The following is a 57,671-nucleotide window of genomic DNA, read 5'->3' as shown; positions in this document are numbered from 1 at the left end:
GTGCAGGCCACTTACGGACGCTTGCATGAGCGCTGGGCGCGCACCACGGGCGACTCAACCCACTTCGCCGCGGCCCGCACGGCATACGAAGCGTTTTTGCAAGAGCATCCGGCCCACGAAGCCGCGCCCCTGGTGCAGTATCGCCTCGCCCGCCTCCAAATGGACGTGTTTCGGCGGTACGACGCCGCGCAGCGACAGCTGGAAGCCTTAACGTCCACCCAGCACCCGGTGGCCGATAGCGCGCGCTTCGATCTGGGGCGCCTTGCTGTGCTCGAAGGCCGCCTGCCCGCGGCTCGTACGGCCTTTCAGCAGGTGGAAGCGTCGATGCGGTCTGGCGACCTCGCGGGCCGCGCGCGGTACGAGCTGGCGCTGCTCGACTTCTACAGCGGCGCCTTCGAGGGCGCCAGTGCGCGACTGGAAGGCATCACCGAGAGCCGGTCGGACGACGTGGCCAACGACGCCCTGCATTTGCTATCCCTCTTGCAAACGAATCAGTCGCCCGGCGACTCGCTGCACGCGGCGCTGAGTGCCTACGCCACGGCCCGCCTTCAGCTCCGGCAGCACCGGTATGCCGACGCGCACGCTACGCTCGACAGCCTGCTGGCCGCGCATGGCGCGCATCCAATCGCCGACAACGCGCGCTTCTTGCGGGCGGCGGCGTATGCGGCACAAGAGCATCCGCGCAAAGCGGTGGCCACGTATCTGGAGATCCCGCAGATGTACCGGCAGAGTCCGCTGGCGGATCAGGCCCTGCTCCTGGCGGCCCGCCTGCAGGCCGAAACGCTGCGCGACGCTTCGGCTGCCCGCGACACCCTCCTCCGGCTCCTCGCCGACTACCCGAACTCGCTACTCGCCCCTGAGGCCCGCGCGGCCCTCCAGCGGTGGGCGCGCCCCCAAAGCTAACAACGCCCGATGGTCATGAAACGCCTGCTCCTCTGCTGCATCTTGTTGGCGGTGTCCGCGGCCCTCGCACGGGGCCAGGACGTGCTCATTCCGATGGATGACGCCCAAGCCAACCACCTTAAGGCCTACGGCGTCGTGTTTCACGCCTTAGAGCGCGGCACCACCAGCGAGTGGCTGCTCAACTACCGGGGCGGCTCGTTCTTGATGCCTGCTGCGCCCGCGGTGTTGCGCGAGCTACGCACCGAAGGCATCACCTTTAAATCCCTGGCGTCGAGCGCATCCGCCCAAATCGTACGCACCGTCGAGAGTCCGGGGAGCAATATGTCGGTGGTGCGGCTGACGAAAGCGCCCAAGATTGCGGTCTACGCGCCCGATGGTACCGTGCCCTGGGACGATGCCGTGCTGCTTGCGCTTACCTACGCCAACGTGCCGCACGACCTCATCTATGACGAGGAGATTCTCAATGGAAAACTGTCGACGTACGACTGGGTGCACCTGCACCACGAGGACTTCACCGGGCAGTTCAGTAAGTTTTTGCGGTACCGAAACGAAGGCTGGTACATCAAGCAGCAGCGCCAGGCGGAAGCGTCGGCGCGCAAGTTTGGCTACCGGAAGGTGAGCGCCCTGAAGTTAGCCGTGGCGGAAAAGATCCGCTCCTACGTAGCCGGTGGCGGCTTTTTGTTTTCGATGTGCACCGGCACCGAGACCATCGACTTGGCCCTCGCGGCGCACAAAACCGACATCGTGCCCGAAGCTTACGATGGCGATCCGGTGGCGCCCAACGCCATGCAGCAGCTCGACTACAGCCACACGTTTGCGTTCAAGGGTTTTCGGCCCAATACCAACCCGTACGACACCGATCATTCCACCATCGATGTTGGTCCGCCGCCGCGCCCGCTGCGCGACCCCACGCTCGACTACTTTACGCTGTTCGACTTCAGCGCCAAGTGGGATCCGGTGCCCACGATGCTCACCCAAAATCACGTGGCGACGGTAAAGGGATTCGTGGGCCAAACCACGGCGTTTGACACGCGCTATCTCAAGGACAAAGTGGTGGTGCTGGCAAAGCCCCCAGAGCGGGCGCAGGCGCGCTACATCCACGGCACGTTGGGCAAGGGCACCTTCACGTTTTACGCGGGCCACGACCCGGAGGACTACCAGCACTTTGTGGGCGATCCGCCCACCGATCTTTCGCTGCACAAACATTCGCCCGGCTACCGGCTCATCTTGAACAATATCTTGTTTCCGGCGGCGAAGAAGCAGAAACAAAAGACCTGACGCGACCAACGCTTTGGCCTTCATGAGCCATATCGATTCATTCCGGCACGCGCTGGTCGGACACTGGGCGGGCCTTCCGGTGTATCATCCGCTGGAACCGATCCGAGGGGATTTTACGTGCGGTCCCGAGCATCTGGTGCTGGGCGGCGGCAGCGGGGAGCATCCGGCCATGGTGGTGGAGGATCCGACGAGCGCCGTTGCGCAGTTTTTAGTGTACAAGCTGGAAATGCTCCAAGACAGCCCGGTCCTCGAAAAATACCATCCGCTCAAAGGGCAGGCCGCTGCATGGCTTCCAAAGATTCGCCCCTTTAACACGCGGGCCCCGGAGGCGGTGCTTGTGTTTTACGACTGGCGCGCGGACGACCATGCCCGCTTCCGCACCCGGTGCCAATCGCCAGCGCTGGTGCACCCGTGGCAGCCTGCGGGCACGGAGTTATCATTTCTGGAATGGTTGGTCATCGGGTTTGGGGAGTTTGTGTTCTTTGCGATGCCGGACCTCGTGCCGTCGCTCATGCAGCAGCTGCCGGTGGACGCGCCGTACACCTACGTTCGCCACGTTGAGTTTTCTAACCTTGCGCTGTGGCCGCCCAATATGCCGGTGTACGCAAACGGCGGCAATGCCTTCAGCAGTCGCCGGGCCAGCAGCGCGTCATAGCTGCACGTGCGCCCTTGCTTTGCCTCCGTTATTGCAATCCAATCTAATCGCTTCTTATCATTGGCGCGTTGCCAAAAGGTTCAGCGGGCGATAAGTTACGCACGATGAGCCATGTCGCTACACCGTTTCCGGTCGTTGCACACTAGGCGGTGTACCGAGCGGATGCGCCGTACGTGGCGTCCCTCCGGGCTCATCCTCGACCGTACCCGTTCTTCCGTTTTGAAACCGCTTCCACCTTATGGCCGACCTGCACCCGTTTCGCGCTGTCCGTCCGCTGCCCGACGCCGTCGAGGAGATTGCTTCCGTCCCGTACGATGTGATTGACACGACCGAGGCCCGCGCCCTGGCCGAGGGCAAGCCCAAGAGCTTCCTGCACGTCATTCGTCCGGAGATTGACCTGCCGGAAGGAACGGATGAGCACGCCGACGCGGTGTATGCGCAGGGGGCAGCCAACCTGCAGGACCATGTAGCGAGCGATTACACCGTGCAAGAGGAGACGCCGTCGGTGTACGTGTACCGACAGGTGATGGACGGCCGCTCGCAGGTGGGCGTGTTTGCGTGTGCCGCGGTGGCCGATTATGACGCGGAGGTGATTCTGAAGCACGAACTCACGCGGCCCGCGAAAGAGGACGACCGGACCCGCCACATCGTGGAGCAGCAAGCCCACGCCGAGCCGGTGATGCTCACATTTCGCGATACGGCAGGCATCATGGATCTCATCGAGACGGTGCAAGCCACCGAGCCGCTGTACGACTTCACCGCTGCGGACGACGTGCAGCACACGGTGTGGCGCGCTGCAAACACCGAGGCTTTCGTTGATGCATTTGCCGACATTCCGCAGCTCTACATTGCCGACGGCCACCACCGCTGCAAGGCGGCGAGCCGTGCGGCCCAAGCCGTCGATTTGAGTGAGCACCCCGAGGCCCGCTTCTTTCCGGCGGTGTTCTTTCCCATGGATCAGATGCACATCATGGCGTACAACCGCGTGGTGCACCAGCTGCCTACCGATGCGGCCGCGTTCCTGGAGCAGGTGGAGGCGCGCGCCGCGGTGGAGCGCGCCGTGGACGATCCCGTTCCCAGCGAAAAGGGCACCGTGTGCTTGTACCTCGACGGCACGTGGCACCGCGTCGCCCTACCGGAGCCCGCGAGTGATCGGACCGTTGACGCGCTCGACGTGTCGCGCCTGAGTGCGGCCATCCTGGAGCCGCTGCTCGACATTACCGATCCGCGGCGCGACCAAAATATCGACTTCGTCGGCGGCATTCGCGGCACCGCGGCGCTCGAACAGCGCGTGGACAGCGGCGATGCGGCGCTTGCCATCTCCATGTACCCCACGAGCATCGAGGAGCTGCTGGCCGTGTCGGACGAAGGCGACCTGATGCCGCCCAAGTCGACCTGGTTTGAGCCGAAGCTGCGCAGCGGCCTCCTCGTCCATTTGTTTTAACCGCTGCCGCCTACGCCTTTTCTACGCACCGAAGCCCCTGGTTTTATGACTGTTCTTGTTGCGGATAACATCGCCAACGTAGGAATTGAAGCCCTGCAGGACGCGTCGCACCGAGTTGTTGAGGAACCGTCGCTTGCGGGCGACGCCCTCGTTGAGGCGCTGCGCACGCACACGCCCGACGCCCTCATCGTCCGCTCCACCAAGGTGACGCCCGAAGCGCTCGATGCGAGTCCGCCGCTCGCGCTCATTGTGCGCGCCGGAGCCGGCTACGATACCATCGACGTGCAGGGCGCCTCGGCCCGCGGCATCTTCGTGGCCAACTGCCCCGGCAAGAACTCCGTAGCCGTGGCCGAGCTCACGCTTGGACTCATTGCGGCCCTCGACCGGCGCATTCCCGACAACGTAGCCGACGCGCGCGCCGGGCACTGGAACAAGAAAGCGTATGCCCAAGCCGAAGGTCTGAAAGGCCGCACGCTCGGTATCGTTGGGCTGGGCAACATTGGGGATGCCGTGGCGCAGCGCGCAAAGGCGTTCGATCTGGACGTGATTGCGTGGAGCCGTTCGCTCACGCCCGAGGACGCTGCGGCGCAAGGCATTGGTTACCGGGCCTCGCCCGCAGCGGTAGCGGCCGACGCGTCCATCGTAACCCTCCATGTCGCATCAACGCCCGAGACGAAGCACCTCGCCGACCGGTCGTTCTTTGAAGCCCTGCCGGCGGGCGCCATCTTCATCAATACCACGCGGGCGGCGGTGGTGGATGAGGACGCCCTGGCGTGGGCGCTGGAGGCGAAGGATCTGCGCGCTGGGCTAGACGTGATGTCCGGCGAACCGTCGCATAAAGAAGGCGCGTTCAGCCATCCCCTCGCCGATCACCCGCACGTGTACATGACGCACCACATCGGCGCATCGACGCAGCAGGCGCAAGATGCCACCGCGCTCGAAGCAGCGCGTGTCGTGAACACGTTCGAGGAAACGAGCGAGGTGCCCAACTGCGTGAACCTGGCGCACCAGACGCCGGCCGTCTACCAGATGACGGTGCGGCACAAGGACAAAGTGGGCGTGCTGGCGGGCGTCCTCGACGAGATGCGCCGTGCCGAATGGAACATTCAGGAGATGGAAAACCGCATCTTTGAGGGCGCGCAGGCCGCCGTGGCAAGCCTCCGCTTCGATGGCGCTATGGACCAAGACTGCCTCGCGCGCATCGAGGAGCGCGACGACGTCTTTGCCGTCTCGTTGGTGGAGCTGTAGCCGCGCACGGACGCTACCGTACGCGAATGCGCGGGCCCTTGGCCACGTCGTAATACTGATAGTCGCCCTGCCGCGACGAAAGGAACCAGAGCTCCAGCCGGTACGTGCCGGGTGTTTGCGGCGCGCGCAGCGTGTCGTTAAACGTGTACTTCATCGGCTTGTCGGCGCCGCCGTCATCGAAGGCATAGAACGTGGGCGCCGGGCGGCTGCCCTGGGGCTGTACGCGCACAGCCTGCATGGCGCCCGGTTGCCATCTGTACGGCAGCGGATCGGCCAGGTAAGCCGCGGCGCGCGCAAAAAATTGCGTGCCCCGGTACGACTGGCGCCCCTGGTGGACGATGCAGGCGCCCAGATGCGTGTAATCGGGGCTGAGGATGTTGGCGCGATGGCCGGGGCTGTTCATCCAGCCGCGCATGGCCTGCGCCGCGAGGGCGTCTCCGCGCAAGTCTGCACCGGAAAGGCTCCACACGTTCTCGCCAAACCCGCCGATGAGCGTGCGGTGGAAGCGCGCGCCGCGGTCGTCGGGCCGAACGCCATCGGGCGACACGTGGCCCATATAATTTCGAGCCAGCATGTCGCGGCTGTGGCGGCACGCAATCGAGTCGAGCCGTGCATCCCGGCGCAGCGGCTGCAGCCCGCGCTGGGTGCGCTGGGCGTTGGTCCGTTCAATCAGCGCCCGGCTGGCCGCGCGATCGATGGTGCCCACCGCCGGGCGGGCCCTCGGCGTCGTTGGTTGCGACGCCGAGGCGCACGCAAAAAGCAGCAGCCCGGCAACCGCCGCGAGCGTTGGCAGGCGCAGCATCGAAGAGGCGTGTGCGAAGGGCATGGGCGGCGGGGGTGGTCACGGATGGCGACGGGCCGGGCGGGTGCACTCCACCAACATCGCCCGAAAACGCGGCAGACGCAAGCGCCTGTGGCAGAGCGCGCTTCGTTGGCGGAACGGCACGATTGCGCTACAGGTTCACGTTTTATCTGATGAGTAAAGCAAACGTGTGCAGGGCGATGAGCGATCCAATGGACGATCTGGTGGCGTTGCTGCGCGACCGCCGGGTTGTCGTTCTTACCGGCGCGGGGGTAAGCACCGAGTCGGGCATCCCGGACTATCGCGGGCCGACGACGCGCCGAAAGACGCGGGCGCCGGTGCGGTATCGGGCCTTCATGAACGAGGAGGCCGCGCGGCGTCATTACTGGGCCCGTAGCGCGCTGGGCTGGCCCCGCTTTGCGGCCTTCCAGCCCAACGCCGGACACGACGCGCTGGCCGCGCTCGAACAGGCGGGCTGCGTGGAGGGCGTCATCACGCAAAACGTAGACCGGCTGCATCAGAAGGCCGGAAGCGAAGCGGTGGTTGAGCTTCACGGGGCGCTGGCCGATGTGCGCTGCATGGACTGCAACGCCCGCGAAGACCGATCGGCGTTTCAAAAGCGGCTGCTTTTGTTCAATCCGAACTGGGAAGAGCAAACCGCCGCGCTGGCGCCTGATGGCGACGCCGAACTTCCGCCCGATGTGACGGCGCACTTTCGCGTACCGGCGTGCCGCCGGTGCGGGGGCATCCTGAAGCCCGATGTCGTCTTCTTTGGCGAGTCGGTGCCCGCGGCCCGCGTGCAGGCGGCATGGGCACTCCTTGAGCGGGGCGAGGTGCTGCTGGTGGCGGGCTCCTCGCTGGCAGTGTACTCCGGCTACCGCTTCGTCCTGCGGGCGCGCGACACGAAGCGGCCCGTGGCGCTCGTCAACCTTGGCACCACCCGCGCCGATGCCCATACCACGGTGCGGGTGCAGGGCAAAACCGGAACCCTGTTGCCCGCGTTAGCCCATCGCCTGCTTCCCTCATACACCCGTCCCCATCATGCCGCGCATCCACACGCTTGATCTGCACTTCCAGGATACGCCCGAAGCCATCGCAGCCTATCTCATTCCGCACGCCGACGGCGGCCTGCTGGTGGAGACGGGCCCCGGCTCAACCACCGATGCCCTCGTTGAGGGGCTCTCCGCGCACGGCCTCACGCCCAACGACATTACCGATGTGCTGCTCACGCACATTCACCTCGACCATGGCGGCGCTGCCGGCTGGCTGGCCGCGCACGGCGCCCGCATTCACGTGCACGAAGTAGGCGCGCCGCATCTGATCCGTCCGCACAAGCTCCTGAAAAGCGCCACGCGTATTTACGGCGACGACATGGACCGGCTGTGGGGTGAGATGCGCCCTGTGCCCGAAGAACAGGTGCATGCGCTGTCTGATGGCGACACGGTGCGCGTGGGGCCGCATGCGTTTACGGCCTACAGCACGCCGGGCCACGCCTACCATCACATGGCGTATGTCATCGACGGCTGTTGCTTCTCGGGCGATGTTGGCGGGGTGCGGCTGCCGGGCGCGGCCCACGTGTCGCCGCCGTTGCCGCCGCCGGAGATCCGCCTAGACCTCTGGAAGGCGAGCATCCAGACGCTGCGCGGGCTCGATCTGGACGAAATTGCTCCGACGCACTTTGGACGGTACACCGACGTGGCGGCGCACCTCGACTCGCTGGAGGCAAGCGTGGAAGCGGCCGACGCATGGATTGAAACAGCCCTTGCCGACGATCCCGACGATGAGACGCTGGAACGGCGTGTGTCGAACTGGCTCGAAGAACGGGCGCGCGCCGATGGCGTGACCGACGCCCAGTGGGCCCGTTACGAAACGGCCAACCCAAGCTGGATGGCCGCCGCCGGCCTGCGCCGTTACGCCGCGTATGCCGCATCGCACTGATCGTGCAAGCGCATGGCGCCTTCGCAACACGAGCGTTACAGCTATGGTGTTGTCGTCAAAGGTAGCGGATGCGTCAAAGATTCAGACACATTCCCGGGCAGCCCGTGTAAGAGCATGTCGAATCTGACCGGGCTATTCGGTTTCGATAAATCATCACAGAGTAAGGCAGCAACGTGGCGAACGAGAACAAGCAGTCTGAGGCACGCGGGTCGAAACAGTCGAGCGGCGGGCCCAGTCGGGGCCATCTTATTGTCTGGGTTATCGCAGTATCGCTCCTCGTGCTGTGGGCTTGGGGATATTTTGGCGTAGGGGCCGCCGGTGGACCGGACATCCCCTACAGCAAATTCCGCCAGCAAGTCCAGGAGAAAAATGTAACGGAAGTGGTCGTGCAGGGCAACACCGTGCGCGGCTCCTTTAAGGCTCCGGTGACGGTACAGGTGGATGGCAGCGCGACCGAGGCGCAGAAGTTTACCACCCATCTGCCGTCCTTTGGCGACGAGCAGCTTATGGAGTTGCTGTCGAACAACAGTGTGGAGGTGGTCACAAAGCCCACCAGCGACTTCCCGTGGAGCCTCATCATCATGCTCTCGCCGGTCTTGTTGCTCTTTGCCTTCGGCTACCTGTTTCTGCGCCGGATGCAGTCGCAGGGCCAGGGCTTGTTCTCGGTGCGCAAGAGCAAGGCCAAGCTGTTCGATCGCGACACCGAAGATACGACGTTTGAGGATGTAGCGGGCGCCGACAATGCCAAGGAGGAGCTGCGCGAAGTCATTGCGTTCCTGAAAGACCCCCAGCGTTTTGAGCGGCTGGGCGGCAAGGTGCCCAAGGGCGTGCTGATGGTGGGCCCGCCGGGGACCGGAAAGACGCTGCTGGCCCGTGCCGTGGCGGGCGAGGCCGACGTACCGTTTTACAGCGTCTCGGGCTCCGACTTCATGGAGATGTTTGTGGGCGTGGGTGCCTCGCGGGTGCGCGACATGTTTGAGAAGGCGAAGGAAGATGCGCCGGCGATCATCTTCGTCGACGAGATCGACTCCATTGGACGGAAGCGCGGCGCGGGCTTGGGCGGCGGCCACGACGAGCGTGAGCAAACGCTCAACCAGCTGCTCTCGGAGCTGGACGGCTTTGAGAAAAACGAAACGGTCGTGGTGATGGCGGCCACGAACCGCCCCGACATCCTCGACCCGGCGCTCACACGGCCCGGACGCTTTGATCGCCAGATCACCGTCGACCTGCCCACCCGCGAATCGCGGGCCCAGATTCTCGAAATTCACGCCCGCAACAAGCCGCTCAGTGACGATGTCGATCTGGACGAAATCGCACGGAGCACGCCCGGCTTCAGCGGCGCCGACCTCGAAAATCTCCTGAACGAAGCGGCGTTGCTTGCGGGGCGCTACGACCGCGACGCCATCACCATGGGCGACATCGACGAGGCCCGCGACAAGGTGATGATGGGACTGAAGCGCGAGGGCATGGCCATCGACGGCGAGGAGCGCCGGCTGTTAGCCTATCATGAGGCCGGCCACGCCATCGTGGCGGCCACCCTCGAGCATGCCGATCCCATCCACAAGGTTACGATTGTGCCGCGCGGCAAAGCCATGGGCGTCACGCAGCAGATGCCCGAGAAGGAGAAGTACCTCTACCGCCGCGAGTACCTCATCGACCGCCTGGCCGTGATCATGGGCGGGCGCGCTGCGGAGGAGCTCATCTTTGACACGGCCACCAGCGGCGCCGAGAACGACCTGAAGCAAGTACGCAAGATGGCCCGCAAGATGGTGCTCGATTGGGGCATGGGCGATACGTTCAAGCACATCGCCATGGGCGAAAGCCAGGGCAGCGTGTTCTTGGGCGAGGAGCTCTCGAAGGGCCGCGACTACAGCGACCAGACGGCCCGCGAACTCGATGAAGAGGTGCGCCGCATCACCGAGGCCGCGTTCCGTCGCGCCGTAGACACGCTTGAAACGCACCGCACGGCGTTCGACGGGTTGGCCGAGCTGCTGCTAGCCCGCGAAGAAGTGCCCGGTAGCGATGTGCTCGCCCTCGTGAACGGCGACCCCGTATCGGAGCTCTCCGATGCGGAGGAGGATGCCGGGGCGGCGCTTCCGCCCAGCGGCGACGGCGCCGTATCCAACGAAGACGACGTCCCGAGCGACGAATCGGTAGAGCCGTCCGAGTCGTCGTCGGATGGCCGGTCATCGGCTGCATAACCGCGACGAACACAACCGCACGCTTTTTCCCAACAGACCAGAGCTCATGGCCATCGACATCACGCCCATCGATTACGGCGACCTGAAGGGCGGTCTTGCGCGCATGATGGACCGCTACGCCGACGAAGGCACGCTCACCGGCGACGTGGCCGACGACGAGGCCCTTCGCGACGATCCGAACGCGGCGCTGCTTGGGCTGCTGTACGACCAGCGCGTTCGCGCCGAGTTTGCCTTTACGGGCCCCATCCGCCTCAAGGAGCGCCTTGGGCACCTCGACATGGAAAAGATCGCGGACATGGACTTCGAGGCGTTCCAAACGCTTTTCGCGGAGAAGCCAGCCGTGCATCGCTTCACGAACAAGATGGCGGAGAACACGCAAAAGGTGGCGGCGCATCTTGCGGAGCACTACGACGGCAACGCGGCCAATTTGTGGAACGACGGCGCCGACCTTGCGACGGTGGAGAAACGGGTGCGCAAGCTCGCGGGCTTCGGGAAAGGAAAGGCTTCGAAGGTGAAGTACGTGCTGCACTACTTTGGGCACCGCGACTTCTCGTAGGCACACCGCGTTGCCGATTCCAGCGTGCTACTCTGCGGAGTGGTACAGCAGGGCGCCGTTTGGGTCAATGCGGACGTTGGTTGTTGGCGCGGGCAGCGTGAGGGAAGCGCGGCCGTCGGGCATTGCCACGCGGCGCACCGTCCCGTTGACCGCGACAGGTACGGGCACGTGAAACGGCACGTCGTCTGGTGTTTGCCAGCGTAGCCGAAGCGTTCGTCCGGAGCGTTCCACGTCCAGTTCTGGTAGCTCTGCTTCGTAGAGGTACGCCATAAAAAAGCCGTCGAGTTGCCTTCCGGACACCTCCTCGGCAATCTGAACGAAGTCGGCGGTTGTGACGTGACGGCATTGCTGGCCGCCGGTGGCGGTGCGCGCGGTTGCCGTGGGGTAGGCAAAGCGCCGAAGGATGCGCCGCAACGTATCGGCGCCCACGACGTAGCGCAGCGTGTGGAGGATCATCGCGCCCTTGTAGTACAAATCGGACGAGTAGATGTCCTGCGCGCTGGTGGGCTGCAGCCGAGCGATGGGCGCGTCGTTTTGCACGTTGCTGCGAAAGTGCCGGATGGCGCGCTGATAGCCCGCGGCTCCGTTCAGGCGCTCGGCGTACAGGGCCTCCAGGTACGTCGCAAAGCCTTCGTGCAGCCACATGTCCTTCCAGTCGGCAACGGTTACAAGGTTGCCAAACCACTCGTGGGCCAGCTCGTGGAAGTGCAGCGCATCGAAGGAGGTGTCGTAGCCCAGGCCGCCGTCTTCAAAATCGCTGCCGTACGCAATGATGGTCTGGTGCTCCATGCCCAAAAAGGGCGTATGCGCAATTCCGTACTTGTCGGTGCGAAAGGGATACGGCCCCAGGGTCTCTTCCAGGAACCGGACGTGGTCCAGGAACGACGGCAGGCGACGCTGCGCGGCCGCGCGTCGGGCGGGGAGCACATAAAACGAAACCGGTAGCGAGCGCCCAGTAACGCTCCGGTAGGTCGTGTCGATGCGGGCGTACGGGGCGATGTTGAGTGCAACGCCGTAGGTGTTGATGGGCGTGGTCACGCGCCAGTGGAACGTGCGGCGCCCGCGCTTGGTCGTTACGCGCTGCAAGACCCCGTTGCTTGCTGCCACCAGCGGCGCGGGTACGGTCACGGCGATGCGCATCGAGTCGGGCTCATCCGACGGATGGTCTTTCACAGGCCACCAGAGATCGCCCCCCGCCGATTGGTTGGCGGTGGCCACCCACGGCGCGCCATCGGCGGTTTGCTGCCAGGTGAAGCCGCCATTCCAGGGCGGGTTGGGGGCTACGCGGGGTGCGCCGCCGTAGGCAACGGCCACCTGCACGGTATCGCCCGGACGCGTCACACGCGGCAGCGTGATCCACAGCTGATTGTTGGCGGGCCCGCGGCGCTCATAGGCCAGCGGTTCGCTTGGCCGCTCCTGCCACGCCTTGCGCACCGTCAGGCGCTGGTCAAGGTTCAGAACAAACGACGCCAGCGGGCGCTGAATGGCAGCCGTTACGCGCAGCGTGCCGGCTATGGTTTGCTGCGCAGGCTCTACAGCGACGGCAAGGTCGTAAAACGTCACGTCGTACGCGGCCTGCTCGGGGAGGAGCGGGCCGCCGGAATCGGGCGCGGGCTGCCCGCAGGCCGTCAGGGGCAACAGGAGCAGCGCGAGCGCCCAAAACGAGTGCTTCAGGTGCGGCATCCGGGACTATTCGACGGTGACACTTTTGGCGAGGTTGCGGGGTTGGTCGACGTGGCAGCCGCGCATCACGGCGATGTGGTACGAGAGGAGCTGCAGCGGAATGGCCGTGAGGAGCGGTGTGAGGAACTCCTCGGTCTTTGGAATGCGCAGCACGTACTCGCACAAGTCGTCGAGCTCGCCATTGCCTTCGTCGGTGATGGCAATGACCGAGCCGTCGCGGGCGGCCACCTCCTCGATGTTGGAGACCACCTTGTCGTACGTTGAGTCCTTCATGGCGATGAACACCACCGGCATGAAGCGATCGATAAGGGCGATGGGGCCGTGTTTCATTTCGGCCGCTGGGTAGCCCTCGGCGTGGATGTACGAGATCTCTTTGAGCTTCAGGGCGCCCTCGAGCGCAACAGGGAAGTTGTACCCGCGCCCCAGGTACAGGAAGTTGGCCGCGTAGCGATACACGTTGGCCATGTCCTCAATCTCCTCGTCCATCGCCAGCACCTCGCGCACCTTGTCCGGCACGGCCGCGAGCGCCTGCAGGTTGTGGGCCATCTCGGCGGTGGACAGGGTGCGGCCCTCGGCGAGCTTAAGCGCAAGCATCGTGAGCACGGTCACCTGGGCCGTGAAGGCTTTGGTGGAGGCTACACCAATCTCGGGGCCCGCGTGCAAGTACACGCCGGCGTCGGTCTCGCGGGCGATGGTGGACCCCACGACGTTGCAAATGCCAATGCACGGGATGCCCCGGCGACGGGCCTCGCGCACGGCGGCCAGCGTGTCGGCCGTCTCGCCGCTTTGGGAAATAACCAGCACCACATCGCCTTTGCGCAGCACCGGATTCCGATACCGGAATTCGCTGGCATACTCGACCTCGACCGGGATCCGCGCCATCGACTCGATGAGGTATTCGCCCACCAGTCCCGAGTGCCATGAGGTGCCGCATGCGGCAATGATGATCCGGTCGGCATCGCGCAGGTCATCAATCACCTGATGCAGGCCCCCCAGGGTAATCTGTTGTTGGTCGGGCAGGACGCGCCCCCGCATGCAGTCTTCCAGCGCGGTGGGCTGCTCCATGATCTCTTTCAGCATGAAGTGGTCGTAGCCGCCCTTCTGGATCTCGGAGAGGTCCCACTCCAGCTCGTGGACTTCCTTTTCCAGCTCGACGTTGTCGATGGTGCGTACGGTATAGCCGCTCCGCCGCACGGTTACCATCTCGCCGTCGCTCAGGTACACCACCTGGCGCGTGTGCTCAACGAGCGGGGCCGCATCGGAGCCAATGAAGTACTCGCCGTCGCCAATGCCCAAAATGAGGGGACTTCCCTTGCGTGCCGCGATCAGCAGATCGGGATCTTCTTCGGAGACCACCGCAATGCCGTAGGTGCCCACCACCTGCGTGAGCGCCTGGCGTACGGCTTCCTCCAGGGGCAAATCGGTCGCGCGGCGCACGTCCTCAATCAGGCGGACGAGCACCTCCGTGTCGGTGTCGCTCTGGAAGGTGTAGCCCTTTTCGGCGAGCTTCTTTCGGATGGCATTGTAGTTCTCGATAATGCCATTGTGAACCAGGGCAAACGTGCTGCCGGTGCTGTCGTGCGGATGCGCGTTCACGTCGTTCGGCGGCCCGTGCGTAGCCCAACGGGTGTGCCCAATGCCCACGCTGCCCTGTAGCGGCGCCCCTTCGATGGTCGATTCGAGGTCGTGAACCTTCCCCTTGGTTTTTTTGATTTGCAAGCCGTCATCGCCAATAATGGCTACCCCGGCCGAGTCGTAGCCGCGATACTCCAGGCGCTGCAGCCCGTTGATGAGGATGCTCTGGGCTTCTTGGGTGCCAATGTATCCGACAATTCCACACATAAATAGCTTTGAGAGATGGGTAAAAAAACCGAATGCGGCGCATTGCCTCCCCGCCATGCCCCGCCAGTGATTGGTGCACACCGTCCGGGGACCGGCGGAGGATGCGCGTGCAATCAGCGCAACAACGATGCCTTGCTCAGTAGCGTTCCAGCGAAAACTTCTCGCCAAGGTAGCGCTTGCGCACCTCGGGGTCGGCCGCCAGTTCCTCGGCGGTGCCTTGCTTTAAGATAGATCCTTCGTACAGGAGATAGGCCCGGTCGGTGATGGCAAGCGTCTCGTGCACGTTGTGGTCGGTAATGAGTACGCCAATGCCGCGGGCCTTGAGGCCGGCCACAATTTCTTGAATATCTTCAACCGCAATGGGGTCGACGCCCGCGAACGGCTCATCCAGCAGAAAGAACCGCGGCCGCGTGGCCAGGGCCCGGGCAATTTCGGTGCGCCGTCGTTCGCCGCCGCTTAGGGCATAGCCCTTGGAGGCGCGTACGGTCTCCAGTCCAAACTCTCTGATGAGGGCCTCCACACGCGCGCGCCGATCTTCAGCGCTGATGTCTTGAAATTCGAGGACGGCGTGCAGGTTGTCCTCTACGGTCAGCTCGCGAAAGACGGATGTTTCCTGCGCCAGGTAGCCCACCCCCCGCCGCGCGCGCTTGTACATGGGCAGCCGCGTGATGTCATCGCCGCCCAGGTAAATGCGGCCGTCGTTGGGGCGCACCATACCCACGATCATGTGGAAGGTGGTCGTTTTGCCGGCGCCGTTGGGGCCCAAGAGCCCCACAATCTCGCCTTCTTGCACCGATAAGCTAACGCCCTTCACCACCTCGCGCTTGTCGTAGCGCTTGCGCAAGTCGGCGCCGCGTAGGGTGAGCGGGGCCTCCGGACCGGATGAGGAAGCAGTCATGGGGCAGCGGTTAAGGCCTGGGGAGCAGTCTGCGCCGTGTCGGCGGGCGTGCGCGTGGTATCGGGCGGGGCAGGCAGGGGGCGCTCGCGGAAGCGACGCAACAGCGCCCCACGCGTGGGGCGCGCCTCGGGCGTCCAGCGGTAGTTGCTTAGCCGAAACGGCTCGGGGATAAGTGCCGGCTTGTAGTAGCGGCTCTGGGTGCCGCCAATGACGCTCGCCCGTTGCAAGGTGCCCGTGCGAAAGCGCAAAACGATGCGGTCGCCCGACACCTTCGCTGCGCCCTGCAGCGTGCCATCGGCGGCCGCCATGTAGCGGATGGCCTCGGCCGTTGGGCGCGCCACAATTTGGCGGAGCGAGTCGTTGGCAAAGCGAGCGGTGATGGTTTGTCCCTGCAATTGCTGTATCTTGCTGAGCGTCGTATCGCGCTGGCCAGCAAACGCCTTGCGCCGCACAAACACGGTGTCGAGCGAACGGTTGCGGGCCACCACGCGAATGCTGTCGCCGTGCACCTGCGCATTCCGGAACCACACGTTGGGCGTCTGGAACAGACGCGTTTCTTCATCGGGCGGCTGGGTGGAATCGGGGGCGGGGATGCGGTCGTACACCACGGAGTCGGCCGTGGCGGCCAGCTTGGGCTGCCAGATGCGCACCGAGTCGACGGCAACGAGGCGGCGGAGCGTGTCGGTGCGTGTGGCCACGAGGCGATGGGCCGCGACGGCCAGCGTATCGGTGGGGGCGCCGGTGCTGTCGCGGCGCACGCGCACCAGCAAGGCGTTGCCGCGCACCCGGCTGAAATTCTTCGGCTCGTCGTTGTAGGCGTAGCGGCCCCACAGGTAGGTCAGGTCGGCCGTGGAATCGGCCGAGGGCGCGTTATCGCCGGTGCGCCGGATGAACACGTTGCCCCAGGCGGTGGAGCGGTTGCCCGTACGGTCGTACACCAGCGAATCGGCCCGCAGGTACGTTTGCGGATCGCGGGAGGTCACGTGGCCATCAAACGCGGCCCGCTCCTCTTCCGAGAAGTACACGCCGCTGCTGCTGCGCAGGGTGCGGGTGCTATCCACCAAGGTGACCGAATCGGGGAAGACGGCGCGCTTTGCGTTGGTGTAGTAGATGGCGCGCGGCGCGTAGACGTCTACGGCGCCGTCGGTAAGGTGCACGTTGCCGCGCGCATAGCCCACTTCGGTTTGTTGATTGTAGCGCACCGTGTCGGCGCGCAGCGTGTCGCCGCGTTCGTAAATCACCACGTTCTCATCGAAGCGAATCACGCGCTCGGACAGGTAGCGAAGGGCATGCCGCGACGTTACGATCGTGCTGTCTTGGCGCACGCGTACGTTCCGAAAGAGCTCCTGGATGCGTTGCCCGGCGCGCGTGCCAGAGACCAGCGAGTCCGCCTGCACAAACACGCGCGAGGTGTCGGTGGTCGCGGGTTGGGCCGCTACGGGGACCGCTGCGCAGCACCAAAAGAAAGCAAATAGCAGGCTACGCATCATCCTCCACGTCAACGGCGGCAGAAAAGCGACCCAGGCGGTACGAATCGAGCGTTTCATCGGCCACCAGCCCGTTGCCCTGCACGCGCTCGGTGGGCGTCACAATACGGACGAAGCGGCGCGTTCGTATCTGACGGTCTTCCTGTTGCCACGTGAGGTGCTCGGTGTACAAGCGCTTGTTGTCTACCGTGCGCACCACCACCGCGCCAAAGGCCTCCGCGCGCTTGTCCTCGCTGTAGTAGCGAATGCTGTCGGCGTGGATGACGGCCGACGAATCGCCGCGCGTGTTGAACACCGTGGTGCGTACGCGCTGCGTGTCGGGGGCGGTGAAGACGGCGTAGGTGCTGTCTTCAAATTCGTACTGGGCCATGCGGGCGGCGCGAATACGAGCGCGCGGACGGTCGCCGGTTTCGAGGAGGAGCGACACGTCGTAGCTCACGAACGTAGGACGCGGGCCGCGAAGGGAGTCGGCCGTAGTACCGGCGCGCGGGGCGTTCGAAGGCGCGCGTCGGCAGCCGATGCAAAGGAGCACTCCAAGGCCGCACAGCAAGGCCTGTCGCATCACGGCTGGTGCTTGGTAAAGATGTACGAGCGGCCGTCCGGCAGAAACGCGACCACGTTGTACGGGTCCGGGTTGGGCCCTTCCATGCCCGGCGAACCGACGGGCATCCCCGGCACGGTAAGGCCGCGCACGTTGGGCTTCTCGGCCAGCAGTTTCTTGATTTCGGGGGCGGGCACGTGTCCTTCCAGCACGTAATTGCCCACCGTGGCGGTGTGGCACGAGCGCAGCCCGCGGGGCACGCCCAGGCGCTGCTTGGTCGGCTGCACATTCGGGCGCGTCTTCACCTCAACCGGCCAGTCGTTGGCCTTCAGGTAGTCCACCCATTTGCCGCAGCACGTGCAGGTGGGGCTTTTGTACACGGTTATCGTGGGCGCGTCGGCGGGGGCCTCGGCTGCAGTGGCTTGCTGCCACCAGGTGTAGCCGCCCAAGCCCAGGGCGGCCAAGACCAGCCCAATGCCAAAGACTTTTACGTACGTAGCGGATGTTGGAAACGTAGACATATAGGGTGCAGCGTCATGAAAAAAGTATGCAGCGCCGGTGCTAAGCAGCCGCTGGGGTACGGTCGGTGAGGGTGTAGCCGGCGTCGCTTATGATCTGGGCAAGCGCATCGCCCGATACTGCCGATGGATCGTACTGCACCTTGGCCGAGCCAACGTTTACGGTCTGTACCGTCAGCCCTTTGACGTTTTCGAGGGCATCGCGCACTGCGCTCACGCAGTGGTCGCAATGCATGCCTTCAATGATTAGCGTTTCTTCCTTCATGGAATGCTGCAGGAGGATCTATAGCTTGTGGATCGGAAATACCCCGCTTGGGGGGCGAATTGTTTCGTTGAAAGCGGACGCAAGCGCGTTGCAATCGCCAACCGCGGCCCGCTATCTTGTGGCGCGAAAGCTCTTGTCCACCACAGCATCTGCTTATGGCGCGCATTCTCATCGTGTACACCGGCGGCACCATCGGGATGAAGAAAACGGCACAGGGCTATGCCCCGGTGCCCGGCTACTTACAGGCGCAAATCGAAGCGCTTCCGCCGTTTCAGAGCGATGGCATGCCGGCGTTTGAGGTGCATGCGTTCGATCCGCTGCTCGACAGCGCGAACATGGCGCCGCGCGACTGGCTGCGCATCGCGGAAACCATCCGCGACGCCTATGCGGCCTACGACGGCTTTTTGGTGGTGCACGGGACCGACACGATGGCGTTTACGTCGTCGGCCCTGTCGTTTATGCTCGATCCGCTCGATAAGCCCGTGGTACTCACCGGGTCGCAGATTCCCCTGGCGGAAACCCGCAACGACGCGCAAGGCAATCTGCTCACGGCGTTGCTGTTGCTGGAACAGTATGCCGCGCGCCTCGCGGGGGTTTTTCTGCACTTTAACGACCGCCTGTACCGCGGCAACCGCGTCACGAAGGTGAATGCCGATGCGTTTGCGGCTTTCGACTCGCCCAACGTGCCGCCGGTGGGCACGGCGGGCATCAATATCGAGATTGCGTCCGAAGCCCTGCGCCCGCGCTCGCCCGAGGGGCCATCGCCCGACGACACGGCGCCCGCGGTTACGGCACTGGGCGATGCCACCGTGGCCGCGTTTCGGCTCTTTCCGGGCCTGGAAGCACGCTACCTTGCCAACGTACTGGCCCCGCCGGTGCAGGGCGTGGTGCTGGAGTGCTACGGCTCGGGCAATGCCCCGCACGCCAACACCGATTTTTTGGAGGCGCTGCGCGAGGCCACGGCCCGCGGCGTCGTCATTGTGGATGTCACCCAGCCGCTCTACGGCACGGCCGACCTGGAGCTCTACGCCACCGGGCGGGCCCTGCTGGACGCCGGCGTGGTGAGCGGGTACGACATGACCACCGAGGCGGCCCTTGCGAAGCTGTACTACCTGTTCGAGCAGGGCCACTCCACCGATCGCGTTGCCGCCCTGATGCAAAAGAATCTTCGGGGCGAGCTCACCCCGCCCGAAGAAGAGCCGACATCGGTAGGCAAGACGCGGCGTCGCCTCGCACGCTACCGGCAGCGCTAGGAAGCAAGCGGGCGCCGGGCTGCCGGTTACGCGCTACCGGTTGCGGCCGTACGATTCGTGGCTGGAGACCCAGTCCGACGACGAGATGGCTGACCCGAGCGAGAGCTCGCCGGCCAGCGCCACGCTGGCTACAATCTCGGCAAACTTCTTCACCTTGTTCTTGCCGTAGCACCCCATCAGCTCCAGGCACTCGCGTTGCGTGGCGAGCCCGGTGCCGCCGCCATACGTGGCCACGATGAGCGACGGAATGGTGAGCGAGACGTACAGGTCGCCGTCGTCGGTGAGTTCAGAGTAAAGCACGCCGGCCGACGACTCCGATACGTTGGCCACGTCCTGCCCGGTGGCAATGAACATTGCCGTGATGGCGTTGGGCGAGTGGGCGCCGTTGTTGTGAGCGCCCGACAGAAAAGCGCCTACGGTGGCCACGTTGCAGTGGTAGTGCAGGCTCTCGGGCTCCACACGCATGGTTTGGATGAGCACGTCGCGGTCGATGACGGCCTCGGCGGTTACGCGCTTGCCGCGGGTGCGCATCACGTTGACCTGCGAGGCTTTCTTGTCGGTCGCGAAGTTTGATTCGAGGTAGAAATGCTGGATGGGCTTCGGGTAGGCATCGATGATCCAGCCGCAGGCGGCAAACGTGGCCCGGCCCACCATATTTTGCCCGGCCGCGTCGCCGGTTTCATAGTTGAAGCGAAGGTAGGCAAAGCGGTTCGACTGAAACTCGTCGATGTAGAGCAGCTTCGCCACGCTGGAGGTGGCCTCGGCCTCCTCGCGGATGGTATCCATGTGGGCGCGTACCCACTGCACGAAGTCGCGGGTTTCGCGGGCGTCGTTGAAGACAAACACCGGGGCGCGCTGCATGCAATCGGCCACCACCGTGGCTTTGATGCCGCCGCTGAGGTTGCACAGTTTGATGCCGCGGTTGTAAGAGGCCACCAACGTGCCTTCTGAAGTGGCCAGCGGAATGAGGAAGTCGCCCTGCGCGTGCTCGCCGTTCACGGTGAGGGGACCGGCTAAGCCCAGTGGAATTTGGGCGCTGCCAACGAAGTTCTCTATGTTTCCCTTCGTGCTGTGCGGATCGTACGAGTAGTGCTTTACATGCTCCAGCGCCTTTCCGGTAAAGTCCTCAGCAAAGTGTTGGCGCTCCTTGATGATGGCTTCGCTGTAGTCGTCCTCGCTGCTCCGGGGAATGCGCGGCAACGAATCGTCGTCTTCGGTGATGGCATCCTCAACGGCAAAGTCGAGCTTGCCAAACGGCTTGCTCCGAAAGGCGAGTTCGACGCCATACTTGCCGGGCTCCAGCGGCCCAATGCCCCGCGCCACAACCGTCATGGTGCGCCGCAGCGGAAAGTCGAGCGGCTGACTCTTGGAGATGTCGCCGGGTTCGTAGACGTCCCCGTCGCCCGTGATAAGCTGCAGGTCGTCGAGCGGAACCGGCGTGCCGGCAATCTTCACGCGGAGCAGCTCGGTTAGCGTGGCATCGGTCAGCCGGTTCTTGATCGAAAACTGCACCCCCTGATCGGTATTTTCGAGGCTATTGAAGGTGTAAAGCTGCTTAAGAAGCGCGGTAGGAACGAACATAGCGGTCGGAAAAAGGAAGGATCGTGGCGTTACGCAGCCGCGAAGCGCGCGTGCAACCACCCGTCGCGCCAAAAGCTGCGGGTTAACGTATAATAACGAAGGAAATTGGGCAATGTATAATTTCTGCGCTGATTGGCCACCTGCACCACCAACTCGTCGCCAAACTGCTGGGCGCTCACCGTCGCTGTATCGGCAAAGGGCAGGCGGATGCGGACCTCGTAGGTGTCGTCGCGTTCTTCCACCACGTACGTCGGCTCATCGAAGAACACGTCGGTGGGGGCGCGGCCGTCGTAGAGGCCCTCGGCAAGCGGTGCAAGGCGTTCCATGCCAAACACCTCGGCGCCCTGGTGCGGCACGCGCAGCACCGGCAGCGGCGCAAAGCTGCGTTCAATCTCCTCCAGGTAGTCGCGCTGGGCGGTTACGTAGCGGTGGAAGAACGACCCGTCGGGGATGTCGTCGGTTGGCAACACGCGGTTTACAATCACGCTGTCGACGCCATAATCGTACAGCTGAAGGTACGTGTAGGCCCGCCGGGCCTCCTGAATGACCATCTTTTCGGGATTCATCACCAGGCGAATAGACGTGACGGCGCGGTCTGACAGCAGCGCACGCACGCGTTCCAGCTTGTCGAAGATAGCCTCCAGCTCGTCGTAGCCTTTGTCCAGCGGGATGCCGGTTGTTTTGCGCACGCCAAACCCCACGGACTTAAACGCCCACTTTTGAAAAGGGAATGCGTTGGCGAGCCACCACCGCGTCACCTGCGGCAGCGTGAGTAGCGTAAGCGTTTCGCCGGTGGGCGCGCTGTCGACCACAATCAGGTCGTAGTCGTCCTCGCGGGCGGCCTGCTCCAGCCACAGCAGCACCGAGCCTTCGTTCATGCCGGGCAGGGCGGCCAGCTCCTCGGCGGCCACTTGCTCTACGCCCTGCCACCGAAAGACCGTAAGCATCAGCTCGCGCATCGAGCCCCAGTACTTGCGCATCGAGTAGTACAGGTCCACCTCTTGCGCGTAGAGGTTGGGCGCTACGGTGCGCGCCTCGGGGCCGAGGTCGCAGTCGAGGGCATCGGCCAGGCTGTGCGCCGGGTCGGAGGACAGCACGAGCGTTTTGTAGCCCGCGCGGGCGGCGTGGAGGGCCGTGGCGGCCGCACAGGTCGTTTTCCCGACACCGCCCTTTCCGGTAAAGAGCAAGATGCGCGGGGCGTCGTCCGGAAGGTTGGGGGCGTCAGCGCGGGGCAGCATAGGCGGGCTACAGGGTCAGCAGATCGGGAACGGCGCTCACCACGTGGTGCGACCCGGTGACGAGCAGGCCGTCGTTGGGGCTTGCGTTGCGTAGAAAGGCCTTGATGCCGCGGGCCACGGTGGCCGGCGGCGTGGTCGGAACGTTGTGGGCGTCGAGGCGGGTCCGCAGCGCCTCGGCCGACAAGGCGCGCTCGGACGAGAGGATGAGGGGCGTGACGGTGGTGTTGAAGGCGCGCAGGAGCCGCGCAATGGAGGCGGCGTCTTTGTCGCGCAGAAGGCCCAGCAGCACGTGCAGACGCCGCCCGCGGCCCGCGATGATCGGGGCGACGGTGGAGAGCGTGGCGGCAATGCTTGCTGCGTTGTGGGCCACGTCCATGACCACCAGCGGGGCCGAGCAGATCACATCGAACCGCCCCCGCAGGCCCGCGAGCTTCCGTACGTCATCCAAGCCGGTGCGCAGGGCCGTTTCGTCCGGCGGATCGAACAGCAGCTCGGCCGCCCGTACCGCGAGCGCCGCGTTCATCTGCTGATGCGGACCCGAGAGCGGCAGGCGAAGGCGCTCGTAATGCCGAAGCGGCGTCCAGCAGTCAAACGTGGTGCCTAGGCCGTCGCCCGCGTGCGCCGCCCACTCGACCTCGTCGTGCAGGTGGTGCAGCGGGGCGTCTTGTGCGTGGGCCTGCGCCTCGATGGCCGCGCGCGCCTCGGGCGGGGCCACGCCGCTGAGCACCGGCACGCCGGGTTTGATGATGCCTGCTTTTTCGCGGGCGATGGCGCCGAGCGTGTCGCCCAAGATGGCAGTGTGCTCCAGCGACACCGTGGTGATGAGCGCGAGCGCCGGGGTGATCACGTTTGTGGCGTCCAGGCGGCCGCCCAGCCCCACCTCGATCACCGCCCAGTCGACCGCTTCCTCGGCAAAGTAGCGGAAGCTAAGCGCCACGGTGGCCTCAAAAAAACTCGGCTGAATATCAGCAATTGCCGACTGATGGGCTGCGAAGGCCTGCGCCAGCCATTCGGGCGGCGCCGGGGTGCCGTCCACGCGCATGCGCTCGGTTACGTGGGCGAGGTGCGGCGACGTGTGGAGGCCCGTGCGGTGGCCGTGCGCGGTGGCAATGGCCGCAATCATCGAGGCTACCGAGCCCTTGCCGTTGGTGCCCGCTACGTGCACGCAGCGCAGCTGCTCGTGTGGGTTTCCCATGGCATCCAGCAGCGCGTGCATGCGCTCCAGCCCCGGCTTGTAGGCAGCATCGGCCTCGCCGGCGTACCGGGGAAGGTCATGCAGCAGAGCGAGCGCAGCGTCGACGGTCATAGATGGGAGGCGTAACGGAAACGGATCGCGGCTGCTTGCACAATAAGCAGCGAGCGCCCCGTTTACAAATCAACCGCGAAGGAAAGGGGCGTACTCGTCGTCCAGCTGAAGGTCTTGCGCCTTGATGCCCCGTCCTGGATCCTAAATCACGTTCAGGATGACAGGCAAAGTAAATAAGCCAGATGCCGACCTAACCCGCGCCCATACGCTCCCCCATCCACGTCATTCCGGGCCTCATCCCGCACAAGTCATCCCGGACCCCGATCCGGGATCCAGAGTAAATACCGGGATCCAGAGCAAATAAAAGCCCATCTCAAACTTTTTGGGTCATCTCCTTGCATCTTTCATGACCCCCCCTATGTTGTCAAGCGTCATGAGCATTCATCCCCACATATCCGTCGGTTTCTCCTGCCTGCACGCCCCGGTATGCAGCGCGCAGGCCAACGTATGGGTGAATGCGAATCTGAATTCAAATTTGAATTTGAACGCGAATAACAACGCCATGACAGCCGGCGGATAGCACCGCATACTCCCGTACCGTATTCGAGTGAACCCGCTGGCCATCAGGTGCCGGTGGGTTTTTTTATTGCCTGGCGGCCTGATGCAGGGCGGGCGCTTGATCGTGATCGCTCACACTATCAACCAACGATAAGCGCCATGATTACCACAGCAACCTACACCCCTGTCCTCGGCGTAGTCGAGACGCAGCGCGCCGCCGCACGCATTAAACGCCTATTTGGCGATGCGCTCGCCGACCGTCTCTCGCTCATCAAAATCAGCGCGCCCAAAGCGCTCCGCGTAGGCACCGGCCTGCAGGATGACCTCGCCGGCACGCAAGAACCTGTAAGCTTCCACACCACGTTCTCTGACGACAAGTACGAGATGGTGCACAGCCTTGCCAAATGGAAACGTGCCCAGCTGGCTCGCTACGATATCCCCGTGAGCGAAGGCGTTCTCACCGATATGCATGCTATCCGCAAGGATGAAAGCATCAGTGAAATTCACAGCGTACATGTGGATCAGTGGGACTGGGAGCAACGCATCACCGCAGAACAACGGACGCTGGACTTCCTGAGGCAGACGGTGCGCACGATTTACGACGTGCTCCGCTACACGGAGTCAGAAATGGCCCACGCCTACCCCGATCTGGCGCCGCGTCTGCCGGAAGAGATCACTTTCATTCACACCGAAACGCTGGCCGAGCGCTACCCGGATAAGACGCCGAAGGAGCGTGAAGACGCCGCGGCACGCGCGCACGGCTCCATCTTCGTTATAGGTATTGGCGCGCCGCTGCCCGAAGGCGATCCGCATGACCTGCGCGCCGCCGACTACGACGACTGGACTACCCCAACGGCAGAGGGGCCGGGCCTCAACGGCGACATTGTGGTGTGGGACGACGTGCGCGGGCGCGCGCTGGAGCTCTCTTCGATGGGCATCCGGGTTGACCCAGAGGCGCTCAAGCGCCAGCTTAAGCACGTAGGCCGCGAGCACTACAGCGATCAGGCGTTTCACAAAGGCATCCTCGATGGGTCCATTCCGCCCTCCATTGGCGGCGGCATTGGGCAGTCGCGCGTGTGTATGTTCATGCTACGCAAAGCCCACATCGGCGAGGTGCAAGCCAGCATCTGGTCTGACGAGATGCGCGCCGAGTTGGAAGACATGGGCATTCCTCTGCTGTGACCCGCCCTTCGATACAGCAAAAGCCCAGCCTCGGAGCGCTACCGAGGCTGGGCTTTTTTATTGTTCTGCGATAGAACGGTCACTTCATGTTTTTATCCAAGCCTGTGCGCAGGGCCGTTTCATCCGGCGGATCGAACAGCAGCTCGGCCGCTCGCCCCGTTTACAAATCAACCACGAAGGAAACCGGTTTACTCGTCGTCCAGCTGAAGGTCTTGCGCCTTGATGCTCCGCTTCCATAGCAAAGCGCCGTCGATGTCGTAGGTACGAATGGTGAGCGTGCGGTCTGTGCGCGGCCCGCTAAAGGTGAGCGTGCCAAAGTTGCGCTGTTCCACGAGCGTCCCTTCAATCCGCCGCGGATTGTCCTCGTTTACGTTGGCTGCGCCAGCCGTGAGGGGCGAGTTCGTAAACTCGTAGAGCGGATAGAAATTTTCCGGGGTGTAGCGCATCAGTTCGGTGTGGTGCCGGTCGCCCGAGAGAAACACGACGCCCTCAATCTTTCGCTGCTGAATGGCGCTGAGCAGGTCGGATTGGTCGTCGGGGAAGCTGGACAGGGCCTCGTAGCGGTTGGCGGGGTTGAGCAGCTGTCCGCCGTTCACCACGATCTTAAACGGCGCATCGCTCGTGGCCAGCGCATCAATCAGCCATTGGAGCTGCGCCTCGCCCCACATGGTTTTCTCGTCGGTAGTGGGCGCATCGTTTGGCGAGCGGTAGTAGCGGTCGTCCAGCAGGAAGAACTCCACGTCGTTCCACTGAAACTTGCCAAAGACGCCGGGCACGTTGGGCCGCCCGTAGTTGGGATTGGCCCAGTAGCGCTTGAAGATGTCGAGCGCCGCGCCGCGCAGCCGGTAGGAGCGATTCGAGTTGTTGGGGCCGTAGTCGTGGTCGTCCCACGTGGCGTAGTTGTGCGTGCTGCCCAGGAGCGCCTGCATCTCGGGCGTCTGGCGCGTGTGGGCGTAGCGGTAGCTCATCATGGTGGGCGTGGCCCAATCCACTTCGCGGTAGTACACGTTGTCGCCCAGCCACACCATCAGGTTGGGGTTCAGGGCGGCAATGGATTCGAAGATGCGGTAGTCGCCGCCGTAGGGCTCGCCGGGCCGGTCGTACGGCGGGTCGTTGATGTAGGCGCAGGAGCCCACGGCCACGGTAAAGCGCGGTGGATCGGTGCGCCATTGCCACAGCTGCTGCGTTTGGAAGCGCAGCGGATAGGGCCGGTCGATCGTCACGCCGTTCAGAATCACCTCGTAGCGGTAGGTGTTGCCGGGTTCGAGGTGCGCGATCGTAAACTCGGCAATGTGGTCGCCCGCGGCGGTGGTGTGGTGCACCGGCGTCAGCAGCGTATCCGGGTCGGGGCGAATGGCCGGATTGTCGGTGGAGGGGTCGGTGAGGCTCCAGTAGCGAAGCTGCACGTCTGCGGGGCGCGTGGTTTGCAGCCACACGGCCACCTCGCGGTGCGTGCCGTAGCCCACCATGGGGCCAGAGCGCAGCAGCGACGTGGCATCTTGGGCGAGAAGGGCCGTGCAGGTTAGAAGCAGCCAAAGGGGCGCAAGGGCGGCGGTGCGGAGGGTACGCATGGCACAAAGGAGGCAACCAGAAGGACAAACACGCTTCATGATAACGAAGACCGGGCGTTCTGCTGTTAACCGTGGTTGAAGTTATCAAGCGTTAATGTGGCGACGCCGCGGCGTCCCACTCGGCGGCCGTTGCCCGCGCCTTCTGATACTCCATGAGCCACTGCCAGGCGCCCTGCGTGCGAACCAGCAGCGCCTCGAAGTGGATGTAGGAGGGCGTTGGGGAGGTGCCCTCGGGCGCAGCGGCGTATCGGAAGATGCCGGTAACGTGCGCCGTAGACGCGCCCAGGCGGCGTTCGGTAAAGCGAAACGAGACGCGTGCCGTCCGCTCACCGCGGCGGGTGGCCGCAAAGCCCGGCTTCCATTGCTGCAGCGCCTTTTCGATCGGATACGAGCGCCCCGAGAGGCCGTTCACCAGCACCGCATCCTCGTGGTAGAGGGCCGCATAGCCTTCAAAATCGCCGGTGCGGACGGTGCGGGCGGCGGTTTCCCAGAAGGCATCGAGCGCGGCGCGCGTGCTGTCGGAGACGGGTTGCTGCGCCCACAGCAGCGAGGGCCCGAGCAGCCAGAGGGCCACGAAAAGCAGCGAGCGGCGGGGCGAAACCGGCAGAACCATGGATGACGGGGGCCTAGAAGCGGAGCCAGTTGACGGCCCATAGCTTACAACGTAAGGGCACCGCATGCAACAACACCCGAACCAGGCAGGGCCCGATTCGGGTGTTCGCATGCGCAACGCGTCCCACGAAAAGGACGCTGCGGCCTGTAGGCAACGGCGTCAGTTCTTGATGTACTTGCTAAAGACCGCGCCAAAGTCCTTGCGGGTATGGTCTGTGTAGGCGCTTTGCATGGCCTCGTGGATGTACGTATGGACGGCCTTGAACGCCTCGCCCTTGTTCACCCCTTCGTGGTTGCCGCTTTGGAGGATGTGCGTGGTTTTGTCAAGACTTTCCTCCGCCTCGCGCCGTTTCCGCTGGTTGTCTTCCGCAATGAGGGCCATCTCGATCAGCGTCTTGTAGAGGTCTTTCAGCTGCGAGAGTTGGTCCTTTTCGATGTCCAGCGACAGGGTCTGGTTGCCCATGCCGAACTTGATTTCCACGTCGCGGTCCACGCGGCCGGCGGTTTCGAGGGTGACGCTTGAGATGGGGTGCTTGTAGTACTCGTAGCGCTTCAAGGTGCGTTTCGTGCTCTGCGCACTCTGGCCATCGACGTGGATGAGGGCCCGGTTGGTGAAGCAGTACTCGTCTTGCTTCGACTTGATGAGGAAGAAGATCTTTTCGCCGTCCTCGTGCAGGATGTAGTCGTCGGAGGCCGTCTTGTCGTAGTCTTCCGGCGGAATGATGGTGCCAATGTCGCTGATGCCGAGGGCATCGGAGGCCATTTTCTTGAACATGGGTGGGAGGCTGTTGGAAGAAGAAAACGCGTGAGATGACGGCGCTGGAAAGCCGCCACGGAATAAAGCGTATGTTTGCGCGCGCACCGGACAACCGGCGTGGCGGCTACACACCCGTTTTACGCACGTGGCGCAGCGATCGTTACAGCCGCCGCAGACGCATCAGTTGAGCCACGCGATGGCCGCGTTGAGGGCCACCGCGTAGGTGACCCACAGCAGATAGGGCACGAGGAGCCAGGCCGTCCAGCGGCGCAGGCGTCCAAACGCGTAGAGGGTGGCGGCGATGAGCAGCCAGAGGCCGACGATGACGATGAGCCCGCTCAGGATGGCGCGGGCGCCGAAGAAGACGAGCGTCCACCCCACGTTGAAGACCAGTTGCAGGCCAAAGAGGCCGAGGGCGACGCGCCGCTTCGTGGGCGACCGGTCGAGCGACCAGATGCCGTAGGCCGCGAGGCCCATGAGGGCGTAGAGCACGATCCACACCGGCGCAAAGAGCGCATCGGGCGGCGTAAAGAAGGGCTTGTTGAGCGTGGGGTACCAGGTGGTCACCGACTGGCGGGTTGCCCATCCCGCGAGGGCCCCGGCGGCCTCGCAGCCTACGATCCAGGCGATGAGGGCCACGATGGAGGACGGGCGGCGCATGGCAGCAGTACAGGATTAGTCGTGAGGCGACGGGTCGACGATGGCATCCAGCAAGGAGACCAGCGTCCCACGGATGTCCTGGAGCGCGCCGCGCAGTTCGGCCTCGCGTGCCGCGCGCTCGCGCTCGGCGGCCAGGGCTTGCTGCGCCCCCGCGGTGGTGTACTTCTGCTCGTTGAGCAAGTGGTCGATGTGCTCGATGACGGCCACGTCCTCTTCCGTGTAGTAGCGATGGCCGTTACGGTCGCGCACCGGGTTGAGCACGTCAAACTGCGACTCCCAGTAGCGGAGGACGTGCGGCGGCTGGTCGATGTAGGTGCTCACCTCGTGCGCGGTGAAGGTGTTGGCCGGATGCTCGGCCGGCTGCAGGATGGGCGCCTCGGCCGCCGATGGGTCGCTATCAGAGGAAGGCACCGGAGGCGTATCCGCCGACGCCGATGGAGGCGTCGCGGCCGGCGGCGTGTCGTCCTCCGTCGCGTCATGAGCCGGCGATGTGTCGTTATTCGGCGCGACCACGGTATGAACCCTGAGCTTGATACGCGGCATGCGGCACGGATTGCTAGCAAATAGCGTTATATTCTTGTTAGCACATGCGTTTTGGTTCCCCGCATGAACAATTGCTGCTGCTCAATCGGCGGTATGCGTCGATTTGCGTAATAAAACGACGGGTCGTGGCGTCCGAAAATTATACGCAGCGGTCCTGATAGGATCGCTGGCGGTTAAGGTCGAGGATGAGTCCTTCGGTGGATGAGTAGACCGGCGCATACCAGGCCGTCTCCTCCTCGTCGCCCACGCGAAACCGCAGCTTTTCCTGCGGCACGCGCCCGATCTTTTGGCCGATTGCGACCTGGTAGCGGGGCACCGAGACGCCACAGTCCTGCGCAAACTGCCGAAAGTCGGCGTAGCTGTCGAAGCGGTGCGGGCGTTGGGTCAAGACGGTAACTTGCGGTGGGATGTCGCGGCTCTGCCAGTCATCGGTTGCGCCGCTGTCTTCATCTACGTGACGGGCATTTACGATGAGCCAGTCCTGCGCCAGATGCTTCCGCAGGCGCGCGCTGTTCTGCTCAATACGTGTATCCATCGGCGCAAAGTCATCAGGCGTGCTATAGAGCTGGTCCACTGCATCGATAAAGTCTTGTGCCGCGTGTGGCTTGTACCGGAGGGTCTCTTGTGTTTCGCGGAGGGGAAGACCGGGGTGCCATGTGTTTTCGTCCCGGTCGTACGTGCCGTAGGGTGCTGGGTATAACTCGCCATCTTTCATCGGCGTAACCACGTGCAGGACGCCGACCTCCATGCCTTCAAACCGCCCAGCTCGTCCCGCCCGTTGGGCCAACCGGTCGTACGGACACAGGTCGCTCACCATCACAGGGGCACTAATGTTGAGGCTCATCTCGCCGATTTGGGTGAGGATAGCTATTCCGTCTGCTTTGTCCTCTGCCCACGCTTCTTGCCCGAGCGCGTCGATGAGCTGGCCCTCGATGTCTTTTTTATCGGACTCGGTAAATCGCGAGTGATACAGGATTGGCCGAGTGTCCTGTTCACAAAACCAGTCGTAGTAGGCTAGCGCTCGCTTGACGGTGTTGGCATAGATGATGGCCGTCGGTGTCTCCATGTTGGCGATGGGACGCAAAACATCGGAAATATCACCGGGCGTTTCAGCAGCACCGGCGTCGACGAAGGTGCAGCGCGTACGATCAAGGTCGGAGGTGTCCTCAACCAACACATCAATGCAGTAGAATTCTTTCGCGGCATCTGGCACCGTCGCACTCATAATGAGCACTGGCACCTCAAACTGGCGCAGCACCTGTAGCAGTACCTGAAGGTTAGCCTGTACAAAGGAATCATAGAAATCGGCTTCGTCAATGATCACGCAGCTATTGCACAGGTGATAGAAGATGCTGTGGTGATCCTCGCGGGTACCCGTGAGTGCAATGCACAGGTGGTCAATGGTACAGACGGTGACCGGTGTTGCCAGCAAGCGTGCCATGCGATGCATTTCGCGGGCATGATGCTTTGCGTTAGGGTCCACGTCCGCGCCTTCCTGCGCGTTGTTTCCCTTTTTGTAGCGCGCATACCAAGCGCTTGAGTGGTAAAGGCCGGTTTCGCTCACGTTCTTGTTTACATCCAGCGCCAGCGCGTTCGACGTAAACCGTGTGGGCATAGCGATAACACACCGGTCGGCTCGATCCGCGTCAATCTGGTGCTGGGCCCACAGGAGGGCTGCATCTGTTTTGCCGCTGCCGGTGGGAGCCCGTAGAATCATGGCAGGCTCGTTCCATGCTTCTTCTATGACCCTCTGCACGCCACGCGGTGCATCGTACGGGAACGTATAATCAAACGTAAGATCGGTAGTGGGATCTGGCACCCATCCGCTCTTCTCCTGGATGCTTGCGCGTGTGTCGGCCAGTTGCAACAGGGTGCGAACCCCTGTAAGGCGAAAGCGCTCGTTCAGCGCCTCTTCCGTGAGATTGTCTGGCGGGCGAAACGTCCAGCGACGTGCCGTCTGGTAAAACGCCGTCCAGAGTTCTTCAAACTGCCCATTGGCGTCTTCCAACCATCGGTGTTTGTGCCGGTAGCTCAGTTTCCCATGGTGCGCCGCAATGGCTGTCTTTTCGGGCAGGGTCAGTTCCACGCCGTGCTTCTTTGCCCAATCGAGTGAAGCCAGTTCATGGCGCAAGTGGGCTTGCATTAAGTGCCGGCCTCCTCCTTGCTCCGCATCCTTTCGGCAGGCACGTTGCCACGTCGGATGCATCTTCCCTTTGTCGTGCACCTCGGCAGCGTGAAGCACCTGCGGACGCAACGCCTCGCCGGTCTGGATCTGATACTTCTTTTCCAGAAAGGGGAACGCATCCAGCCAGCGGCGCGCCTCATCGACAACGTGGCGCGTATGGGCCTTCAGCGTCGTCCCGTCTGTCTTGGCGAGGATCTCAGGCATCGGCCTGTTCGGCAAATTCTTCGAAGGGTACCGGGTCCGCCCCGTCTGTCGGATCGAACAGGCTATCGATAGCATCCAGGGCTGCTTGATACGCCTCGTGAACACTAGGGCCGTCGGTGGTCGTGTCGTCGCCGAAGAAGTAGGTTGCGCCGCGGGCTTTGAGCTCCGCCTTCAGATTCTCTTGCTCGGCCTTACTCATGTCAAAGTACCGAGCCGCTTTGCGTGAGAGGCGCGTGTCGAGCACGATCAGGGCTTTCTGCGGCTCGCCGGTGGTGGCGTTGCGCGCCTGGTTGGCGTAATCGGTGAGGAAGCGTGTTGCCTCCAGAAAGAGGCGTGCCCGTCGTTGCCGTTCGGAGTTGTCGACGTGCTTTACGTACTCGGTCTTGATGTGCCGTTCGTCTTCGTAGGTGAAGGCTTTGCTGACAGAGAGCGCCGTCGCGTCGAGATGAAAGCTCATCTGCATCTCGTCGTCTTGACTAAACTCATTCGTGGCCAGGGCCTGCTTCTGCTTCGACTCTTCGTTTGTGTTCTGCTTGATGCGTATGAGTAGATCGCGGCCCACCTCGCTCGGTTCGGTGGCCACTGCGAACGTCGCGCTCACCGGTGCTGTCCTACGTCCTGAGTAACTTCCCTGCGATGGGTGCATGAAGCCGCCCATGTCCGCCCGCAGGTCTTTTTCGATTTGATTCGTCGTACCGTCTCCGTTGCTGACGTACGTGTCCCCCCGGTCCTCATCCTCCAGGTTGAGCCGCTCGATCGCGCTGAAGAGTGCGTGACGCTGCATTTGGCCAGAGATATACACGCGCCCGTCGGGGCGACGCTTGATCGAGGATGCATTACCAAGCAGCTTTTCACCGCCGTTGGCCGTGTGGTTCGTCATTGGCGAAAGAAGCGCGACTGAAATACCTTTGATGTTTTGCATGGTGTCGTGCAGTGATTGATGAAAGATGGTGTGTCCGGATAATTAGCTGTCGTCCGTCATGTAGCCGGTCTCGTCGATTTCATCGGCAGAGGTTTCCGTGACGTCGGGCGACGACTTGTTGGAACGAAGGCGCATGTAGGCCAGCACGAGGTCTTTTGCCTCGTCAAATGCGACTTCGCCGGTGTTGACGGCTTCAATGAACCGGGCGGCCTCGGCCGGCACATCTTGGTTTGCCTGACGTCCAGCCATGACGTTCAGTTGAGCAAAAAGTGCACTCGGGCGCCGCGCGCTCAGCGCCGTGCCCTCAAGTTGGGCAAGCGCACGAGCCTTTGCTTCGTACAAAGTGCGCCCCGTGCCGCCGCCTTCCTGCTCCTTATTTTGCTCCACTTCGTCTCTGGCTACGAAGTATGCTACTGTATTGAGGTATGCCCCATAGGCCCGAGCAGAGCGGACAATGTCAGGGTCAATTGTGTATTCGCTCATGATAAAGTCAGTGATGATGGATGAGAAAACGGTTTCGTACTGCACGCGGAAGGCCAGAAAATCACGAAAGGCAGCTCGCGTGTAGAGCTGGAGAAAACGACTCGCCATCCGAAAGAAGCTCTTCCTCGTGGGGCTGTCGGGTTTGTTGTCGTCCTCGTTGTAAAACCGTGCCCGATAGAGGCTGTCGATGACTCTTGGAAGGTTGTGCTCCTGCGCGAGGCGCGCGGCATGGTGCCCGATAAACTCCTGCCGCATCAGATTACCGTCGTAGCTGACGAGGTAGATCGGGCGTCCAGCCATTTGGTCGAGGATGGGCGCCACTTCCGAAAGTCGATCTGCCCGCTTGGCCCATTGCCCCATCGCGCCCAGGAGTCCAACAGGCCCGAAGGCGCTGCTCCGCGGGGCGTCCGGGTAGTTGCCATCGAAGAGGGGTGGTCGCTTTCGCTTGCTGCCTTCTTTGCGCTGGAGCGTCAGCGGTCGTTTCAGCTCGCTGTCCTGCATGTCCCGAAAGAGCTGTACGAAGCGGATCATGCCCTCCAGGTCGAGATCCGGAATCATAACTTGGTTCGTGAAATCCACTTGGCCGGCTGGTTTGGCAGGCGTCAGTGTCGCAACCAGCGAAAACACGGTCTCCAGCTTTGTCGATTTCGGGTTGGAGAGCGACGCCGTGCCCTCGTTCAGCTTCGTGGTGAAGGGCGCAAATGAACGCTTTAAATCCGTCGATGCATGAGGATCTATCTTTTGATTCAGCTCATGCAGAAAACCGCGAGCTTCTTTGATAAGATACCGGGCGTTCCGGTCATTAATTACCACATGGGGGGCAATGTAATACCCACCCGCTGCCTTCTGGCCGCTCGTCTCTAATTCATCGGCCGTGAGATAGCGGTAGCGCAGTATGCGATCTTCGTCGAGGTCGTCTTGCGTATGTAGACGGAACGTGCCCAGTGCTGCTTCGACGGCGTGGCCCGCCATACGAATCAGGAGTTTGGGATTGTCCAGAGCCGCTTGCCAGCTGTTTGTCTTGCCCTGTTGGGCCAGTGTAGCAGCAAGTCCATATCGGGGGTACGGATGGTCGAAGAAGAGAACAGAATCGTTCGAAGCTTCCATCGTGGGGGTGGGGGCTATCACGGGTGCACTTCCTCCAGCCGCGCTTCCACCCAACCGTCATTACTTCCAAGGTAGAGCGGTGCGGCCGGGGCTTCCAGCGCGGCACCAAGCATCTCAGCAAGTGTTGCCGACGTGCGAATCCGGTAACGGTACGCTCCTTCCGGAATTACATATTCTCGCTTTGTGGGGCTTACGTAAAACTGTGGAAAATGTGGACGTAGCGCATTTACATGCACTTTGTCGCCGGCCTCCACATCGAGCAGCTTTTCGGGGTCGCGAATCTTGTAACTTGAACGATCTCCAAAGTTGATAGCTTCAGCGCCTTTCAAGTTCATGACGCGCTCTATCCCAATGTTATAATTTCGGCTTCCACCCGAAAACTGCGTGCCTGTACTTCGCGCATGCCGTGCCCAAAGATCATCGAAGTGCGTCGTTTCCGGGAGAAAAGCGGTTTCGAATTCCAAATGATACTGGAGCAGGGTTACGAAGCCGGAGGCAGATTCGGAGTCTTCGTCGCCTGTAATCCACGGTTCCTTTTTGAGGGGATGGCCGTGACCAAGTTCGTCTTTCGCTGCTTGGCGTAATTGCTTTAATACATCGGTCCGCACGTCTTCTGGGAAGTGCCAGCCTAGCGCGTTTTCGAGCAAGCCGTACAGCATGGCCTCGCTGGGGGCAGGCTGACTTCGGTAGTACGTGCCCGGCTGCGCCGTCGACATCGAAAGCGGCGTGAGCGCTTCGATAGTCAGTACCGCGGCCACGTCAAGCTCGGGCGGCTCTAAAAAGAACGAGAAGTCTATCATATCTTTGTGCATTGCCTCATGGTTAATCTGAATGATGCAGATCTTCTGTCCACCGCGCCGGATTGGTTTCGATGTACCGCCGAATGCGGCGTCATGCGCGTTCGGTGCGGATGATGTGGTCGTGGTAATTGCGCTGCCAGACCGCCGTGCCTGGGGTGCCGCGCTCCTTGTTGATGCGGCGGGTGACGGCCGACTTGTACCCGGCCATCATCGCCCCTAGCGACTTTGGCGGAGGCCCCACCGGTAACGTCGACCGGCCGGTCGACGTTACGTCGTCGTCGGATTTCGAAACCGATGTCGCATCACTGCGCGACGCTGCGTTTTGCCCCTTATCCGCAGTGACGCACAGGTCGTAGCCGTGCGGGTCGGTCGGCGCGTCGGCCGCGGGTGGGGCAATCACCACGATGCCATGCACGTGGTTAGGCATGACCACAAAGGCGTCCAGGTGCACCTCGTCGCGTAAACCCTCGGACCGGTACCACCCGGCGGCCGCGATTTGTCCGTACGCACTCAGCGCCATCCGCCCGTCCTGCACCTCGCCAAACAGATACACCCGATGGTCCGTGCAGAGGGTCACGAAATAAGCGGCTGCGCGGGTATAATCCCATCCCGCCAGGCGGCGTGACCGGTGGTGCGTGTGGTATTGATCGTAATCGCGGGGCATGAACATGCATCGTGGTTGTAGGTGCTGCGTCATGGCACGCCATGACGCACGGTCTGTAGGGCCGTCATCGCAGCGCGCCAAACCCGGAGCCCGTCAAATCCCCGACGCCCACGAGCCAGGCAAACCGCACCGCCGCGGGCGTGCCGCGAACGACCACCGGGCAGATGCTTCCCTTGTGCTGCACGCCCTTCACGGCGGCCACCTTGGTGTGCGCGTGGCGGTAGGTCCGGTCGAACTGCACGGTCACGTCCTGATGCGCGCCCGTCAGGCCCGCGATGTCCAGCTTGTGGCGCAGCAAGCGCGTCAGCACAGCGTCGGCATCCGCGTTGTCCCACGCCAGGTAGTCGCGGCCGCCGCCCGGACGCTCCGTGCGCGCCACCACGGGGCCCCGGTCGGTCTTGAAGCGGTAGCACCCGCCAAAGTGTGGCGCGGCTTGCTCCTTCACCTCGTAGATGCGCATCCCCGCAAACACCACCGGATCGCGCAGGATGCCCTCCATGAGCCGCTTCGCGATGGCGTCGTCGTAGAAGCTCACGCGCCAGGTTGCACCCTGCGGAAAGGTGAGGTGCCCCTCCGGATATTCGGCGGAGCCGTCGACCTTCTGCCCGTCGTGCAGCCAGCCAAAACTGTACAGGCTGATGGCGTCGTGCAGCGCGTTGGGACCAATGCGGTCGTGCAGAAAGCCCGTGAGGCGATGCAGGTGATTGAACGGAACCGGTTCGGTGTTGCCGGTCAGGCGTAGGTTCAGGCGCATGCGAGAATCGATAGAGAAGCGATAGTGAGCGAATTAGGCGGCGGCGTAGCGTAGGGCCAACGCCCGAGCTTCAGCGGCGATGTGCCGACGCAACGACGCCGGGCTGTCGACGCCGACGGACGCGCCGAAGCTCAGTATCCAGGGCACTAGCGTTTCGATGTCGGGCGTGCACCCAATCAGTTGGTACGGCCCCGCGGCCCGCGCAAGCACCAACGGACGGCCGTTCCACACGGGGGTCGGCAACTGGGCAGCCCCCGGTTGGGTCAGGCGGTCGTGCTGTGAGGCGTCAAACGTCAGCGATACGGACACGACGGCAGAAGCAGTAGCCATGGAAAACAGCGGATCGTGAAACGGTTGGGCACGGCTCCAGCATACACAAGCAGTCGCGTGTCGGTGGACACCGGGCGTCCGGGGTGGCTGGGCTACGGCGTTGCGGAAGGGGCCGCGGCGGATGAAGCCGTTTCGTACTGAGCGGCCACCGCGCGGGCCTCGTCTCGAATCTTGTCGCGCAGCGCTGCGGGCTTGAGCACCTCCACCTTGGGGCCCCACGAGCGCACAAACGTCGCAATCTCGTCCAACCCGGCGACCTCGTACGATACCTCCACCCGTCCGTCCGGCCGCTCGGTGTCGTGGATCTGTTGCGACCGCTGGTACCGCTTCGATTGGAGGTACGGCACGCACTCCGGTGCAAAGAGCAGCGTGACGACGTAGTCCTCCCCGCCTTCAATGGATTCGAAGCGGGGCAAAAAGTATATGTCGAGGTCGAAGGCGTCGGGAATGGTGTACTGGCCGCCGGGGCGGTCGGGGTCGGCGGGGCGCACATCCGAGATGCGGCTGAGGTTGAAGTCGCGGAGGTCGTCGCCGGCCGGCTTGTTAGGATCGCGGGCCACGCACAACCAGGCGTCGCCGCGCCGGGCCAGCGCGTACGGCTCAATGACGCGCCCCTCGTGAAAGGTGTCGTTGTAGGCGGCGTGGTAGTCGATGGCCATGCGGCGGCGGTTGCCCAGCGCACGCACAAGCGCAAGAAATACATCTGCGTCAACCGACACGTGCGGGGCCTGTCCAAAGTGGATGTGATGGATCAGCGTGCGCGGCTCGAACCCGCTGATGCCGGTGGGCAAGGACTGCATGATCTGATCGAACGCGGCGGCCAGCGGCTCGTGGAGCGGCGAGGGGCTGTGATTGGAGCGGGCCGCCGCGGCGGTAATCACCAACGCCAGCACCTCGTGCTCATCAAGGTCGAGCGTCAAGTGGGCAGATTGTTGGTGCGAGCTCGGCAGATAATATTCGTTCGCCCGGCCACGTTTGCGGGTTTGGACCGGAAGGCCCGCGGCCTTCAGTTTCTTCACGGTACGACGCACCTGGCGGTTTGAGCGGTCGAGCGCATCTTCCATTTCGCGGTAGGTGAGCGCCTCGCCGTCGCGCAGGAGTTCGTACAGGGCCTGCTGGGTGTCGTTAGAGAAGTGGTGTAGCACGGTGTGGAAACGAAACTAGACGGGAAAGCTTCATTAAATGCTTACACTACAATACAAGCCGTTAACGGGAACGTCAAGGCATGCACTTGCGCGGTGGAGCAAACGCCAGCGCATCTCGTTGATGCTTCCCCAACCGAGGCGATTGCAACGCCCTGCCGATGCGCGGATGTCGTCGCCCGGGCTCGTTGTTGAACGATCACAACCGATAATGTGCGCACGGCGACCCGATGATTGACTCCACCCTGGTTCAAAACAAGAGGTTAGCGTCATGTCGTCGTCCCCCCGGGGGTTTATGCACGACCGACGGGCGACGACTTAACGGGCCCACGCCCTTCGCTAAAATCGCCGCGCACTTGCATCTCTCCCCGCTTTTTTAGAGGTTGGTGGTAGGCTTTTAATCGCACCTTTGAGGTATTGAAATATCATCGGCGGGCTGATCCCAATGGCCTCAGGCGGTCTTTTAATCGCACCTTTGAGGTATTGAAATTTGTTGACGTCCTCGCTCACCTCGATTTCTGCACGTGCTTTTAATCGCACCTTTGAGGTATTGAAATTACACGAGGCTGGCCCTGCACTCCTGGCACCACACCCTTTTAATCGCACCTTTGAGGTATTGAAATGTGGCTGCGCTGTATGAGACGGGCATGATCAAGCACGCTTTTAATCGCACCTTTGAGGTATTGAAATCATGCTCACACGCTGTAAGCCCTTGTTAGCGTTACCCTTTTAATCGCACCTTTGAGGTATTGAAATTCGCTGTCCTTGACGACCGCGAAGGCGTCGCACTCCTTTTAATCGCACCTTTGAGGTATTGAAATTGGTCAAGCGATGGTAGTGCAACGTCTCAATGCCCTCTTTTAATCGCACCTTTGAGGTATTGAAATCCAGTTTGCACAACGTGAAGGTATCCATCCTCCACGGCTTTTAATCGCACCTTTGAGGTATTGCATATCGGTTCGCAGCGGCTGTTTGGATCCGTTACGGACCTTCGTTGCTGTCTGCGCACGCCGTGGCGGTGGTGCGTTGCTGTAGGGTTCTCCTATCTGTAGCGTATCTTCTGGGCGTGTGGCTGTGGGCGCTTGATCGCTTGCACGGGCGTTCCTGATGCATCGCCCGGTGGGTGGACGCCCGGTGTCCGGAGTGGCCGCAGTGCTGTCGTAAGGTGGAAGCGGATCGTTTCGCAGATCCGTTGCCGCTGCACTGCTTCTGCCCCCCGTCCGCCCAATGCCCGCTTCAGACGTGTCATCCGCGCCGCCCGCTCCTCCTTTCGCGTGGGCGGCATGCTCATCGGCTACTACGTGCTGTGTCCGCGCAAGGCCTGGCTGTCACCGCTGCAAATGGCCTTTGGGGCACGCGTAGCGTCCCGGCATGCAGCATGTGGCGGGTGGGGCCATGGGGCCATCAACACAAAACGCCCCACGAAGCGCGCGGCTCCGTGAGGCGTCATGGCGTGACTACGCGTCGTTGGCCCGGTTAGGCGGCCACCGGCGCGTTGTTCAGGAAGTCGCGCAGGACGTAGTGCAGGATGCCGCCGTGGCGCAGGTACTCAACCTCCACGTCGGTGTCGCAGCGGTTGATGGCCGTAAACGTGACGGTCGAGCCGTCCGTTTTGGTGGCCGTCACCTCAACCTCCTGCCCGGCCTGCAAGTCGTCGTCGATGGGGATGTCAAACGACTCGGTGCCATCGAGGCCCAGCTCGTCGGGGCCTTCGCCGTCCTTAAACTGGAGCGGCAGCACGCCCATGCCGATGAGGTTGGAGCGGTGGATGCGCTCGTAGCTCTTCACGATGGTCGCCTGCACGCCTAGCAGAATCGTGCCCTTAGCGGCCCAGTCGCGGCTGGAGCCCATCCCGTAATCCTCGCCGCCTAGTACAACCAGCGGGATGTCGTGGTCGATGTAGTCCATGGCCGCGTCGTAGACGGACGTGACTTCGCCGTCGTTGAGGAAGTTGCGCGTGTAGCCGCCTTCCACCACGTTGCCGTCCTCGTCGCGCACCAGTTCGTTCTTGATGCGGATGTTGGCAAACGTGCCGCGCATCATCACCTCGTGGTTGCCGCGGCGGGCGCCGTACGAGTTGAACGCGTAGGGCTTAACGCCGTGCTCCTTCAGGTACTTGCCGGCCGGGTAGTCTTCCGGAATCGACCCCGCGGGCGAGATGTGGTCGGTGGTGGTAGAGTCGCCCGCCTTCACGAGGACGCGGGCCTGCTCGATGGGCGTAATCTCGGGCGTCTCGGGCGAGAGGCCGACAAAGAACGGCGGCTCCTGGATGTAGGTCGAGTCGTCGTCCCAGTCGTACACCGCGCCTTCCGGAATCTCGATGTTGTTCCAGGTTTCGTTCGACGTCTCGATGCCGTCGTACTCGTCCCGGAAGAATTCCGGCTTCACGACGTCCTCGATCATGGCCTTGATTTCGTCGGCCGAGGGCCAGATGTCTTCGAGGTAGATGGCTTCGCCGTCCGCGTTTTCGCCGATCGGCTCGGATGTCAGGTCGATGTCGACCGTGCCGGCGAGGGCGTAGGCCACCACGAGCGGCGGCGACGCGAGGTAGTTGGCTTGCACGAGCGAGTGGATGCGGCCCTCGAAGTTGCGGTTGCCCGAGAGCACGCCGCTCACAATCAGGTCGCCGTCCTTGATGGCCTGTTCCACCGGCTCGGGCAGCGGTCCGCTGTTGCCGATGCAGGTGGTGCAGCCGTAGCCCACGGTGTTGAAGCCCAGCTCCTCAAGATACGGCAGCAGCTGGCCTTCCTGCAGGTAGTCGGTGACGACCTTCGAGCCCGGCGCGAGGCTCGTCTTCACGTGCGGCTTCACGGTGAGGCCCGCCTCTACGGCCTTTTTGGCCAGGAGACCAGCGCCCAGCATCACGCTGGGGTTGGAGGTGTTGGTGCAGCTCGTGATGGCGGCGATGACCACGTCGCCGTTCGTGAGGTCGTACGCGTGGGCGCCGTCGTCGTAGCGGCCGGTCGCGTCGTTCGCTTCGGCATCGCGGCCAAAGCCCTTCGGTCCGGCTTCGCGCGTGAGGCTTTCCTCAAACTCATCGGGCAGCGCGGGCACCGCGATGCGGTCTTGGGGGCGCTTCGGCCCGGCCACGCTCGGCTCAATGCTGCTCAGGTCGAGCTCCAGCACGTCGAGGCAGTCGGGCTCGGGCGTGTCGGGCGTGTGGAAGAGGCCCTGCTCCTTGGTGTACCGCTCTACCAGCTGCACCTGCTCCTCGGAGCGGTTCGTGCGGCGCATGTAGTCGAGCGTTTCGTCGTCGATGGGGAAGAAGCCCATCGTGGCGCCGTATTCGGGCGACATGTTGGCGATGGTGGCGCGGTCGGGCACGGTGAGCGTGTGCAAGCCCGGCCCAAAGAATTCCACGAAGCGGCCGACGACGCCGTACGAGCGCAGCATCTGCGTCGCCTTCAGGACGAGGTCGGTGGCGGTAGCGCCCTCGGCCAGCGCACCGGTGAGGCGCACGCCCACCACTTCGGGCATGAGCATGTAGATGGGCTGGCCGAGCATCGCAGCCTCGGCTTCAATGCCGCCCACGCCCCAGCCCACAACGCCCAGGCCGTTAATCATGGTCGTGTGGCTATCGGTGCCCACCAGGGTGTCGGGGTAGGCTAGGTCGATGCCCGTGTCCGTGGGGCGCGTCCACACGCCGCGGGCCACGTACTCCAGGTTCACCTGGTGGCAGATGCCGCTGGCCGGGGGCACCACCGAGAAGTTCTCAAACGCCTCGCTGCCCCAACGCAAAAACTCGTAGCGCTCCTTGTTGCGCTTAAATTCGAGCTCGGAGTTCAGCTTAATGGCTTCCACCGTGCCGTAGTGATCCACCTGCACCGAGTGGTCGATGATGAGGTGCACAGGCACCTGCGGATTGATCTGTTGCGGATCGCCGCCGAGGCGCTCCATGGCCGAGCGCAGCGCCGCAAGGTCGACCACAGCCGGCACGCCGGTGAAGTCTTGCAGCAGCACGCGCGAGGGCATGTACGGAATCTCCGACGCGGCGGGCGCGCTGGGATCGTAGGTGGCGAGGTCGCGCACGTTTTCTTCCGTTACCGTGCGGCCGTCGCACTCGCGCAAGAGCGCCTCCAGCAGGATGCGGATGGAGACCGGAAAGCGGTCGATGTTGTACCCTTCGTCTTTCAGCGCGTCGAGCCGGTACAGGTACGCGCTCCCGGACCCGGTGTCGAACGTATCGCGGGCGCCGAAGGGGTCAGGCGTTAAAGAACGGGGGTCCGTCATAGCAGGTGCGTGTGTGCGGTAGCAGGTATCGAGTGAAGGGACTATAGGACATACTTTTTCGTTACAACGGTTCCCGCAGACTCCGGTGGGGCCATGAATTTGCGCTGATTGCTCAGGCGCTGTGGGGCTGGCGGTCTATGCCCTGCAACTTTGCGTGCGGCAATCTTTGCAAGGGAGCGTTCCTGCCCGTGCATGGAGATCGCATCATAGATATGACCTCCGGCCCCACCACGGGCATGACCTCCGGCCCCCGCGTCCTTCGCGTCCGCACCAGTGGCATGACCAAGGCCCCTCAGTCCTCGCGATGACAAGGAGGGCACTGCTTTTTTGTGCGTTGAGCGTGCAGTTGGTCAAACCCGTCTGAACAGCAATCTGAACCATTCACGTATGGTCTTTGCGCTTCAACCCTCTTGTCATTGCGAGCGAACGGAGTGAGCGTGGCAATCTCCGCAAGGGGGCGTTCCTGCTCGTGCATGGAGATCGCACCTACGACATGACCAAGGCCTCTCACTTCTCGCGATGACAAGGAGGGCACTGCTTTCTTGTGCGTTGGGCGTGCAGATGCACAAATCCACCCGAACGCTGCCAGGATGCTCCTCACTTGATGCAGTGGCCCCGGGGCTTACCCAAGCTCCTCCACGGCGCGGCGCATCCGGCGGATGCACGCCTCCTTCCCGACGCCCACAAGCAGCCCGAACACGCCGGGCCCATAGGTGCGCCCACTCACCGCCAGGCGGGCCGGGTGGATGATGCGCCCCGCGCCCACGTCCTCGGCATCGGCCAGGTCGCGCAGCAGCGCCTCCACGGTGTCGGTGTCAAACGTATCGGCCGCTTCAAGGCGATCGGCGTACATGCGCAGCAGGTCGGCCGAGTCGTCCTTCCAGCGCTTCTTCACGTCCTTCGGCTCGTAGCTGTCGGGGTCTTCAAAGAAATAGAACGCCTCCGTGGCAATGTCCTGCACCCGCGTGATGCGATCCTGCATCAGGTCGCAGACGGTGTGTAGCGTCTCATCGGACGGATCGTACCCGGCGGCTTTCACATGCGGACGCGCCTTCGCGACCAGCTCCTCCACCGACAGCTTGCGCACGTACTGCTCGTTGTACCACTGCAGCTTGTCGAGGTCGAACTGCACGCCGCTTGCGCCCACGCGGTCGAGCGAGAAGGCCTCTGCGAGCTCTTCCAGCGTAAAGAGCTCCTGCTCGGTGCCCGGATTCCAACCCAGGAAGGCCAGGAAGTTGACGAGCGCTTCGGCCTCATAGCCTTCCTCGATGTAGTCGCGCACGTACACCGGAATGCCCAGCTCGTTGGCGTCGCGCTTCGACAGCTTGCCGCCCTCCGGACTCAAGATCAGCGGCAGGTGCGCCATCTTGGGGGGCGTCCAGCCCAGGGCGCGGTACATCAGGATGTGCTTGGGCGTGGAGGAGAGCCATTCCTCGCCGCGGATGACGTGCGAGATCTCCATGTGATGGTCATCCACCACGTTCGCGAGGTGGTACGTTGGCATGCCGTCAGACTTCAGGAGCACCTGATCGTCGAGGCCGCTGGCCTCAAACGACACCGTGCCGCGAATCTCGTCGGTGAACTGGATGGTTTCGCGTCGGGGCACCTTCAGGCGGATGACGTGCGGGGTGTCTTTGGCGAGCAGCGCCTCCACTTCGTCGTCGGGTAGCGTCAGGCTGTTGCGCATTTGCATGCGCGTGGCGGCGTTGTAGGTGGGCTGCGGATTGGCCTCGGTGGCCAGCTCCTCTCGCATGGCCGCCAGCTCGTCCTCGGTGTCGAACGCGTAGTAGGCGTGGCCTTCTTCAATCAGCGTATCGGCATATCTCCGGTAGAGGGCGCTGCGCTCCGATTGGTAGTACGGCGCATGCGGCCCCTCGGCGCCCGGTCCTTCATCATACGCCAGCCCGCTCCAGGTGAGGGCCCGCTGGATGTCGGCCTCGGCCTCTTCCACATAGCGCGACCGGTCGGTGTCCTCAATCCGCAAGATGAAAGTGCCTTCGTGCTTGCGGGCAAACAGGTAGTTGTACAGCGCCGTACGCAGCCCGCCAATGTGCAGGAAGCCGGTAGGGCTGGGAGCAAAACGTACGCGAACCGGACGATCAGAGGGAGCCATAAGCAAACAAGCCTTGTGTGGAAAAAGACGAAGCGCCAGCGGCCCGCCGCAGCGGCAGGCCGTCATGAGCGTAAGAAACGTGCGAAGGGGAGTTCCTTTCCCGCCGCCCGCGCACCACCGGCGCAGAAAAGCTTATCCGAATCCTCACCGGCTGCGCCCGCCGCCCGCGTTTCGTGATGGAATCGTTACGGCACGCGTTGCGTATGGCATGCCGATTTGCGTGTTGATTACAAACAAAACAGCTTGTGCTGATGACAAAACGGGGGTTTTGGTGGATCGCGTGCGTGCTGGTCATTGGTGGGGGGCTGGTGGGCTGCTCGGGCAGTGCATCGACGACCGCGCCCGAACAGGCCGCCGCGCCACCGCCCGATTCGACGGTGGTGGTGGCCCGCTACGCCGACACGACGCTCACCTGGGGCCGGTTGCAACGGGCGTACGCCCGCTCCACACAGGCGCCCACCGATACCACCGACACCCTGGCCGCCTACCGCGACTTCTTGGAGCGGTACGTCAACTATCAGCTGAAGGTGCGGGCGGCCCGCGCGGCCGGTCTCGATACGCTGCGGAGTGTGCGCCGCGAGGTGGCATCGTACAGGCGGCAGGTGGCCCAGCCGCGCCTGGTGGCCGATGCCGTGATTGAGCCGCTGGTGCGCGAGCTGTACGCCCGCCGCGACACCTCGGTGGACGTGAGCCACATCTTGTTGCGGGTGCCTGCGGGGGCGTCGCCCAAAGATACGCTGGCGGTGTATCGCCGCATGCAAGCCCTCCGGGATTCGCTGCAGCAGGGCGTGCCGTTTGCCGCGCTCGCCCGGCGTAACTCCGAAGATCCCAGCGCCGCCCGCCGCGGCGCGCGCGGCTACGAGGGCCGCCTGGGCTACCTGACGGCGGGGCAGCTCGTGAAGCCGTTCGAGGATGCGATGTATGCCACGCCGGTCGACAGCCTCTCCCCCATCATCCGTACCCGCTTTGGCTATCACCTGTTGAAGGTGCACGGCCGCCGGGCGCGTCCGCAGCCCGTTACCATCGCGCACATCATGATTCGTCCGGACAGCAGCCGGGCATCGGCGCGCCGGCTCGTCGATTCGCTGCACACGGCCCTCCAAAACGGCTCGAGCTTCGAGCGGCTGGCCCGTCAGTTTTCCGATGACACGCGCACCAGCGTACGGGGCGGCCTGCTGGGCACCGTCTCGCCGGAGCAGCGCCTGCCCCCTGCGTTTCGGGAGGCGGCGTTTGCGCTCGACTCGCTCAACCAAATCTCTGATGTGGTGCGCACGCGCTTCGGCTTTCACATCCTGCAGCTGCGCGGCAAAGAAGCGCGGCCCACGTTTGAGGACGCGTACCCCGAGTTGAAGGAGACCGTGGCGCGCCTGCCGCGCTCGGATCGGCAACAGGCGGCCTTTGCCGCGGGCATCCGGGCCCGCGAGGGCATGCGCGTAGACACGGCCCGCGTCCGTGCAGCCCTCGACACGACCACATTCGCGGCGTCTACACGGCGTGTGCTGTCCCGCGCCGAGGCGTTCGATGCGCGCCCGTTTGCGGCGATGGGCGACTCGACGTACACGCTGGCCGACCTCCGCCGCTTCGTCCAAAGCACGAGCGGGCAGGCGCAGCAACCGTTTGCTGCCACGCTCACCGACTTTCTGAACGACGCCGCGTTGCGCTATGCCGCCCAGCGGCTTGAAGCCCGCGACCCGGCGTTTGCGCGCACCATGCAGCGGTACCGCGAGGGCTTGCTGCTCTTCCGGTTTATGCAAGATTCGGTGTGGACGGCCGCGGCCCGCGACACCGCGGGGCTGCGCGCGTACTTCCGGGCGCACCGGGCGGCCTACCGCTGGCCGCGCCGCGCCGAAACGCTGGTCTTTCGCAGCCCGTCCGATTCGCTCCTTCAGCCGGTAATCGCGCTGTACAACGACCGCCGCACGTTTGCCGCCGTGGCCCAGCGCGCGGCGTCCGACTCGCTCATTGCGGTGGACACGATGCTTGTGGACACGTCGCAGGCCGCGCCCTATCCGCAGGTGCTGGATGTTGCCACCGGCGAAGCCGTGGGCCCGCTCACGCACGAGGGAACGGCCTACTTCATGATACGGTTGGGCACGCGGGTGGCACGCCGCAAAACGTTTGATGAAGCGCGGGCGGCGGTGGTTAACGACTACCAGGCCGCCTACGAAGCGCGCGTAATGGACCGCCTGCGCCGCCGGTATCGTGCGGAAACGTACCCCAAGCGCCTACGCCGCCTCGTGCCCGCCGCCCCTGATTCCTCGTCGACGAAGTAGTGTTCATGCTACAGCGCATCGTTTCTTGCACCGGCCTCGCCCTGCTTGTCGCTCTGCTCGCGGGGTGCCAACAGCCCGATCCGCGCGTCGACTATGTCGCGCGCGTGGGCGGTTACTACCTGACCGAGCAGGAGCTCTCGGAGATGCTCCCGCGAACGGGTTTGCAGGGCGACTCGGCACAGGCCCGCAAGCAGATCATCGAACAATGGGTGACGCACACCTTGCTGCTTCGGGAGGCGCTGAACCGGGACCTGAAGAACGATCCGGCCGTGCGCGAGCAATTGCGCGAACAAGAGCGCGCCGTGCTGGTGGGAGCCCTCACCAACCGATTGTACGCCCAGGCCGAAAAAGCCCCCACCGCCTCGGCCGTCGCGGCGTATTATCAGCAGCACAAAGAGCAGTTGCGGTTGCACACGCCGCTTGTGCGGGTGCGCCACCTTGAAACGCCGGTACGTGCCGATGCGCAGGCCGCGCGCGATGCACTGGCCGAAGCCCCCGCGGCGCAGGCCGATTCGCTTTGGAGCCGGCTCGTCGCCCGGTATGCCGCGCGCCCGGAGCAAGCGCGCACCCTAAGCGCCACCCTAGTGTCCGAGGCCCGCCTCTTTGGGCATGCGCCGTACCTCCGCGACGAACTGCTGCAACTGGACGCGGGCGCCGTGGCGCCGGTGCTCCGAACCGACTCGATGTACCACATCCTACAGGTCGTAGAGCGGATTCCTGCCGGCACCATTCCGAAACAAGCATGGGTGGAAGACGAAATACGCCGCCGACTCCGCATGCAGGCCCGGAAACAGACCTATGCGCGTGAGGTTCAACGCCTCCGCAACGAAGCCCGCGCCCGAAACGAACTGGAGCTGCCCGCTACGCCGTAGCGCCCTCCGCCTCGCTGTCCCGCTGATTTGTTCCTCGCTGTTCATGCTTCTATTGTCTCGCATCCGTCACGGCCTGCTTCGTAGCCTCCTGGCGGCTGTCGCGTTATTTTTTGTCGTCGCGCCAGTGCATGCCCAGCAGTCTGCTGCGCAGCGCCCGGTCATCGACCGCATCGTGGCCGTCGTGGGTGACGACATCGTCCTGCAGTCGGATGTGGATCAGCTGGTGCGCTCGATGATGCAGCAGCGGCGCATGACGTATTCCAAGGAGCTTTGGATGCAGGCCCTGCAGCAGGTCGTCAACCAGCAGGTGATGGCCGAAAAAGCCCGCCAAGACACCACCATCACCGTCTCGGAGCAGCAGCTCACCGATCAGCTCGACATGCAGGTCAATCGCATGATCGAGCAGACCGGCGGCCGTCAGGCGCTGGAGCAGGCCTTTGGCAAAAGCCTTATCGAGATCAAGGCCGACTTCCGCGACCGCTTGCGCGACCAACTGCTGGCGCAACAGCTGCGCAGCCGGCGCCTGCAAAAAGTAGACGTTACGCCGAGCGAGGTGCGCGATTGGTTTGAACGTATCCCGAAGGATTCGCTGCCCGACCTACCGGCCACCGTGCGGCTCTCGCACATCGTGCGCTATCCCGAGCCCACCAAGACGGCGCTCCGCCAGGCCCGCGAGATTATCACCACCCTGCGCGATTCCATTGTAAATGATGGCGCCTCCTTTGAAGCCATGGCCCGCCAGTATTCCGACGACGAAGGAACTGCCCCCGGCGGTGGACGCCTGGTTGACATCCAGGTTGAACAGCTGGAGCCGGAGTTTGCCGCTGTAGCCACGCGCACGCCGGTGGGCGAGGTCTCGCAAATTTTCTACAACGAGTCGCGTAAGGGCTACCACATCTTGCGGGTGAACGCGCGCGAAGCCGGCGTCATCGACTTCAACCACATTCTAATACAAGTGAACCCGGGGCAGGTCGATGCGAAAGCAACCAAGCAGTACCTGAGCGCCGTGCGCGACACCCTCTTGAACTACGACGTGCCCTTTGAGCTGATGGCACGGCGGCACTCCGAGGAGCCGGCCTCCAAAGAAAACGGCGGACAAGTGCTGGCGCCGCAGTCGAACTCCCGCGACCTGGTGCTGCGTGCCTTGGGTCCCTCGTGGCAGCGCACCATTCGCACGCTAGAAGAAGGCGAGATCAGCAAGCCCACACGCGTGACGCTCCTGAGCGGCGAAAAGGCGTACCACATCCTGAAGCTCGACCGCCGCATGCCCGCGCACACCGTCAGCCTGGCTACTGACTACATTCGTATCCGTCAGTATGCCCTGCGGAGCAAGCGGCAGCGCGTGCTGGATGAGTGGCTGTCCAACCTCCGCGAAGACATATACGTCGACATCCGGGTCAATCCAAGCTCCATCCGCAGTTCGCTGGCGAGCGTGCGGTAACCGCGCGTCCGTTGCCCCTCTTCTCCTGCTAACGTCCCCGCTCTATGGCCGACGCGCACGACCCTGCCACGCTCGAAGAACTCAGCACCGCCTATGAGCGGCTGCGCACCGAAATCGGAAAAGTCATTGTCGGTCAGGAGCACATCGTGGAGATGGTGTGCGTGTGCCTGATGGCCCGCGGGCATACGCTGCTGATTGGCGTGCCCGGGTTGGCCAAAACGCTGCTGGTGCGCACGCTGTCGCAGGCCCTCGATCTGTCGTTCAGCCGCATACAGTTTACGCCGGACCTCATGCCGAGCGACATCACCGGCACCGAAATTCTACAGGAGCACGCGGGCGGCGCGCGCTCGTTCGAGTTTTCGCGGGGGCCCATCTTTGCCAACATCGTCCTGGCCGACGAGATCAACCGCACCCCGCCCAAAACGCAGGCCGCGCTCTTAGAAGCCATGCAGGAGCATCACGTGACGGCGGCGGGCGAGACGATGCCGCTTGATCCGCCCTTCTTTGTGCTGGCCACCCAAAATCCCATCGAGCAGGAGGGCACCTACCCGCTGCCCGAGGCGCAGCTCGACCGGTTCATGCTGAATCTGTGGCTCGATTATCCGTCGTTCGATGAGGAGGTAGAGGTCGTGCGGGGCACCACATCGGGCGCCAACCAATCGGTAGCGCCGGTGATGACGCGTGAGGAGCTGCAAACCTATCAGCGCTTCGTGCGGCAGATTCCGGTGGCGGATCAGCTCATCGAGTATGCGGTGGGGCTGGTGGCGCGCACGCGCCCCGGCACCGACGCGGCCCCCGAGTTTGTGGACAACTACTTGAGCTATGGCGCGGGGCCCCGCGCCTCGCAGTACCTGGTGCTGGGCGCGAAGGCGTTGGCCGCGCTGGATGGCCGCATGACGCCGCTACAGGCTGACGTGCAGCGGATGGCGCGTCCGGTGCTGCGGCACCGCATCGTTCCCAACTTCAACGCCGAAGCCGACGGCGTTGACGCACTGGCCGTTATCGATCGGTTGCTTGAGGCGTAGCATGAAAGCGCAACGCATTGTGCTGGTGGGCGGCGGGCACGCCATGCTGCCGGTGCTGCAGGCGGCGCGTCGGTGGACGCGCGCCGGGCATACCGTCACCCTGTTCGACCCGTCGCGGTACCTGTACTACTCGGGCATGGTGCCGGAGTACCTGGGCGGGGTGTACCGGCGGTCGGCGGTGCGTATCGATCTGCAGGCGCTGTGCCAGGCTGCGGGCGTACAGCGGGTGGAAGCCGCGGTGGCGGGTCTTGCGCCCGCATCGCGTACCGTTGCTACCGCAGACGGGCGGCGCTGGCCGTACGACGTTGCGGCCTTCGACGTAGGCACGCGTCCGCCGGGCCAACCCGAGGGCGTGGTGCCGAGCAAGCCGCTGCATCGCCTGCTTCCCCTGGCCGATCGGGTGGAGGCGACGCTGCACGCCGCGAATGCCGCCTTGCGTCTCGCGATCGTGGGCGGTGGGGCCGCGGGCGTCGAGTGCGCCCTGAACCTCTCGGCCCGCTTCGTTGCCGCCGGCCGCGCCCACGACCTTACGCTACACCTTGTGGAAGCGGAAGATCGACTGCTGCCAGGATTTCCCACGGGGCTTCAGGCGGTTGTGCAGCGCCTGCTGGAGGCCCGCGGCGCCCACCTACACACCGGCGCACCGGTGGCTACGGTGCGGGCGACCAACGTGCAGCTGGCGACGGGCCACAAACTCCCGGCCGATGCGGTGCTGTGGGCGACGGGCACCGCGGCGCCCGCGTTCTTCGAAGGCGCCCTAGCCACCGACGCCCGCGGCTTTGCGCAGGTGGCGTCGACGCTTCAAACCAGCGCGCCCGGCGTGTTTGCCGCCGGCGATTGTGCGACTGTGCAGGCGCATCCTGGGCTTGCCAACATTGGCGTGCACGCCGTCAAGCAAGGGCCGGTGCTGCGAGATAATCTGGACCGCGTCGTTCGTGCGCGGGCCCGGGGGCGTACCACCGACGCCCGCCCCCTACGGCGCTTCCGGCCGTACCCTGTGGCGCCCCTCATCCTGTCCACCGGCACGTCTGCCGGGCTCTGGACCGACGGCACGCGCTGGCTGCGCGGCCGCCCGCTCCTCCGCGTCAAGCACTACGTCGATCGGTCGTGGATGAGTACATATGCCCCACGCTGGCGCACGTCGCCCCGAAATTGGCTCGATGCCCGCGCGCCGCTCCGCGCGTGAGGGGCGCGCGGTGGTACCATCTTCTCTCCTAAAAGGGGCATAGCTACCCGTCGGTAGCTGCGGCCGTGTCCGCGCGATCCTTTGCAGGATCTTTTCGAAAGGCCGCAGGCGGCCGCTTACGGCCATAAGTTCCAACAACCTCGCAACGCTAGGTCTCGTGCGCACACCATCATAGGAGAAAAGGCGCATAGGTGGAATAGGGTTTGGATAAGTATCCGGTGACATTGGATTACATCCTGATGGTAACACCGGAGACTTATGACACGCACCACCTTTCGTTTGTACCTCATCGTTTGCTGGATGGGATGGGTGGGCGCGGCCGCGCCCACCGCGCACGCACAGACGCCGTTCAGCGAATGCATCCAAAACGTAGACAACGCAACGGTCGTTTTGCCAGACACGCTCGACAGCGCCCTCGGCGGCTCCGCAACGCTGGCCTCAGGCGATGTGGTGGCCGCGGTGAATGCCGCGGGGCGGTGCGTGGGCCAGGTGGCGTGGACCGACGGCCGCCTTGCGACGCTTTCCATTGCGGGGCCCAGCGAAGCCACGAGCGACCCCAACGTGCCAGACTCGGAGACCGGCTACGCAGCGGGCGAGGTGCTCAGCTTTCGGGTGTACGATGCGTCGGCCGACCGGGTGGTGGAAATCGGCGATGCGGTGCGGTATGCCGCGTGCACGCCCCAGCAGATCCTCTGCCGTGATGATGGCGCGTATGCCACCAACCGGATCTACGTGGTGGATGCCTTGGGCGCCGGGGCGCTTCCTGTGGAGCTGGCGGGCTTTGACGCTACGCGGAACGGCAATCGCGTGGTACTGCAGTGGCAGACGCTGAGCGAGACGAACAACGCGGGCTTCGCCGTGCAACGCGCCGATGCGGGCACGAGCACCTGGCAAGACATTGGATATGTAGCGGGCGCCGGGACGACCAACGAGCCGCAAACGTATCGCTTCGCGACCGACCCGCTAGCACCGGGCACCTACCGCTTCCGCCTGAAGCAAACCGACCTGGACGGTACCACCGCGCTCTCGAAAGAGGTGCCCGTGCAGATTGCATTGCAGTCAGCCTTTGCGCTATCGGAGGTGGCGCCTAACCCGATGCGTGAGCGCGGGCGCCTGTCGCTTACAGTGCGTGAAGGGCAAGACGTCGCTGTGCATGTGTACAACGTGTTGGGACAGCGCGTGGCCACCTTGTTTGACGGGCGCGTGCCGGCCAACAGCCCGCAGCGGTTGGAGCTACGCGCCAACCGGTTGGCGAGCGGCGTCTACTTCATCCGGGTGCGGGGTGAGCACTTCACGGCCACGCGACGTACCACGCTCGTTCGCTGAAGACGGGTCCTCGGGCAACACGCCACGTAGCTTCACCAGCCCGTGGCGCGCGTAGTGGCGCGGCGTGTGCCGCAGGGCCCAGCGGGTGCGATGGTAGTGGTACCAGCGCATCCAGAACTGCTCGGCTGCGCGCATGCCCTCGGCGGTGGCCGTCCCGCGGCGCCGGCGGTAGACGGCGCGCATCAGGCGGCAGCGCAGGAGCGCGGCCCATGTGCTTAGGGCGGGCGCCGGGAGGTGATGCCAGTGGTGGGCCACGTAGCCCGCGCTCTCGCCCATGCGTTGCAGGGTAGTAGCGAAGCTCGAATGCAGCAGCCGATCGGGCCGGAAGTGGTGCTCCACCGAGACGTCCGCGGCCGCAACGATGCGCCGCCCCGCCGCCCGCAACTGATCGGAGAAGAGGACTTCCTCCTCAAAGCCGAGGGCGCCCGGGCCCAGCTCGGGGTCGAAGGCCGGCACATCGGCCGTTACGTCGTGGCGCAGCGCCATGTTGGCGCCCACAAGGCGCGGGTACCGATCGGACGTAAAGTTTTGCGTGGCGGCCAGGACGCGCGTGTTGAGCGGGGTCATCCACGGGCGGCGCAGGTGGGGCGCGAGGTGCACAGCGCCCGCTACGGCATCTGCATCGCCGTACAAGATGGGCCGAGACATGTGCTCGATCCATTGCGCCGGCACGTGCACGTCGTCGTCGGTGAACAGGATGACGTGCCCACGGGCGGCGTGCAGGGCGGCGTTGCGGGCGCGACTAAGGCCCGCACGGGGTTCTTCCACGATACGAACCGACAACACCGGATGGCGGAAGGCCCGCATCATCGCTTGTGTGTCATCCGACGATCCATTGTCGACGAGCAGCAACTCGCCGGTCCATCCGGTGGGCAGCGTGCAGGCGGCCAGCGAGCCGAGGGTGGCCTGCAGGCTGTTGGCGTTGTTGCGCGTGCACAGCGCAAGGGTGACGGTGCAGGTGGGCGGAGCGGTTACCATTGGGCAGCTTGGGGTCCGGGGGTGATCGCGCGGCGGCCGCGGAGAAATCCGATGTGCTCGCCGGCACGCGTGGTCAGGAGAATGAGGTAGTGCGGTGCCTTCGCGAAGGTGCGCCCGCGGGCAGCGGCCCACAGCACCTGAACCACCAGCGAGGCCGAGGTGCGCACCAGGAAGCGCAAGGTGGCGGTGGGGGAGCGCAGCGCCGGCCGTACGCACTCGATGCCGTAGCGACGGGCGAGGTTGGCGTGGCCGTGGCCCCACTTTTTACACTGCCGGTACAGCCCGCGCAAATCGGTGCGGTGCCGGTGTTCTACCGCAGCCGCGGGTACGTGCCGCACGCGCCAGTTGGTTTCGGCCTGCATGCGCCAGGCCAAATCGGCGTCGCCGCCCGAGATCCAGCGGGCCTCGAACAGGCCCACGGCATCGAAGACCTCACGCCGGTAGATGGCGTTTGCCGTCTGGGGAAACGGCCGGTACGGGTGTTGCAGCCCGCCGTGCTCCGAGAGCCAGCCCTGGGCCACCAGTTGGGCCTCCACCCACGTGCGGGGCGCGCCGCCCGTGATAGCGCCGCCCACAGCGCCCACCGTAGCATCCTCGAACGCCGGAACGGCCTGCATGAGCCAGTCGGGCGCAGGAACGCAATCGGCATCGGTAAACGCAAACAAGCGCCCCTTGGCATGCCGAATGCCGCGGTTGCGGGCAGCATACGACGACTGAATGTCGGTTTCGTGCAGGACGCGCACGCCGGCGGCACGGGCGACGGATGCGGTGGCATCGGTCGAGCCGTTATCAACGACAATCACTTCGAAGCGGTCGGCCGGATAGGCCTGCGCAGCCAGCCCGTCGAGGCATGCCGGCAGGGTAGCCGCGCCGTTGTACACCGGCACAATGACCGACACCAGGGGGAACGTAGCCATAGGTTTCATGAGAAAGGGGAAACTGTGCAGCCACTAGATACCCCCGATCGCACAAGCGCGCTACCGGTGTGCGGCGCAGGCGCCGGGTCGGTTTGGGGAGGGCTTGCATGCGTTTTTGGCGCATGACCGTTAGGCCCGCACACGGCGCCACACTGTGCGCAGCGTGGCGCGAATTTTCTCGCGCAGCGGCGTGGGGTTGACAGGCAGCGCAAGCGCCTCGGGCCACAGCGTGTCAATAAGCCGATAGAAGTGGCCCTGCGTCTCCTCTTGCACGGGCACCGGCGTTGCAAGCAAATGCACGAGCACCGCGCGGCAGTTGAACGGCGTAAACGACTCGCACACCAGATCCCACTCGGTTTGGGCCTGCGCCTGCCAGCTTCCCATGCGGTGCTCCCAGTAATGCAGGCTGGGGATGGCGTAGCCCGTACGGGCCGCCACCGGGCGTACTTCTTTCAGCCAACGCGCCGTGTGGTGTTCGGTGAAGGGGTGGTGGCTAGCATGCACCGTAATTCGAGCCAAATCTTCTATTGAGGGTCGCTCAACCTTCACCTGCCGACCCCGCGCAATCTCGGCACCATTACCCTTTACCAGCACGTGGCCGGCGGGCAGGTGCCGGTGCAGGCCCTCGGCGATCACGCCATAGGCCGGGTGGGCGTCGTGGGTGTGCGCATGATACTGCGCCGCAAACGCCGGCGTCATGTCAGCCGGACAATCGACGATGTGGTGCGCAAGGCCCAGGTGGGCACACAGCCGCGGGGGCAGGTACATGTCGGGTGTGCGGGCGGTGTGGGCCCAGTATTGTTGCGTGTGAAACCAGGCGCGGTCGGCGACCGAGCGGGCCGCAGCGAGCACGAGCCGGCTGTCGAGGCCCGCGGTTACTGCAACGGCCAGCGGCGCCCGATGCGCCATGCCCTCCATGAGGCCACGCAGCAGCGGTGCGACGGCCGTTACGACGTCGACAAGGGGCGCCTCACGACGGGGCGTGGTGGGCCAAAAGCGGTGCGCGTGGCCGGTGGTAAGGTCAAGAAAGTGATTGGGAAGCAGCCGCCGCACGCCCTGGTACAGCGCGGTGTCGTAGGGCCACACCCATTCGGGGCGGTTCTGGTAGGCGCCGGTTTCTATGAATCCTTCGCGGGCGTTGGGGGCTTCCGTTAGCGGCATCACATCGCTGAGCAGCCCAGGGTGGGTGGCGCACCATCGCTCGTTGTGGGCGGCGTCGGTGTAAAACGCCTGCCGAAAGCCGCACGGATCGGCGAAAAGGCGCGCGCCGCTCGCGTCTTCCACCACAAGCACCCAGCGGCCGCCCCAGAAGTGGGTGACCCGGTGGGCGTCTGCGGCGCACGTGGTTTCCTGCAGCAGGCGGTTGAGCACGTCCGCGTTGGTAGCGCGTGGGGTACGCGGATCGAGGGCGAAGCCAAGCAGCGTCGCCGAGACCCCGGCATCGTTCGTGTCGTGTGTCACGTCGAGGTCGGGATGCGCCTGAAGGACGAGGCCGCCGGTGCGCAGCCTAACGTGCGTGGCGTCGTTGAAGGCCGGGTGCAGGCGCGGGCCCAGGATGAAGCGGCGCCGAAGCGGATCGAGCGAGGGAGCAGTCATGGGGAGGGAGGCGTGTGGGCGGTGAGCGATGGGCGTTCGGGGCGCACAACGGCGTGCAGGTGGTCGGCCAGGCGAAGCGTGAGGGCCACAATGGTGAGCGTTGGGTTGGCGCAGCCGGCGGTGGTGAAGATGGAAGAACCCGCCACGTACAGGTTATCCACGGTGTGTAGGCGCGCGTTGGCATCCACGACGCCCTGGGTCGGGTCTTCCGTCATGCGGGTGGTGCCCATGTGATGATAGCCGCCGGTCATGCCTTCGGGCCACGCGTCGTCGGTGCAAATCCAGGGCGGGGCCACGAGGCGCCCCATCCCGGTGCGCGCGAGTTCCTGGGCCAGGACATCGTTCGCTACGCGAAGCGTGTGACGGTCCAGGGCCGTCAGTTGCCAGTCGGCCAACACGCGGGGCATGCCCAGCGCATCGGTGTGCGCGTGGTCGAGGATGACGCGGCTGTGCGGGTTGGGCGCCTGATCCAAGCGCGTCTTGAGGTGAAACATACGCGGCGTTTTTACATGCTGCCCGAGCATATTTTGGTTGAGACCATAAATAAGCGCATCAAAATCGGAAAGCGCGTTTAGGAGCGCCTCCCCGTAGGCCGTCCCCAGCGTGCCATCTTTTATCCAGTGGGCAATGGAGCGCGCCGAGACGTAGCCGCTTTCGGTACCGCCCTGATCGGCCAGCGACACGCTGTAGTTGAGCGTTTGCTCGCGGCGTTGCACCGCATCTGCGAGGCGCAGCAAGGCGCGGATGGGCGTCTTGTGCTGCTCGTGCTCGCGGTACAGTCCGATGTTTGTCCGGCGGTCGTCAAGGAGCACCGTGCCGGTCTGCACGTGCGGGTGCTGAATGAAGAAGCGGCCCACGGTGTCGTGCTCGTTACCGACGCCCGCGGGAATCACGTCGTTGGAGGCCAGCAAGAGGCGCGCATTCTCGACGCCGCCACACGCCAGCACGTACTGCTGCGCCTGCACATGCAGCCGGGTGCCCTCCAGCGTGGCCACGTCAACGCCCGTCAGGTGCCCCCCGGTGGCGTGATGCGCCAGGCGCACGACGTTGGCGTTTGTAAACAGGTGGATATTCTTGGAGCGCTCGATGAGCGTGCGGTACTTGGCACCAAACCGCGTGGGCGGGCTAAACTGGTAGATTTTTGTCTCCAGCCGGTTGGGCGCAAACGGCAGGCGCCCGTATCCCTGGGCCGGGGCCTCCCAGTCGTCTACCGCGTAGGTGTACGGCCCCAGGTCGCACACCGCGTGGGCCGCGGGGTAGTGCGCCGCCAGATCCTCCCAGTTGATGGGCCAGCCGCTGTAGGGCACCCAGGGCCTCTCGACAAGATCGATGGGGTCGAGGCGGCTGCAAAAGCCATCCCAGTGGTTGGTGGCGCCGCCGAAGAAGCGGAGCCGCGCAGCGGCCAGGGCATGATCGGGCTGACCGATGTGCAGGCCGTGGTACAGAAACTGCGTGTGGGGATCGCCCTGAAAGCCGCCGCTCTCCAGCAGGCACACCGACAGCGGCGAGCCGTGGAGCGCCTGCGCAAGGGTGAGGCCCGCAGCACCCGCGCCGATGATGCACACGTCTGCACGCAGGATCGTGTTTGCGGCGAGGGTTCGGGCGTCGGTATGCATGCGATCAACCGGAGAAGTAGGCGAGGGCGCTCAGCAGCGCTTCGGTT

The 57,671-nt window shown here is 64.0% G+C and carries 48 protein-coding genes and 1 CRISPR repeat array (2 of these 49 only partly in view); of the genes, 17 read left to right on the top strand and 31 right to left on the bottom strand.

All coding sequences use genetic code 11. From position 1 onward, the window contains the following. The 5 genes from SALLO_RS15175 to SALLO_RS0104325 form a co-directional block, all read left to right on the top strand. Positions 1 to 903, top strand: partial view of a tetratricopeptide repeat protein gene (locus SALLO_RS15175; protein WP_022835097.1) — the end only. Its footprint begins 948 nt before the window's first position; the window shows 903 of its 1,851 coding nt (coding positions 949–1,851); its start codon lies off the left edge, out of view; its stop codon occupies positions 901 to 903. Positions 904 to 918: 15 nt separating this feature from the next. Beyond that, a complete protein-coding gene (locus SALLO_RS0104340) occupies positions 919 to 2,181 on the top strand; it encodes a hypothetical protein (RefSeq protein ID WP_028566894.1) in 1,263 nt (420 codons plus the stop codon). A 22-nt stretch (positions 2,182 to 2,203) separates the two neighbouring features. Beyond that, positions 2,204 to 2,836, top strand: coding sequence for a hypothetical protein (locus SALLO_RS0104335; protein ID WP_022835095.1), 633 nt, complete (start codon positions 2,204 to 2,206; stop codon positions 2,834 to 2,836). A 238-nt stretch (positions 2,837 to 3,074) separates the two neighbouring features. After that, positions 3,075 to 4,280, top strand: coding sequence for a DUF1015 domain-containing protein (locus SALLO_RS0104330; protein ID WP_022835094.1), 1,206 nt, complete (start codon positions 3,075 to 3,077; stop codon positions 4,278 to 4,280). Positions 4,281 to 4,325: 45 nt separating this feature from the next. Further along, positions 4,326 to 5,528: a phosphoglycerate dehydrogenase gene (locus tag SALLO_RS0104325; RefSeq protein WP_022835093.1), complete on the top strand. Its 1,203-nt coding sequence runs from the start codon at positions 4,326 to 4,328 to the stop codon at positions 5,526 to 5,528. Between the two features lie 13 nt (positions 5,529 to 5,541). Here the strand turns inward: SALLO_RS0104325 and SALLO_RS17650 are convergent, their stop codons facing one another. Continuing rightward, positions 5,542 to 6,354: a CAP domain-containing protein gene (locus SALLO_RS17650; protein WP_084696153.1), complete on the bottom strand. Its 813-nt coding sequence runs from the start codon at positions 6,352 to 6,354 to the stop codon at positions 5,542 to 5,544. Between the two features lie 176 nt (positions 6,355 to 6,530). Here SALLO_RS17650 and SALLO_RS15165 point away from each other — a divergent pair, with 176 nt between their 5' ends. From SALLO_RS15165 to SALLO_RS0104300, 4 genes are all read left to right on the top strand, one after another. Beyond that, positions 6,531 to 7,394, top strand: coding sequence for an NAD-dependent protein deacetylase (locus tag SALLO_RS15165; protein ID WP_022835091.1), 864 nt, complete (start codon positions 6,531 to 6,533; stop codon positions 7,392 to 7,394). After that, on the top strand, positions 7,372 to 8,268 hold the full coding sequence (locus tag SALLO_RS0104310; protein WP_022835090.1) for an MBL fold metallo-hydrolase: 897 nt from the start codon (positions 7,372 to 7,374) through the stop codon (positions 8,266 to 8,268). The genes SALLO_RS15165 and SALLO_RS0104310 overlap by 23 nt, the downstream gene beginning before the upstream one ends. Positions 8,269 to 8,441: 173 nt before the next feature. Next, positions 8,442 to 10,469 (top strand): ATP-dependent zinc metalloprotease FtsH, encoded by a 2,028-nt coding sequence (ftsH, locus tag SALLO_RS0104305; protein WP_022835089.1) that lies wholly within the window; start codon positions 8,442 to 8,444, stop codon positions 10,467 to 10,469. Between the two features lie 46 nt (positions 10,470 to 10,515). Further along, a complete protein-coding gene (locus tag SALLO_RS0104300) occupies positions 10,516 to 11,025 on the top strand; it encodes an HhH-GDP family DNA glycosylase (RefSeq protein ID WP_028566892.1) in 510 nt (169 codons plus the stop codon). 27 nt (positions 11,026 to 11,052) lie between these two features. Here the strand turns inward: SALLO_RS0104300 and SALLO_RS0104295 are convergent, their stop codons facing one another. The 7 genes from SALLO_RS0104295 to SALLO_RS0104265 form a co-directional block, all read right to left on the bottom strand. Continuing rightward, complete coding sequence (locus SALLO_RS0104295; RefSeq protein ID WP_022835087.1) at positions 11,053 to 12,708, bottom strand: M1 family metallopeptidase; 1,656 nt, start codon at positions 12,706 to 12,708, stop codon at positions 11,053 to 11,055. A gap of 6 nt (positions 12,709 to 12,714) precedes the next feature. Beyond that, on the bottom strand, positions 12,715 to 14,550 hold the full coding sequence (glmS, locus tag SALLO_RS0104290; RefSeq protein WP_022835086.1) for a glutamine--fructose-6-phosphate transaminase (isomerizing): 1,836 nt from the start codon (positions 14,548 to 14,550) through the stop codon (positions 12,715 to 12,717). Between the two features lie 136 nt (positions 14,551 to 14,686). After that, entirely contained in the window at positions 14,687 to 15,448 is a 762-nt protein-coding gene (gene lptB / locus SALLO_RS0104285; RefSeq protein ID WP_022835085.1) for an LPS export ABC transporter ATP-binding protein, read from the bottom strand. Continuing rightward, positions 15,445 to 16,938, bottom strand: a complete 1,494-nt coding sequence (locus SALLO_RS15160; protein ID WP_022835084.1) for an OstA-like protein — start codon at positions 16,936 to 16,938, stop codon at positions 15,445 to 15,447. Before SALLO_RS15160 ends, lptB begins: the two co-directional genes overlap by 4 nt. Continuing rightward, a complete protein-coding gene (lptC, locus tag SALLO_RS0104275) occupies positions 16,928 to 17,374 on the bottom strand; it encodes an LPS export ABC transporter periplasmic protein LptC (RefSeq protein WP_028566890.1) in 447 nt (148 codons plus the stop codon). The genes SALLO_RS15160 and lptC overlap by 11 nt, the downstream gene beginning before the upstream one ends. A 122-nt stretch (positions 17,375 to 17,496) precedes the next feature. Next, positions 17,497 to 17,997, bottom strand: a complete 501-nt coding sequence (locus SALLO_RS0104270; RefSeq protein WP_022835082.1) for a DUF411 domain-containing protein — start codon at positions 17,995 to 17,997, stop codon at positions 17,497 to 17,499. Positions 17,998 to 18,037: 40 nt separating this feature from the next. Next, a complete protein-coding gene (locus SALLO_RS0104265; RefSeq protein WP_022835081.1) occupies positions 18,038 to 18,259 on the bottom strand; it encodes a heavy-metal-associated domain-containing protein in 222 nt (73 codons plus the stop codon). 155 nt (positions 18,260 to 18,414) lie between these two features. Here SALLO_RS0104265 and ansA point away from each other — a divergent pair, with 155 nt between their 5' ends. Further along, a complete protein-coding gene (ansA, locus tag SALLO_RS0104260; protein ID WP_022835080.1) occupies positions 18,415 to 19,512 on the top strand; it encodes an asparaginase in 1,098 nt (365 codons plus the stop codon). A 33-nt stretch (positions 19,513 to 19,545) separates the two neighbouring features. On the opposite strand, the gene SALLO_RS0104255 is transcribed toward ansA, so the two are convergent. From SALLO_RS0104255 to SALLO_RS0104245, 3 genes are read right to left on the bottom strand one after another with little or no spacing between them, the layout of a single operon-like run. Beyond that, positions 19,546 to 21,093, bottom strand: a complete 1,548-nt coding sequence (locus SALLO_RS0104255) for a hydroxymethylglutaryl-CoA reductase (protein ID WP_022835079.1) — start codon at positions 21,091 to 21,093, stop codon at positions 19,546 to 19,548. A 29-nt stretch (positions 21,094 to 21,122) separates the two neighbouring features. Next, on the bottom strand, positions 21,123 to 22,331 hold the full coding sequence (locus SALLO_RS0104250) for an ArsA family ATPase (protein WP_022835078.1): 1,209 nt from the start codon (positions 22,329 to 22,331) through the stop codon (positions 21,123 to 21,125). 7 nt (positions 22,332 to 22,338) lie between these two features. Further along, a complete protein-coding gene (locus SALLO_RS0104245; RefSeq protein WP_022835077.1) occupies positions 22,339 to 23,637 on the bottom strand; it encodes a bifunctional folylpolyglutamate synthase/dihydrofolate synthase in 1,299 nt (432 codons plus the stop codon). A gap of 648 nt (positions 23,638 to 24,285) precedes the next feature. Here SALLO_RS0104245 and asnA point away from each other — a divergent pair. Then, positions 24,286 to 25,317 carry an aspartate--ammonia ligase gene (asnA, locus tag SALLO_RS0104240; RefSeq protein WP_028566888.1) on the top strand — a complete coding sequence of 344 codons (1,032 nt, stop codon included), beginning with the start codon at positions 24,286 to 24,288 and terminating at the stop codon, positions 25,315 to 25,317. A 188-nt stretch (positions 25,318 to 25,505) separates the two neighbouring features. Here asnA and SALLO_RS0104235 read toward each other — a convergent pair whose 3' ends face one another. From SALLO_RS0104235 to gltX, 15 genes are all read right to left on the bottom strand, one after another. Beyond that, positions 25,506 to 26,888, bottom strand: coding sequence for an alkaline phosphatase D family protein (locus SALLO_RS0104235; protein ID WP_157621244.1), 1,383 nt, complete (start codon positions 26,886 to 26,888; stop codon positions 25,506 to 25,508). Between the two features lie 91 nt (positions 26,889 to 26,979). After that, positions 26,980 to 27,501: a YybH family protein gene (locus SALLO_RS0104230; RefSeq protein ID WP_022835073.1), complete on the bottom strand. Its 522-nt coding sequence runs from the start codon at positions 27,499 to 27,501 to the stop codon at positions 26,980 to 26,982. 159 nt (positions 27,502 to 27,660) lie between these two features. Beyond that, on the bottom strand, positions 27,661 to 28,275 hold the full coding sequence (locus SALLO_RS0104225) for a PH domain-containing protein (RefSeq protein WP_022835072.1): 615 nt from the start codon (positions 28,273 to 28,275) through the stop codon (positions 27,661 to 27,663). Positions 28,276 to 28,437: 162 nt separating this feature from the next. Beyond that, positions 28,438 to 28,917: a TspO/MBR family protein gene (locus SALLO_RS0104220; protein WP_022835071.1), complete on the bottom strand. Its 480-nt coding sequence runs from the start codon at positions 28,915 to 28,917 to the stop codon at positions 28,438 to 28,440. Positions 28,918 to 28,932: 15 nt separating this feature from the next. Then, complete coding sequence (locus tag SALLO_RS0104215; RefSeq protein ID WP_022835070.1) at positions 28,933 to 29,460, bottom strand: MerR family transcriptional regulator; 528 nt, start codon at positions 29,458 to 29,460, stop codon at positions 28,933 to 28,935. 139 nt (positions 29,461 to 29,599) lie between these two features. Then, positions 29,600 to 31,849, bottom strand: coding sequence for a CRISPR-associated helicase Cas3' (gene cas3 / locus SALLO_RS15155; RefSeq protein WP_051141290.1), 2,250 nt, complete (start codon positions 31,847 to 31,849; stop codon positions 29,600 to 29,602). Further along, positions 31,842 to 32,771 (bottom strand): type I-PGING CRISPR-associated protein Cas7/Csp1, encoded by a 930-nt coding sequence (cas7p, locus tag SALLO_RS15150; protein ID WP_022835068.1) that lies wholly within the window; start codon positions 32,769 to 32,771, stop codon positions 31,842 to 31,844. Before cas7p ends, cas3 begins: the two co-directional genes overlap by 8 nt. Positions 32,772 to 32,813: 42 nt before the next feature. Beyond that, positions 32,814 to 34,361, bottom strand: a complete 1,548-nt coding sequence (locus SALLO_RS0104200; protein WP_028566885.1) for a hypothetical protein — start codon at positions 34,359 to 34,361, stop codon at positions 32,814 to 32,816. 17 nt (positions 34,362 to 34,378) lie between these two features. Continuing rightward, positions 34,379 to 35,161: a type I-E CRISPR-associated protein Cas5/CasD gene (locus tag SALLO_RS0104195; RefSeq protein ID WP_157621241.1), complete on the bottom strand. Its 783-nt coding sequence runs from the start codon at positions 35,159 to 35,161 to the stop codon at positions 34,379 to 34,381. A 91-nt stretch (positions 35,162 to 35,252) separates the two neighbouring features. After that, positions 35,253 to 35,825, bottom strand: coding sequence for a transposase (locus tag SALLO_RS15145; RefSeq protein ID WP_157621238.1), 573 nt, complete (start codon positions 35,823 to 35,825; stop codon positions 35,253 to 35,255). A 64-nt stretch (positions 35,826 to 35,889) separates the two neighbouring features. Further along, positions 35,890 to 36,579: a CRISPR-associated endoribonuclease Cas6 gene (locus SALLO_RS0104185; protein WP_022835065.1), complete on the bottom strand. Its 690-nt coding sequence runs from the start codon at positions 36,577 to 36,579 to the stop codon at positions 35,890 to 35,892. A gap of 33 nt (positions 36,580 to 36,612) precedes the next feature. Further along, on the bottom strand, positions 36,613 to 36,909 hold the full coding sequence (locus tag SALLO_RS0104180) for a WCX domain-containing protein (RefSeq protein ID WP_022835064.1): 297 nt from the start codon (positions 36,907 to 36,909) through the stop codon (positions 36,613 to 36,615). Between the two features lie 92 nt (positions 36,910 to 37,001). Continuing rightward, the gene (locus tag SALLO_RS0104175) at positions 37,002 to 38,054 is read right to left on the bottom strand and encodes a helix-turn-helix transcriptional regulator (protein ID WP_022835063.1); all 1,053 of its coding nucleotides are present in this window, start codon (positions 38,052 to 38,054) and stop codon (positions 37,002 to 37,004) included. Between the two features lie 391 nt (positions 38,055 to 38,445). Beyond that, positions 38,446 to 39,005: direct repeats of the CRISPR family, unit length 30 nt; unit sequence CTTTTAATCGCACCTTTGAGGTATTGAAAT. A 522-nt stretch (positions 39,006 to 39,527) separates the two neighbouring features. Next, positions 39,528 to 42,281 (bottom strand): aconitate hydratase AcnA, encoded by a 2,754-nt coding sequence (gene acnA, locus SALLO_RS0104170; protein ID WP_022835062.1) that lies wholly within the window; start codon positions 42,279 to 42,281, stop codon positions 39,528 to 39,530. A 622-nt stretch (positions 42,282 to 42,903) separates the two neighbouring features. Further along, complete coding sequence (gene gltX / locus SALLO_RS0104165) at positions 42,904 to 44,394, bottom strand: glutamate--tRNA ligase (protein WP_022835061.1); 1,491 nt, start codon at positions 44,392 to 44,394, stop codon at positions 42,904 to 42,906. Positions 44,395 to 44,645: 251 nt separating this feature from the next. On the opposite strand from gltX, the gene SALLO_RS15140 reads away from it, so the two are divergent. The 6 genes from SALLO_RS15140 (at position 44,646) to SALLO_RS17645 (ending at position 52,517) form a co-directional block, all read left to right on the top strand. Next, the gene (locus SALLO_RS15140) at positions 44,646 to 46,667 is read left to right on the top strand and encodes a peptidylprolyl isomerase (RefSeq protein ID WP_022835060.1); all 2,022 of its coding nucleotides are present in this window, start codon (positions 44,646 to 44,648) and stop codon (positions 46,665 to 46,667) included. A 5-nt stretch (positions 46,668 to 46,672) separates the two neighbouring features. Next, the gene (locus SALLO_RS0104155; protein ID WP_028566884.1) at positions 46,673 to 47,539 is read left to right on the top strand and encodes a foldase protein PrsA; all 867 of its coding nucleotides are present in this window, start codon (positions 46,673 to 46,675) and stop codon (positions 47,537 to 47,539) included. A 43-nt stretch (positions 47,540 to 47,582) separates the two neighbouring features. Further along, a complete protein-coding gene (locus SALLO_RS0104150; protein WP_040605720.1) occupies positions 47,583 to 48,980 on the top strand; it encodes a peptidylprolyl isomerase in 1,398 nt (465 codons plus the stop codon). A gap of 44 nt (positions 48,981 to 49,024) precedes the next feature. Next, positions 49,025 to 50,005 carry an AAA family ATPase gene (locus SALLO_RS0104145; RefSeq protein WP_022835058.1) on the top strand — a complete coding sequence of 327 codons (981 nt, stop codon included), beginning with the start codon at positions 49,025 to 49,027 and terminating at the stop codon, positions 50,003 to 50,005. A 1-nt stretch (position 50,006) separates the two neighbouring features. Then, complete coding sequence (locus tag SALLO_RS0104140; protein WP_022835057.1) at positions 50,007 to 51,191, top strand: NAD(P)/FAD-dependent oxidoreductase; 1,185 nt, start codon at positions 50,007 to 50,009, stop codon at positions 51,189 to 51,191. A 258-nt stretch (positions 51,192 to 51,449) separates the two neighbouring features. Continuing rightward, positions 51,450 to 52,517 carry a T9SS type A sorting domain-containing protein gene (locus SALLO_RS17645; RefSeq protein WP_022835056.1) on the top strand — a complete coding sequence of 356 codons (1,068 nt, stop codon included), beginning with the start codon at positions 51,450 to 51,452 and terminating at the stop codon, positions 52,515 to 52,517. Here the strand turns inward: SALLO_RS17645 and SALLO_RS17640 are convergent. From SALLO_RS17640 to SALLO_RS0104110, 5 genes are all read right to left on the bottom strand, one after another. Then, complete coding sequence (locus SALLO_RS17640) at positions 52,425 to 53,495, bottom strand: glycosyltransferase family 2 protein (RefSeq protein ID WP_022835055.1); 1,071 nt, start codon at positions 53,493 to 53,495, stop codon at positions 52,425 to 52,427. The genes SALLO_RS17645 and SALLO_RS17640 overlap by 93 nt on opposite strands. Next, entirely contained in the window at positions 53,489 to 54,412 is a 924-nt protein-coding gene (locus SALLO_RS15125) for a glycosyltransferase (RefSeq protein WP_022835054.1), read from the bottom strand. The genes SALLO_RS17640 and SALLO_RS15125 overlap by 7 nt, the downstream gene beginning before the upstream one ends. A gap of 129 nt (positions 54,413 to 54,541) precedes the next feature. Beyond that, on the bottom strand, positions 54,542 to 56,008 hold the full coding sequence (locus tag SALLO_RS0104120; protein ID WP_022835053.1) for an asparagine synthetase B family protein: 1,467 nt from the start codon (positions 56,006 to 56,008) through the stop codon (positions 54,542 to 54,544). Beyond that, complete coding sequence (locus tag SALLO_RS0104115) at positions 56,005 to 57,624, bottom strand: FAD-dependent oxidoreductase (protein ID WP_022835052.1); 1,620 nt, start codon at positions 57,622 to 57,624, stop codon at positions 56,005 to 56,007. Before SALLO_RS0104115 ends, SALLO_RS0104120 begins: the two co-directional genes overlap by 4 nt. A gap of 4 nt (positions 57,625 to 57,628) precedes the next feature. Continuing rightward, positions 57,629 to 57,671: the 3' portion of a twin-arginine translocation signal domain-containing protein gene (locus tag SALLO_RS0104110; protein ID WP_022835051.1), read on the bottom strand. 272 nt of this gene lie beyond the right edge of the window; the window shows 43 of its 315 coding nt (coding positions 273–315); its start codon lies off the right edge, out of view; its stop codon occupies positions 57,629 to 57,631.

Source organism: Salisaeta longa DSM 21114 (assembly GCF_000419585.1).
GTDB classification, from domain to species: Bacteria; Bacteroidota; Rhodothermia; order Rhodothermales; family Salinibacteraceae; genus Salisaeta; species Salisaeta longa.
The sequence above is the reverse complement of the archived record's forward strand: the minus strand, read 5'-3'. Positions and strand labels throughout refer to the sequence as shown.

Bases quoted from the DNA above. Each gene is read 5' to 3' on its own strand.
- SALLO_RS0104340 (WP_028566894.1), top strand. From the start codon at position 919: ATGAAACGCCTGCTCCTCTGCTGCATCTTGTTGGCGGTGTCCGCGGCC.
- SALLO_RS0104335 (WP_022835095.1), top strand. From the start codon at position 2,204: ATGAGCCATATCGATTCATTCCGGCACGCGCTGGTCGGACACTGGGCG.
- SALLO_RS0104330 (WP_022835094.1), top strand. From the start codon at position 3,075: ATGGCCGACCTGCACCCGTTTCGCGCTGTCCGTCCGCTGCCCGACGCC.
- SALLO_RS0104325 (WP_022835093.1), top strand. From the start codon at position 4,326: ATGACTGTTCTTGTTGCGGATAACATCGCCAACGTAGGAATTGAAGCC.
- SALLO_RS17650 (WP_084696153.1), bottom strand. From the start codon at position 6,354: ATGCCCTTCGCACACGCCTCTTCGATGCTGCGCCTGCCAACGCTCGCG.
- SALLO_RS15165 (WP_022835091.1), top strand. From the start codon at position 6,531: ATGAGCGATCCAATGGACGATCTGGTGGCGTTGCTGCGCGACCGCCGG.
- SALLO_RS0104310 (WP_022835090.1), top strand. From the start codon at position 7,372: ATGCCGCGCATCCACACGCTTGATCTGCACTTCCAGGATACGCCCGAA.
- SALLO_RS0104300 (WP_028566892.1), top strand. From the start codon at position 10,516: ATGGCCATCGACATCACGCCCATCGATTACGGCGACCTGAAGGGCGGT.
- SALLO_RS0104295 (WP_022835087.1), bottom strand. From the start codon at position 12,708: ATGCCGCACCTGAAGCACTCGTTTTGGGCGCTCGCGCTGCTCCTGTTG.
- glmS (WP_022835086.1), bottom strand. From the start codon at position 14,550: ATGTGTGGAATTGTCGGATACATTGGCACCCAAGAAGCCCAGAGCATC.
- lptB (WP_022835085.1), bottom strand. From the start codon at position 15,448: ATGACTGCTTCCTCATCCGGTCCGGAGGCCCCGCTCACCCTACGCGGC.
- SALLO_RS15160 (WP_022835084.1), bottom strand. From the start codon at position 16,938: ATGATGCGTAGCCTGCTATTTGCTTTCTTTTGGTGCTGCGCAGCGGTC.
- SALLO_RS0104270 (WP_022835082.1), bottom strand. From the start codon at position 17,997: ATGTCTACGTTTCCAACATCCGCTACGTACGTAAAAGTCTTTGGCATT.
- SALLO_RS0104265 (WP_022835081.1), bottom strand. From the start codon at position 18,259: ATGAAGGAAGAAACGCTAATCATTGAAGGCATGCATTGCGACCACTGC.
- ansA (WP_022835080.1), top strand. From the start codon at position 18,415: ATGGCGCGCATTCTCATCGTGTACACCGGCGGCACCATCGGGATGAAG.
- SALLO_RS0104255 (WP_022835079.1), bottom strand. From the start codon at position 21,093: ATGTTCGTTCCTACCGCGCTTCTTAAGCAGCTTTACACCTTCAATAGC.
- SALLO_RS0104250 (WP_022835078.1), bottom strand. From the start codon at position 22,331: ATGCTGCCCCGCGCTGACGCCCCCAACCTTCCGGACGACGCCCCGCGC.
- SALLO_RS0104245 (WP_022835077.1), bottom strand. From the start codon at position 23,637: ATGACCGTCGACGCTGCGCTCGCTCTGCTGCATGACCTTCCCCGGTAC.
- SALLO_RS0104235 (WP_157621244.1), bottom strand. From the start codon at position 26,888: ATGCGTACCCTCCGCACCGCCGCCCTTGCGCCCCTTTGGCTGCTTCTA.
- SALLO_RS0104230 (WP_022835073.1), bottom strand. From the start codon at position 27,501: ATGGTTCTGCCGGTTTCGCCCCGCCGCTCGCTGCTTTTCGTGGCCCTC.
- SALLO_RS0104225 (WP_022835072.1), bottom strand. From the start codon at position 28,275: ATGTTCAAGAAAATGGCCTCCGATGCCCTCGGCATCAGCGACATTGGC.
- SALLO_RS0104220 (WP_022835071.1), bottom strand. From the start codon at position 28,917: ATGCGCCGCCCGTCCTCCATCGTGGCCCTCATCGCCTGGATCGTAGGC.
- SALLO_RS0104215 (WP_022835070.1), bottom strand. From the start codon at position 29,460: ATGCCGCGTATCAAGCTCAGGGTTCATACCGTGGTCGCGCCGAATAAC.
- cas3 (WP_051141290.1), bottom strand. From the start codon at position 31,849: ATGCCTGAGATCCTCGCCAAGACAGACGGGACGACGCTGAAGGCCCAT.
- cas7p (WP_022835068.1), bottom strand. From the start codon at position 32,771: ATGCAAAACATCAAAGGTATTTCAGTCGCGCTTCTTTCGCCAATGACG.
- SALLO_RS0104200 (WP_028566885.1), bottom strand. From the start codon at position 34,361: ATGGAAGCTTCGAACGATTCTGTTCTCTTCTTCGACCATCCGTACCCC.
- SALLO_RS0104195 (WP_157621241.1), bottom strand. From the start codon at position 35,161: ATGATAGACTTCTCGTTCTTTTTAGAGCCGCCCGAGCTTGACGTGGCC.
- SALLO_RS15145 (WP_157621238.1), bottom strand. From the start codon at position 35,825: ATGCCCCGCGATTACGATCAATACCACACGCACCACCGGTCACGCCGC.
- SALLO_RS0104185 (WP_022835065.1), bottom strand. From the start codon at position 36,579: ATGCGCCTGAACCTACGCCTGACCGGCAACACCGAACCGGTTCCGTTC.
- SALLO_RS0104180 (WP_022835064.1), bottom strand. From the start codon at position 36,909: ATGGCTACTGCTTCTGCCGTCGTGTCCGTATCGCTGACGTTTGACGCC.
- acnA (WP_022835062.1), bottom strand. From the start codon at position 42,281: ATGACGGACCCCCGTTCTTTAACGCCTGACCCCTTCGGCGCCCGCGAT.
- gltX (WP_022835061.1), bottom strand. From the start codon at position 44,394: ATGGCTCCCTCTGATCGTCCGGTTCGCGTACGTTTTGCTCCCAGCCCT.
- SALLO_RS15140 (WP_022835060.1), top strand. From the start codon at position 44,646: ATGACAAAACGGGGGTTTTGGTGGATCGCGTGCGTGCTGGTCATTGGT.
- SALLO_RS0104155 (WP_028566884.1), top strand. From the start codon at position 46,673: ATGCTACAGCGCATCGTTTCTTGCACCGGCCTCGCCCTGCTTGTCGCT.
- SALLO_RS0104150 (WP_040605720.1), top strand. From the start codon at position 47,583: ATGCTTCTATTGTCTCGCATCCGTCACGGCCTGCTTCGTAGCCTCCTG.
- SALLO_RS0104145 (WP_022835058.1), top strand. From the start codon at position 49,025: ATGGCCGACGCGCACGACCCTGCCACGCTCGAAGAACTCAGCACCGCC.
- SALLO_RS0104140 (WP_022835057.1), top strand. From the start codon at position 50,007: ATGAAAGCGCAACGCATTGTGCTGGTGGGCGGCGGGCACGCCATGCTG.
- SALLO_RS17645 (WP_022835056.1), top strand. From the start codon at position 51,450: ATGACACGCACCACCTTTCGTTTGTACCTCATCGTTTGCTGGATGGGA.
- SALLO_RS17640 (WP_022835055.1), bottom strand. From the start codon at position 53,495: ATGGTAACCGCTCCGCCCACCTGCACCGTCACCCTTGCGCTGTGCACG.
- SALLO_RS15125 (WP_022835054.1), bottom strand. From the start codon at position 54,412: ATGGCTACGTTCCCCCTGGTGTCGGTCATTGTGCCGGTGTACAACGGC.
- SALLO_RS0104120 (WP_022835053.1), bottom strand. From the start codon at position 56,008: ATGACTGCTCCCTCGCTCGATCCGCTTCGGCGCCGCTTCATCCTGGGC.
- SALLO_RS0104115 (WP_022835052.1), bottom strand. From the start codon at position 57,624: ATGCATACCGACGCCCGAACCCTCGCCGCAAACACGATCCTGCGTGCA.